At 47.2% G+C, this 48,128-nt stretch carries 49 protein-coding genes and 1 tRNA gene; 11 read left to right on the top strand and 39 right to left on the bottom strand.

What is annotated here, in order from left to right; all coding sequences use genetic code 11:
• Nucleotides 1–178 precede the first annotated feature (178 nt).
• The 19 genes from EYO21_04390 to smpB all read right to left on the bottom strand — a co-directional run bounded on the left by EYO21_04390 (nucleotide 179) and on the right by smpB (nucleotide 19,257).
• Nucleotides 179–955: a hypothetical protein gene (locus EYO21_04390; GenBank protein ID HIB03049.1), complete on the bottom strand. Its 777-nt coding sequence runs from the start codon at nucleotides 953–955 to the stop codon at nucleotides 179–181.
• Complete coding sequence (locus EYO21_04385) at nucleotides 956–2,371, bottom strand: TrkH family potassium uptake protein (GenBank protein ID HIB03048.1); 1,416 nt, start codon at nucleotides 2,369–2,371, stop codon at nucleotides 956–958.
• A gap of 64 nt (nucleotides 2,372–2,435) precedes the next feature.
• The gene (gene trkA, locus EYO21_04380; GenBank protein ID HIB03047.1) at nucleotides 2,436–3,779 is read right to left on the bottom strand and encodes a Trk system potassium transporter TrkA; all 1,344 of its coding nucleotides are present in this window, start codon (nucleotides 3,777–3,779) and stop codon (nucleotides 2,436–2,438) included.
• 6 nt (nucleotides 3,780–3,785) lie between these two features.
• Nucleotides 3,786–4,529 (bottom strand): hypothetical protein, encoded by a 744-nt coding sequence (locus tag EYO21_04375; protein ID HIB03046.1) that lies wholly within the window; start codon nucleotides 4,527–4,529, stop codon nucleotides 3,786–3,788.
• A gap of 73 nt (nucleotides 4,530–4,602) precedes the next feature.
• A complete protein-coding gene (locus EYO21_04370; GenBank protein ID HIB03045.1) occupies nucleotides 4,603–5,232 on the bottom strand; it encodes a deoxynucleoside kinase in 630 nt (209 codons plus the stop codon).
• Complete coding sequence (gene mtaB, locus EYO21_04365) at nucleotides 5,223–6,533, bottom strand: tRNA (N(6)-L-threonylcarbamoyladenosine(37)-C(2))-methylthiotransferase MtaB (protein HIB03044.1); 1,311 nt, start codon at nucleotides 6,531–6,533, stop codon at nucleotides 5,223–5,225. The genes EYO21_04370 and mtaB overlap by 10 nt, the downstream gene beginning before the upstream one ends.
• 1 nt (nucleotide 6,534) lies before the next feature.
• Nucleotides 6,535–7,599, bottom strand: coding sequence for a glucose-1-phosphate thymidylyltransferase (locus EYO21_04360; GenBank protein ID HIB03043.1), 1,065 nt, complete (start codon nucleotides 7,597–7,599; stop codon nucleotides 6,535–6,537).
• On the bottom strand, nucleotides 7,596–8,153 hold the full coding sequence (locus tag EYO21_04355) for a ribonuclease HI family protein (GenBank protein ID HIB03042.1): 558 nt from the start codon (nucleotides 8,151–8,153) through the stop codon (nucleotides 7,596–7,598). The genes EYO21_04360 and EYO21_04355 overlap by 4 nt, the downstream gene beginning before the upstream one ends.
• 13 nt (nucleotides 8,154–8,166) lie before the next feature.
• Nucleotides 8,167–8,973: a PD-(D/E)XK nuclease family protein gene (locus EYO21_04350; GenBank protein HIB03041.1), complete on the bottom strand. Its 807-nt coding sequence runs from the start codon at nucleotides 8,971–8,973 to the stop codon at nucleotides 8,167–8,169.
• Between the two features lie 40 nt (nucleotides 8,974–9,013).
• On the bottom strand, nucleotides 9,014–10,306 hold the full coding sequence (locus EYO21_04345) for a GWxTD domain-containing protein (protein ID HIB03040.1): 1,293 nt from the start codon (nucleotides 10,304–10,306) through the stop codon (nucleotides 9,014–9,016).
• Nucleotides 10,285–11,961, bottom strand: a complete 1,677-nt coding sequence (locus tag EYO21_04340; protein HIB03039.1) for a hypothetical protein — start codon at nucleotides 11,959–11,961, stop codon at nucleotides 10,285–10,287. Before EYO21_04340 ends, EYO21_04345 begins: the two co-directional genes overlap by 22 nt.
• A 10-nt stretch (nucleotides 11,962–11,971) precedes the next feature.
• Nucleotides 11,972–12,955 (bottom strand): D-glycero-beta-D-manno-heptose-7-phosphate kinase, encoded by a 984-nt coding sequence (gene rfaE1, locus EYO21_04335; protein HIB03038.1) that lies wholly within the window; start codon nucleotides 12,953–12,955, stop codon nucleotides 11,972–11,974.
• Nucleotides 12,952–14,490: a 2,3-bisphosphoglycerate-independent phosphoglycerate mutase gene (locus EYO21_04330; protein HIB03037.1), complete on the bottom strand. Its 1,539-nt coding sequence runs from the start codon at nucleotides 14,488–14,490 to the stop codon at nucleotides 12,952–12,954. The genes rfaE1 and EYO21_04330 overlap by 4 nt, the downstream gene beginning before the upstream one ends.
• Complete coding sequence (locus tag EYO21_04325; protein ID HIB03036.1) at nucleotides 14,483–15,439, bottom strand: histone deacetylase; 957 nt, start codon at nucleotides 15,437–15,439, stop codon at nucleotides 14,483–14,485. Before EYO21_04325 ends, EYO21_04330 begins: the two co-directional genes overlap by 8 nt.
• Nucleotides 15,436–16,128, bottom strand: a complete 693-nt coding sequence (locus EYO21_04320) for an ATP-binding cassette domain-containing protein (protein ID HIB03035.1) — start codon at nucleotides 16,126–16,128, stop codon at nucleotides 15,436–15,438. The genes EYO21_04325 and EYO21_04320 overlap by 4 nt, the downstream gene beginning before the upstream one ends.
• A 73-nt stretch (nucleotides 16,129–16,201) precedes the next feature.
• Nucleotides 16,202–17,128, bottom strand: coding sequence for a thioredoxin-disulfide reductase (gene trxB / locus EYO21_04315; GenBank protein HIB03034.1), 927 nt, complete (start codon nucleotides 17,126–17,128; stop codon nucleotides 16,202–16,204).
• Entirely contained in the window at nucleotides 17,128–17,460 is a 333-nt protein-coding gene (trxA, locus tag EYO21_04310) for a thioredoxin (GenBank protein ID HIB03033.1), read from the bottom strand. The genes trxB and trxA overlap by 1 nt, the downstream gene beginning before the upstream one ends.
• A 118-nt stretch (nucleotides 17,461–17,578) precedes the next feature.
• Nucleotides 17,579–18,793: a tyrosine--tRNA ligase gene (locus EYO21_04305; protein HIB03032.1), complete on the bottom strand. Its 1,215-nt coding sequence runs from the start codon at nucleotides 18,791–18,793 to the stop codon at nucleotides 17,579–17,581.
• A complete protein-coding gene (gene smpB, locus EYO21_04300; protein HIB03031.1) occupies nucleotides 18,793–19,257 on the bottom strand; it encodes an SsrA-binding protein SmpB in 465 nt (154 codons plus the stop codon). Before smpB ends, EYO21_04305 begins: the two co-directional genes overlap by 1 nt.
• 99 nt (nucleotides 19,258–19,356) lie before the next feature.
• Here smpB and EYO21_04295 point away from each other — a divergent pair.
• A tRNA-Leu gene (locus EYO21_04295) sits at nucleotides 19,357–19,443 on the top strand.
• A 31-nt stretch (nucleotides 19,444–19,474) separates the two neighbouring features.
• On the opposite strand, the gene EYO21_04290 is transcribed toward EYO21_04295, so the two are convergent.
• Complete coding sequence (locus EYO21_04290) at nucleotides 19,475–21,115, bottom strand: alkaline phosphatase family protein (GenBank protein HIB03030.1); 1,641 nt, start codon at nucleotides 21,113–21,115, stop codon at nucleotides 19,475–19,477.
• Nucleotides 21,116–21,242: 127 nt separating this feature from the next.
• Here EYO21_04290 and EYO21_04285 point away from each other — a divergent pair, with 127 nt between their 5' ends.
• Genes EYO21_04285 through EYO21_04245 form a run of 9 tightly spaced genes read left to right on the top strand, consistent with a single transcriptional unit; the run spans nucleotide 21,243 to nucleotide 30,113 of the window.
• Nucleotides 21,243–22,346 (top strand): tryptophan 2,3-dioxygenase, encoded by a 1,104-nt coding sequence (locus EYO21_04285; protein HIB03029.1) that lies wholly within the window; start codon nucleotides 21,243–21,245, stop codon nucleotides 22,344–22,346.
• A gap of 12 nt (nucleotides 22,347–22,358) precedes the next feature.
• A complete protein-coding gene (locus EYO21_04280; GenBank protein ID HIB03028.1) occupies nucleotides 22,359–23,138 on the top strand; it encodes an SDR family oxidoreductase in 780 nt (259 codons plus the stop codon).
• A 41-nt stretch (nucleotides 23,139–23,179) separates the two neighbouring features.
• On the top strand, nucleotides 23,180–24,022 hold the full coding sequence (gene nadC / locus EYO21_04275; GenBank protein ID HIB03027.1) for a carboxylating nicotinate-nucleotide diphosphorylase: 843 nt from the start codon (nucleotides 23,180–23,182) through the stop codon (nucleotides 24,020–24,022).
• 8 nt (nucleotides 24,023–24,030) lie between these two features.
• Nucleotides 24,031–25,473 carry an aldehyde dehydrogenase gene (locus EYO21_04270; protein HIB03026.1) on the top strand — a complete coding sequence of 481 codons (1,443 nt, stop codon included), beginning with the start codon at nucleotides 24,031–24,033 and terminating at the stop codon, nucleotides 25,471–25,473.
• Nucleotides 25,470–25,892 (top strand): RidA family protein, encoded by a 423-nt coding sequence (locus EYO21_04265; protein ID HIB03025.1) that lies wholly within the window; start codon nucleotides 25,470–25,472, stop codon nucleotides 25,890–25,892. Before EYO21_04270 ends, EYO21_04265 begins: the two co-directional genes overlap by 4 nt.
• Before the next feature lie 16 nt (nucleotides 25,893–25,908).
• Complete coding sequence (locus EYO21_04260) at nucleotides 25,909–26,427, top strand: 3-hydroxyanthranilate 3,4-dioxygenase (protein ID HIB03024.1); 519 nt, start codon at nucleotides 25,909–25,911, stop codon at nucleotides 26,425–26,427.
• Nucleotides 26,428–26,438: 11 nt separating this feature from the next.
• Nucleotides 26,439–27,455, top strand: a complete 1,017-nt coding sequence (locus EYO21_04255; GenBank protein ID HIB03023.1) for an amidohydrolase — start codon at nucleotides 26,439–26,441, stop codon at nucleotides 27,453–27,455.
• 15 nt (nucleotides 27,456–27,470) lie between these two features.
• Nucleotides 27,471–28,736 carry a kynureninase gene (gene kynU / locus EYO21_04250; GenBank protein HIB03022.1) on the top strand — a complete coding sequence of 422 codons (1,266 nt, stop codon included), beginning with the start codon at nucleotides 27,471–27,473 and terminating at the stop codon, nucleotides 28,734–28,736.
• Between the two features lie 30 nt (nucleotides 28,737–28,766).
• Nucleotides 28,767–30,113, top strand: a complete 1,347-nt coding sequence (locus tag EYO21_04245) for an FAD-dependent monooxygenase (protein ID HIB03021.1) — start codon at nucleotides 28,767–28,769, stop codon at nucleotides 30,111–30,113.
• A 4-nt stretch (nucleotides 30,114–30,117) separates the two neighbouring features.
• Here the strand turns inward: EYO21_04245 and EYO21_04240 are convergent, their stop codons facing one another.
• The 19 genes from EYO21_04240 to EYO21_04150 form a co-directional block, all read right to left on the bottom strand.
• On the bottom strand, nucleotides 30,118–30,471 hold the full coding sequence (locus tag EYO21_04240; GenBank protein ID HIB03020.1) for a (2Fe-2S) ferredoxin domain-containing protein: 354 nt from the start codon (nucleotides 30,469–30,471) through the stop codon (nucleotides 30,118–30,120).
• A gap of 29 nt (nucleotides 30,472–30,500) precedes the next feature.
• Nucleotides 30,501–31,526 (bottom strand): alcohol dehydrogenase, encoded by a 1,026-nt coding sequence (locus tag EYO21_04235; protein HIB03019.1) that lies wholly within the window; start codon nucleotides 31,524–31,526, stop codon nucleotides 30,501–30,503.
• The gene (locus EYO21_04230; GenBank protein HIB03018.1) at nucleotides 31,523–31,948 is read right to left on the bottom strand and encodes a DoxX family protein; all 426 of its coding nucleotides are present in this window, start codon (nucleotides 31,946–31,948) and stop codon (nucleotides 31,523–31,525) included. The genes EYO21_04235 and EYO21_04230 overlap by 4 nt, the downstream gene beginning before the upstream one ends.
• A 187-nt stretch (nucleotides 31,949–32,135) precedes the next feature.
• On the bottom strand, nucleotides 32,136–32,822 hold the full coding sequence (locus EYO21_04225; protein HIB03017.1) for a deoxynucleoside kinase: 687 nt from the start codon (nucleotides 32,820–32,822) through the stop codon (nucleotides 32,136–32,138).
• Entirely contained in the window at nucleotides 32,774–33,277 is a 504-nt protein-coding gene (folK, locus tag EYO21_04220; GenBank protein HIB03016.1) for a 2-amino-4-hydroxy-6-hydroxymethyldihydropteridine diphosphokinase, read from the bottom strand. The genes EYO21_04225 and folK overlap by 49 nt, the downstream gene beginning before the upstream one ends.
• Nucleotides 33,278–33,634 (bottom strand): dihydroneopterin aldolase, encoded by a 357-nt coding sequence (folB, locus tag EYO21_04215; GenBank protein HIB03015.1) that lies wholly within the window; start codon nucleotides 33,632–33,634, stop codon nucleotides 33,278–33,280.
• A gap of 145 nt (nucleotides 33,635–33,779) precedes the next feature.
• Nucleotides 33,780–35,414, bottom strand: a complete 1,635-nt coding sequence (groL, locus tag EYO21_04210; protein ID HIB03014.1) for a chaperonin GroEL — start codon at nucleotides 35,412–35,414, stop codon at nucleotides 33,780–33,782.
• A 30-nt stretch (nucleotides 35,415–35,444) separates the two neighbouring features.
• Nucleotides 35,445–35,735 (bottom strand): co-chaperone GroES, encoded by a 291-nt coding sequence (locus EYO21_04205; GenBank protein ID HIB03013.1) that lies wholly within the window; start codon nucleotides 35,733–35,735, stop codon nucleotides 35,445–35,447.
• A gap of 161 nt (nucleotides 35,736–35,896) precedes the next feature.
• Nucleotides 35,897–37,180 (bottom strand): adenosylhomocysteinase, encoded by a 1,284-nt coding sequence (locus tag EYO21_04200; protein ID HIB03012.1) that lies wholly within the window; start codon nucleotides 37,178–37,180, stop codon nucleotides 35,897–35,899.
• A complete protein-coding gene (locus EYO21_04195; protein ID HIB03011.1) occupies nucleotides 37,177–37,710 on the bottom strand; it encodes a dUTP diphosphatase in 534 nt (177 codons plus the stop codon). Before EYO21_04195 ends, EYO21_04200 begins: the two co-directional genes overlap by 4 nt.
• Entirely contained in the window at nucleotides 37,616–38,935 is a 1,320-nt protein-coding gene (locus EYO21_04190) for an amino acid permease (protein ID HIB03010.1), read from the bottom strand. The genes EYO21_04195 and EYO21_04190 overlap by 95 nt, the downstream gene beginning before the upstream one ends.
• A gap of 15 nt (nucleotides 38,936–38,950) precedes the next feature.
• Nucleotides 38,951–39,322, bottom strand: coding sequence for a DUF423 domain-containing protein (locus EYO21_04185; GenBank protein ID HIB03009.1), 372 nt, complete (start codon nucleotides 39,320–39,322; stop codon nucleotides 38,951–38,953).
• A 45-nt stretch (nucleotides 39,323–39,367) separates the two neighbouring features.
• Nucleotides 39,368–40,402: a mechanosensitive ion channel family protein gene (locus EYO21_04180; protein ID HIB03008.1), complete on the bottom strand. Its 1,035-nt coding sequence runs from the start codon at nucleotides 40,400–40,402 to the stop codon at nucleotides 39,368–39,370.
• A 40-nt stretch (nucleotides 40,403–40,442) separates the two neighbouring features.
• On the bottom strand, nucleotides 40,443–41,390 hold the full coding sequence (locus EYO21_04175; protein HIB03007.1) for a toxin-antitoxin system YwqK family antitoxin: 948 nt from the start codon (nucleotides 41,388–41,390) through the stop codon (nucleotides 40,443–40,445).
• 12 nt (nucleotides 41,391–41,402) lie between these two features.
• A complete protein-coding gene (locus EYO21_04170) occupies nucleotides 41,403–42,521 on the bottom strand; it encodes an aminotransferase class I/II-fold pyridoxal phosphate-dependent enzyme (protein ID HIB03006.1) in 1,119 nt (372 codons plus the stop codon).
• Nucleotides 42,522–42,836: 315 nt separating this feature from the next.
• Nucleotides 42,837–43,271, bottom strand: coding sequence for a hypothetical protein (locus tag EYO21_04165; protein HIB03005.1), 435 nt, complete (start codon nucleotides 43,269–43,271; stop codon nucleotides 42,837–42,839).
• Nucleotides 43,268–44,383, bottom strand: a complete 1,116-nt coding sequence (ispG, locus tag EYO21_04160) for a flavodoxin-dependent (E)-4-hydroxy-3-methylbut-2-enyl-diphosphate synthase (GenBank protein ID HIB03004.1) — start codon at nucleotides 44,381–44,383, stop codon at nucleotides 43,268–43,270. Before ispG ends, EYO21_04165 begins: the two co-directional genes overlap by 4 nt.
• 48 nt (nucleotides 44,384–44,431) lie before the next feature.
• Nucleotides 44,432–45,556, bottom strand: coding sequence for a hypothetical protein (locus EYO21_04155; protein HIB03003.1), 1,125 nt, complete (start codon nucleotides 45,554–45,556; stop codon nucleotides 44,432–44,434).
• 40 nt (nucleotides 45,557–45,596) lie between these two features.
• Nucleotides 45,597–47,279, bottom strand: a complete 1,683-nt coding sequence (locus tag EYO21_04150) for a tetratricopeptide repeat protein (protein HIB03002.1) — start codon at nucleotides 47,277–47,279, stop codon at nucleotides 45,597–45,599.
• 80 nt (nucleotides 47,280–47,359) lie between these two features.
• Between EYO21_04150 and EYO21_04145 the strand changes: the two genes are divergently transcribed.
• Nucleotides 47,360–47,983, top strand: a complete 624-nt coding sequence (locus EYO21_04145; protein HIB03001.1) for a hypothetical protein — start codon at nucleotides 47,360–47,362, stop codon at nucleotides 47,981–47,983.
• Nucleotides 47,984–48,128: the final 145 nt, after the last annotated feature.

Here is a 48,128-nt window from a genome sequence, read left to right as displayed (position 1 = left end):
ACCGGGTAGGACATAACGTCCGAACCAACCCTCGAAGAAACTGTTAAGCTTCAATATAGTTTTTCTCTTAGTAAAATCGTTGGAAATAAGAAGGATGAGGCTTATTCAGTTGAGTAAGGAGCGTCCTTTGGAAGTTTTCTCTTTTTTCTTCGAGAGTTCATATTGCAGCCATGGTCAATTATTTTCCTTTAAAGTTTGGATTTCTCTTTTCTACGAAAGCGGCTGCTCCTTCTGCATGATCTTCAGTGCTGAAAACAATCCCAAAGAGGTTTGCTTCATATTCTAGACCTAACTCCTGCGTCATCTCTAAGCCCTTATTCACCGCTTCCAAGGAAAGTCGAACGGCTTCCGGTCCTCTTTTTATGATTGATTTAGAAATCTCTTCAGATTTATCCATCAGAGAACCCGGTTCAGTTACATGGTTTATCAATCCAATTTCCTTCGCCACAAGTGCTGAGATCATTTCACCGCTGGTAATCATTTCGATAGCTCTCCCCTTCCCCACAAGGCGGGGTAAACGCTGTGTACCGCCCCAACCGGGAATGATGCCGAGATTGACTTCCGGTTGACCAAACATTGCATTATTGGATGCTACCCTAATGTGGCACGCCATGGCTACTTCGCAACCGCCGCCCAAAGCGTACCCGTTCACCGCCGCAATAACAACCTTAGGAAAATTTTCTATTAAGTTTGTCAGGTCTTGCCCCCGACGAGCCGAGGCAATAGCTTTGGAAGGTGAATGTGATTTCATTTCTTTGATGTCAGCTCCGGCAATAAACGCTTTTTCACCAGTTCCAGTAAGGATTACGACCCGCACTTCGTCATCGATTTGAAATTCGCGAAATGCGTCCTTAAGCGCCACTATGGTTTCACCATTTAGTGCATTTAGCACATTAGGCCGGTTCACAGTCAAATAGCCAATACCTTCTCTCACATCTGATAATATATTTGCCATTTATCGCCTCGAAAAAAATGTATTTAAAAAAACCATGACAGTAAATATCTCCAACCTGCCCAAAAGCATACAGAATGTCAAGAGCCATTTAGCCAACGCTGGCAGGTGCGCGTAGTTGGCCACGGGACCTACTGAACCGAGGCCAGGACCAATGTTCCCGATGGAAGCAGCGGTAGCACCAAAAGCTGACTCAAGATCCAGACCCAATACAGTGAGAATCACCGAAACAGTAACAAATATAGAAACATAGAAGAGCACAAACCCTAATGTATTCCTGATAACCTCTTCTGAGATCATCTGCCGCCCAATCCTGACCGGGATGACTGCTCTGGGATGGAGGAGCCGTTTGATCTCAGAAAGACTATATTTGATCACCACCATGATGCGGCCGATCTTCATGCCACCGCTCGTAGAGCCGGCACAGCCCCCAACAAACATCAACAAAAGCAAAGAGAGTTTAGCAAAGGGTCCCCAAAGAAGATAATCTGCAGTGCTGAAACCGGTTGTGGTCAAAATGGAAACAACCTGAAAAAGAGAATCTCTGATGATTTTGTGAGACAGGTCTTCAACATTTAAGGCAATTCTTGCGGCAAGGAAGACTGTGACCAACAGAACCATGAGCCCGTAAAACTTGAATTCACCATCCCGAAAATAGCTCAACCGTTTAGGATTGGTAATGATCTTCCAGTGGAGCGCAAAATTGACACCAGCAAGGAACATGAAAAGGATGATTACATATTCCACATAGGCGCTGTTGAAATGGGAAATACTGGTATTTTTCGTCGAAAAACCGCCTGTTGCCATAGTGGTAAAAGAGTGACAAAGCGCATCGAAAAATGTCATGCCACCAAACATAAGCAGGATTACCTCTACTGCTGTAACACCCAAATAGACAAGCCATAGACTCTTGGCAGTTTCCTGAACCCTCGGTTTTAACTTGTCAGGCACAGGTCCCGGTACTTCAACCTTGAACAACTGAACACCGCCCACACCCAATAGCGGCAAAATCGCAATGCTGAAGACAATAATCCCCATTCCGCCGATCCACTGAATGAAACTTCTCCAGAAGAGTACTCCTTTCCCCAAACTCTCAATTCCGTTGGCCAGGTGTGGCATTGTGGCAGGATTGCCCAGGATAGATGCACCAGTTGTAGTAATACCAGACATGGATTCAAAAAATGCGTCCGTCAGATTTGGAATGGTACCAGTTAAAATAAAGGGCAGCGAAGAAAAAATAGCGATTGTGAACCAAGCCAGTGTTACTATGGCAAATCCGTCTTTAACAGACAGCGTCACCTTTCTCCGCGTCAAAATCCAGACGGGCAGACTGACAGCAACTGTTATCCCTGAGGACATGAGTAGACCTTCAAGATCGGGCTCTTCATAGTAAAAAGACCACGCCGCGGATAGAAGCATGGTCGCTCCCAGGATGGTCAGCAGTGCTGCTAAAACATTAAGTATCGAACGAATGTGCATTCATTCAATTAAAGAGCTTTTCCACTTTGGGAATTGCATCAGGCAGTGAAAAGACAAGAACAGTATCCTCTTCTGTAATTTCGGTGTCTCCATGAGCGATAGAGACATGACCGTGGTGATTTATTGCACCAATGACAGATGCAGTGGGAAAGCCTATTTCACCCAAAGGTTTTTGTGTTATCTTGCTTCCGGGCTCCGGGCTAAATTCAATGGCTTCCACGTCAATATCTTCAAAATTGGTGACCACCAGTTTTTCATCACTTTTTATGTATTCCAGGATCTCGTTGACTGTGCACATATTCTTACTGACAACGACATCAAGACCTATCATTTTCATGGCCGGGATATATTCGGTTGTGGAGACATGGATCATAGTTTGACGGACACCTAAGTGTTTGGCCAGCAAAGCTGATAAAAGATTCGTCTGTTCGTTCTCTGTAACCGCAATGTAGCTGTCAAGCTCTTCAAGACTCTCAAGTCTCAGAAATTCAATGTCAGTTCCGTCACCATTCAGGACCAGTGTTTTATTTAACTCAGACGCCAGCATCTGCGCCTTGTCACGATTTTTTTCCACTAGCCTCACATTTATCTCCTCCTGAAGTTCGTAAGCCACAGCACGGCCAATCTTCCCTCCGCCCAGAATCATCACATTCCTGGTCTCGCGAACCGGCTTGCCGACCATGTACAACAGGTTTTCAACCTGTTCCTTTCTCACAAGAAAATAACAAATGTCGTTTATATCAAATTCGGTCTTTCCGTGGGGCATGATTGTTTCCTGTCCACGAATAATACCCACAGCACTAAAAGCAAGCGAGCCGTTCCTGGACTGAACCGCATCCAGCGACTGCCCAATAACGGGACAACCGTTATCCAGGCGGATACCGATCAGCTGCAACCGCCCTCCCTCAAAGTCCACAACAGAGGTGGCAGATGTTTGCCTCACTAGGCGGTTTATCTCGGCTGTGGCGGCCATTTCTGGATGGATCACCTTATCTATCCCGAACCGCTCGGGACGAATGAGAGATCCTTTTTCAGAATATTCTGTATTTCTGAGTCGAGCTATGATCTTGTTAGCACCAAGCTCATGGGACAGCTGCGAGGCGATAAGATTCACTTCATCCACACGGGTAACGGCCACAACGATATCCGCTTTTTCAACGTCCGCTTCACGCAGAATATCGGGACTGGTACCATCTCCATGAACAGTTATGACATCGAGATTTTCGGATGCGCGCTGCACCCTCTCCATGGAAATCTCGATAATGGTAATATCGAAGTCTTCTTCGCTCAGCCCTTTGGAGAGCTGAAAACCGACTTCACCGGCACCGATAACAACTATTTTCACCAGTCTCCTCTATCTCAACAAGACCATTTTCATGGCGTGATAGTTCACACCCACCTTCATGGAACAGACATATGCACCTGATGGTGCAGGACTGCCGGCATCGTCCAGCCCGTCCCATCGCATTGCGTGAAAACCGGCGGGGAGTACACTTCTTTCTTCCAGGGCACGGATGCACTCACCGGTAATATCGTAGATAATGATATCTACAAGAGCCGACTCAGGAAGATCAAATTTGATGACGGTCTGGTTGTTGAATGGATTCGGAAAATTCTGATTGAGCGTAAAAGTTCTCGGTAGTGAAGGGACAAGGTAAATCTGCCCTGCTGAAACCCTCAGATTGATTTTGTTGCCGTCAGGTCGCGAAAGGATAAAATCCTTAACATTGAGGGAAACTGAACCTTCGTAATCTCCCTTGGAAGATAAGGGAATCATCAAAACAGGGTCTTCAAGATCAAGTGTCTTTCCTTCCATTGAGAAAGCCACAACTTTAAGACTCTCTGAGTCCTTTTTTGTTTTGAGAGAAAAATCCCTGTTGCTAGTGGAAAGGCTTGGTACACCGATCTCCAGTACCTCTGGATCGTAACCGACCTCGAACTGGAGTCCGGCAATGGCTTCATCACTTTTGACCGTCAGATAGATAAGACCGTTGTCGCCTTTGGTGAGAGAAACTTCGGAGAAAACCGCTTCTGCTTGCTCTCCCGCAATAATGGTGGTGGTCAAGATAGTAAGAATAAACATGTGACGGAGAATCATCAGTTTACCATCTGAAGAGGATAAGGTAAGAAGATTCTGCCGGATAGTCCAACACGGTTTATGTTTTTTTCTGTCACGCCTCACAGCGCCGAGCAATATCCTGAATCAACTGCTCCAGCCGGTCTTTATCTTTGTAGACGTCAAAATCATTCGTGTCCACAGTCATAACATTAAACTCCAATTTTGCACGATTGATCCATTTAGTGTAGGCAATGTTGAGGTTATGCAGATATTCTGCCGACACTGATTTTTCATACTCACGGCCGCGCTTTTTCAGCCGCGTCAGCAGTGAATCGGTGGATGCTTTAAGAAATATAATAAGTGTAGGTTTCCTCAAATAGGAAGTCATTTCATCAAAGAGCGCCCGGTAGTTGGCCCAGTCTCGCTCGGACATGTTTCCCATTTCGTGAAGGGATTGAGCAAATATTTCCACATCCTCATAAATTGTCCTGTCTTGCACAGCAGGAACATCTCCCTCAGACATTTCCCTATGAGTCCGAAACCGGCGAGAAAGAAAATAGATCTGCAGATGAAAACTCCACCGCTTCATATCCGAATAGAAATCGGATAGATAGGGGTTGTCATCCACAGATTCATAATACGGGCGCCACCTCATATGCTCAGAAATCATTTTGGTAAGTGTTGTTTTTCCCACTGCGATATTGCCGGCAATACCGACAAAAGGAACATCACTCAATTGGATAAGACTCCCTGCATAACACCATCGCGAATAGACCTTAAACTCACTCTTTGAGTTGTCCCGGAAAAACTCCTCTCCCCTTGCACTTTGACACGGATATAATTATCGGTGAAACCTTCTAGAATACCGTTATCCCAGGTCTCGAAAAGAACGTTACGAACTTGCCCCAAGCACGATTCATAGAACGCACTTCTCTTCTTTTTTGAAAGAATACGAAGATGCTTGCTTCGCTCAGCACGAACGTTTGGCGCGACCTTCTTTTTCATTTCAGCAGCATCTGTCCCGGGACGTTCAGAATAGCTGAAAACATGCAGGTATGAAACATCCGCATCATTCAACAGGCGGACTGTTGCCCTGAAATCATTATCAGTCTCACCGGGAAATCCAACAATCACATCTGCACCGATGCAGCTATGAGGCATGGCCTGTTTTACTTGATTGATCCGGGACAGATACATATCACTGGAATAGCGGCGTCGCATCCACTTTAGGATTTTGTCTGAACCGGACTGAAGTGGCACGTGGAAATGAGGAACAAATGAGTTTGAACCGGTCACAAAGTTGATGATATCATCTGTCAGCAAGTTCGGTTCGATAGATGAAATACGTATTCGCTCGGCACCAATCCTATCAAGGGCCACCAAAAGACCAATAAAGGTTTTTTCAGAGCCGGCACCAAAGTCGCCTATATTGACACCGGTGAGCACAATTTCCCTCACCTTTACATCAAGAAGCCGCCGAGCGCTGGCTACCGTTTGTTTAATTGTATGGCTCCGGCTCCGACCCCTAGCCATGGGAATGGTACAGTAGGAGCACGTGTAATCACAGCCGTCTTGGACCTTCAGAAATGCCCGGGTCCGCTCCGATGTTGAGCAAGACGGGAAAAAGCGATTAACCGTTTCGATATCGCAGGAATGGATCTCTCCCGATTCTCTTTTGGAGAGATCACTTAGATAAGCAGGTAGATTAAACTTTTCACCGGCACCCAAGACAAGATCCACTCCGGGAATGGCCGAAATTTCTTCAGGGCGGAGCTGAGCATAACAGCCTATGACAGCCACAAATGCGCTCGGGGATTTCCTCAGTGCCTGCCGAACCGCTTTCCTACACTTTCTATCAGCGTTTTCGGTGACGGAGCAGGTGTTTACAATATAGACATCAGCCCTCTCAGAATAATCAACACGCTTGAAGCTCTGAGATTCCATGTTTGTGACAATGGAAGCGGACTCGGCAAAGTTCAGCTTGCACCCCAGCGTGTGGAATGCAACTGTTCTTTCAGCGCCGTTCGATGAGACAAGCACCATCCTAGGCCACTTCCACTCTTCCCTGGTCACCTACCATAATCCTGTGCGCCCGGGGCCTGGTATTTGACTGACTCAATTCAACGTCGTGACCCAATAGAGAAGCTTCGATTCTTTTTTCAACGTCTTTCAGTGACGACCCGGACATAACGATTGAGTACTCCACTTCGCAACCAATAATGTCACAGTCGTCAGAAATAGAAGTGTAAGGGCCAATATAGGCATTCTCAACGTGTACATTTTTGCCAAGGATGACCGGTCCCCTCACTTTACTATTCTTTACAGTGGTCCCTTTACCAGCAACGATTCGACCAGTAACAAAAGATTTATTGTCTATCTTAGCTGAATTCTTTCCATGGAGATTATCAAGAATTAGTCTGTTTGCTTCAAGAAGATCGGACGGTTTACCCGTATCCTTCCACCATCCTGTGATTTCGGAAAAGGAAACCGATTTCCCACTGTCCAACAGATATTGATGGGCATTGGAAATTTCCAGCTCGCCCCGCGCCGACGGCTTTATCCTGTTAACTGCCTCAAAGATAGAACTGTCATAAAGATAAATACCGGTCACAGCAAAATCACTTTTGGGATTTGACGGCTTCTCTTCAATGGAAATGATTTGATCTCCGCTTATTTCAGGTACACCAAACCGCTCCGGATCGGGCACTTTGCTAAGCACCAAATGACAGTTAGAGCCAGCAGCTTCGAATTCATCAACAAATTGCCTCACGCCGCCTACAAGAATGTTATCACCGAGATAGAAAAGAAATTTATCATCGCCAATGAACGGCTCGGCAATTTTAATCACGTGGGCCAAACCGAGTGGTGCTCTCTGAGGAATATAGGTAAGTTTCACCCCCAGTTTCTTTCCAGAACCAAAAGACTTTTCAATCTCATCGTCATCGGCGTTCACGATAATGCCAATCTCTTTAATTCCTACATCAGACAAATATTCTATAGCATAGGTAAGCATGGGCCGATTTGCGATAGGGATCAGGTGCTTGTTCTTCGTATGGGTGATGGGTCTGAGCCGGGTGCCGTGGCCGCCTGCTGTAAGGAGCCCTTTCATTTCTCAACACCCTTCGTCAACGCCTGTTTGCTGAGAGTATCGGCCTTTTTGTTCTTCTCCCGGGGGACATGCTGAAGAGTCCAGTCAAATTCGGCCAACATGGCGCGAGCCGAACTATGGAGTTTTTGAAGCCGTTCATTCTTCACCTTGTATTCAAGGTTGATCTGCTTCACAATAAGTTCGCTATCACTAAATATAGAAAGTTGACTGATGTTGAGTTCATTACCCAGTTCAAGTGCTCTGATAAGGGCAGTATACTCTGCCTCGTTATTGGTAGCCGAGCCAATATTTTCTGAAAAGGAATAGAGCTCTTTATCAGGCGCTCCATCTCTAAAAAAAATGCCACCGATGCCGGCTGTAGAGTTGTGAAGTTCGGAAGCGCCGTCTATGTACACCGTTGCCGCATTATCACTTTTGTCGGAAATGAGTGCAGTGTAAAGATCACTCCAATCAGAATCAGAGGAATCGTCAATCAGGGTCGACAGCGTTTTAATGTTATCCGGAGAAAAGAGTTTGACGAGCAGCCCTTTTTGGCGAGCAGTGAGATCGCTCATTGCGGCGGTGAAGTTAGGGCGCGGCCTCTCTTTTCACAACGGGATTGTGCCCGGCTACAGCGGGGCATTCTTCCCAATAAAAACACCAGTAACATAGGGGCGACTTTTGTGGCAGAAAGGGACCATTATTTTGGATGGACTCCTTAATTTCTGACACCAAATTTCGAATCTTTGTTTTTAGATTTTTCAGCTGGCGAACGCTGCGGCTTGAACGGACTTCCTGACCGTGCTGAAGAAAATGCCAGACAAGTTCAACATTTTCCACACCGTCAAAAACTTGCTGGACACCCAATTGATACAATGCTAACTGTCGATTCCGATTTGCGTCGGCCTGGCTCATGGACCTGCTGGAAGTTTTGTAATCATGTATCTCCCATTTCCCATCACCCAAGTGATCGAGGCGGTCAATGATCCCTTTTATTTGAAAATCATCCTCAGGATCCATTTTGAAAAGAACCGTGTACTCTATCTCCTTTACTGGAGAAGAAAATGGCTTATGTTTGCGGTAATACCGGCCGAGACAGTCTGTTCCCAGTTTGAAGTAGTGGTCCACGGAAAAACGTTTCTTCACAATAACCACGTCCTTGTGCCATTTTTCGTTCCACCCCTTGGTGAAATGATTGACGACACCATCAAACAGAAGAAGACGACCCTTCACCATCTCGCTGTAGAGAAATTCCAAACTTTCATGCACCCTTCTTCCCAAAAAGGATTCTATACTTTCATACGGTTTACTGATGTTGTCAACATAACTGAACTTGTACTTTGCTGGGCACTGCTCATACAAGGAAAGACTGGAGTGTGAGAAAGGTCGGTTCAACTGTTAAAGTTTGGGACGGAGGTAATTACTGTCGAAACGTTTACCGCCAACGGGTGCCGTACGGTGAGACGTATGGGTCCATAAGTTCGTATTCGCCAAAACCGTTATAGTCTACAAAAGTAAACGAGCGACTGATCTTAAAATAGGTCCACCTTTGGTAATGGCGGCCGTCGCGGCCATACATATTCACTTCAATGTCATCAGGCGGTCCAAATAGAATGAAAATCATGCCCATAGCTGTTTTCCACCCTTCCTGCCACGTACCGAATTTTTCGTTGGAGTACTGAATGCGGCGGTAGAATTCATCCATCAGTTCATTTTTTGGTGTATCTGGCGTGGGGTCACGCTTTACCCAAAAAGCTCTGAAGTTCTCTTCCTTCTTATCCTCTTTGCTATTATTCAATTTTTTCATCTCATCTGAGTAGGCTATAAACCTCAACTGCTCGATAGCATTATCAAGATTGTTGACAAAAGCTGTCATGCCGAGCCAGAGATTCTGAATAACAATTTCAGACATCACTTCATCATCCTTGCCTGTCTCTTTATCTAAGCTCAACTCCAGTTTGAAACGGGAAGCAACGGTAGCCTCAAATTCTTGTTCAAGGATATCTTTTATGAACAAGCCTTTGTCAGTTACATCAATTGTATCTTCCTCTAAAACCTCATCTTCAACAGAAAGTAAACTGACAAAAAGTGATTCTGTCCCTTTTGGCAAACGCGCCTCGTAATAAACATGGACTATTGAATCGCTCTCAAATGTTCTTGGCGGAATCACAGGCAGTCCCATCGGATGATCTTCCGCTTTGTTGTTTGGATCAAGCTGAAGCAAATCACTGATGGCACTTTCTTCTCCCATCCTGGTGACATCGACCTTCACTTTCCTTCGGCCCGTCTTGTGTGTGTCTTTGTCTGTTACTTCCACAACGCAAGTATATTTAGCCGGAGCAATCTTAAATGACTGAGCACTCAGGTCACCTTCCCGGGGAGATACAGTTGCGCTGAAATCAGACGTTGTTGATACAAACTCTTTGATTTGCCTCTCTATCTGATCATCGTCTTTGTCCAGTAAAGTAACGGTGATTTCGTATTTTGCTTCGAATAAATCCCCTTTCTTGACGAACTGAATGGCATCGTAAGGTACACGGACATAGACGTCCAAACGGGCGGAATCGACAGTCTCAGTGGGGTAACCCGGGGCACTTACAGAAAAATAAGGGGCTCCTAGCTCTTTGAGACCCTTCCCCCGGCCTCGCTGCGCGGAGAGGTTAGTGACGATGAAAAATATCAAGATAGTAAAAAAGAAGAAGCGTTTCATTGCAGATACCTTAACCATTTGAACCGACACAACCCCTCAGCGGTTCCCAACCAAACTTGATCTCCCTCCACTCGAACAGCGGTAATCTGCTGAGACGGAAGGCCGTCTCTTAGGCCGAATTGACGCACGAAGCCAGTCCTGAAATTCACCATGACAGCCCCGTTAGTTGTTGCGAGCCAAGCCACCGTGGTGCTATCGTCAACGTTAGCCACATCCATGTCCAGTGTGCGGTATCCCACCAGTTTTGATTCAGCGGTGTATCGATCCCATTTTCCTTCAGTCTTGTTATATATCAATAGACCAAACTCGTCAGCAAAATAAACCATACTGTCAGAAGATACAACAGCCGTTACCGGTGACATGAGTGTGGCTTCGCCTGGCTGGATTCCCGTTAATTCTTCACCAAAACTGCCGTACTGGTAAAAGAAATCAGCGTCAGCAAACCATCTCCAAAGATGCCGCCGGGAACTGACCCACAAATTGGACCCATCCCATTCAAGGGCATCCGACGGCCATCGCCCTATATCGTGAGTGACGGGCCAAGGATCAAGAATGCCTTTTTCAACCGAAACTCTTACCACGCCCATCCGAGTTCCAACATAAATATATTCACCGTCCGTCTTAAGGTGACTAATCGTTTCATCGATGAGAGTTTTCACCTTTGAAAAGACGGTCCAAGTATCTTTTTGAGGATCATAGATCTGAATACCATCAGGCGTCCCGAACCACCACTGTTTTCCAACTTTTTCAATGGCCGTCACGGCATCAAGGCCGAAGCTGATTTCTACACCGCGGCGAAAAAGTTCACTGGTGCTCCGGTCAGTATCCAAGAGTGTGATGCCGCTTGGGACGTCCGGTGCACTGACACCAGCTACCCAAAGACTGGTTCCCCAAAACTCCAAAACCGTGGCATTTGTCTGTGCCAGTCCCACAGGCTTTGGCTCCAGTATCATCAACTGTTGGTCACCTCGAAAGACAGGTCCGCCACGAGTCCCTACCCACATATCCCCAAATCTGTCAGTGTGAACGGTGGTGATGGGCGCTTTTTCATTGAGAGACGGACCGTTGAGCCAGCCGAGCTCGAGATTCCATCCTCCCATTGCGGTGAAACCGTCAACTATATCTCTGACAGCTGCCGTACCAATCATCAATGAACTTCCCCATGTGATCTGATCTTTTGGAGGTGGCTCCGAATAGGACATAATGAGAAATCCTGAAAGGTGGTCAGCTTTTAGAATTTGAGACGGCGTGACACAGAATAGTTCCTCAGCCGTTGAGCCGATCCTGATAATCACTTCCCGATCTCTCAAACCGAGCTCATCTCTTGAAACCTTACTCCACCTCCCGCCGCCGTCCATGGAGTAGTCCAGACCTTGCGGTGTAGATGCCCACAGCATATGTGTGTGAAAATCGTAGTAGATAGCCGTGACGGTGAAGTCAGATAGACCCTGAGAAGTTGTGATGGGAAAGTCCCAGTACCTGCCGAAAGTTTGGTACCTTAAGATTCCTCCGGGAGATGCGAAGTAAACATGCTCCGGTCCGTCGGAAATTGAAGCTATGTCCTGGCTAAAACGGTAGGTGACCCAGTCCCAGGGGTCATAAATGATATCTGCCTGGGCCTGAAGAAAAGAAAAAAAGAGAGGCCACAGCCCTAAAAAACAGAAACCTTTCATGGACCTGTTGTCAGGCCTTGTGGCTGGCGATAATTTCGTGCAGCTTCTCCAGAGAGATGGGTACAACACCAACCTCCTCGCAAACTCTACCTGCTGCAAAGTTGGCAATTTCTGCCGCTTCTTTTGGTGTGGTGCCGCTGAGGTGAGCCAGTGTAAATGTGGAGATTACGGTATCACCGGCGCCCGAAACGTCGTGGACTGCACGAGCCCTTGTCGGGATGAGGTGGTGCCCTCCATCATCAAATAGAGACATCCCTTCCGCTCCTAGCGTAATTAAGAGCATCTCGCACGCCAGCCGATCGCGGAGAGTTACACCAACCTCACTCACATTGTCAGCATTCAGTTCGATACCGGCAGCGTGAGCTACTTCTGATGCGTTCGGTTTCATGAGCTTAACGCCTTCAAAACCAAAGAAATTTCTCGCTTTGGGATCCACGTAAACCGGCACCTCCGATTCCTTACACAGTTGCATAATATCAATAATGATCTGCCCGTCCACGAGCCCCTTGTCATAATCCTCAAGAATAACCCCATCAAAAGAAGAAACTTCCCGTTCAATACTGTCCCGGAGTTTGCCACGCAATTCATTTGTGATAGCAGTATCGTCCTCCCAATCTGTGCGGACCACCTGCTGATTGTGAGCAATGATGCGCGTCTTTACCGTGGTGGGCCGGGACGGATCGGTAAAGATCATGGAGATATCAGCGCCTGACTCTCTCAGAAGTGATTTGAGCTGTGTCCCTTCCTTGTCGTCACCGACCACAGCTAGAAGAGCAGCTGAGGCGCCCAGCGCACGAAGGTTGGCCACGACGTTTCCAGCACCGCCAGGAGTGGAGCTGGAAGATCTGACGTTTACTACCGGCACAGGGGCTTCAGGTGATATGCGCTCAGCTTCGCCCCAGATATAGTTATCCAGCATCACATCGCCAATGACGAGAATGTTGAGTTCATTAAAGCGGCTTTCCAGTTCTTTGAATTTCACGGCTGAGATCACGATTCCAGTAGGCTACTCCCAGTCATTTCATTCGGTATCGGCAAACGAACCGCATCGAGAATTGTGGGGGCCACATCTGATAGACTGCCTTTTGTACGAAGGTGCATATCACTTGCTCCATTTACAAGAACAAACGGAACTGGGTTCAGTGTATGGGCGGTGTGTTCCCGCTCTGTTTCTTCATCCACCATTACCTCGCAATTTCCGTGATCGGCTGTAACAAAAGCTACCATTCTCTTTCGAGTCACCATTTCCAACACATTTCCCAAAACCTCATCCGCCACCTCAGCGGCACGGATGGTGGCATTGAGATCACCGGTGTGCCCTACCATATCTGTATTGGCAAGATTCATGACTATGGCATCACAGCTCTCATCATCTATGGCCTTCACCACAGCTTGCCGAATACCGTAGGCACTCATCTCCGGCTGGAGGTCGTAAGTAGCTACTTGTGGTGATGGGATGAGCACTCTCTCTTCCGCATCGTAAGGGTTTTCATCTCCACCATTGAGGAAGTAAGTGACGTGGGCATACTTCTCAGTCTCTGCCACTCTCAACTGTCTGAAATCTGCCTGCGCCAAAACTTCACCAAATTTCATCTCAATGCTTTGCGACCCAAAAACCACGGGGAAGTCGAAATTATCTTTGTAAACAGTCATGGACGTGAGTCGGATAGGGCTTTGAAGTGTGGAGAATTGTGAAAAATCACCACTTCCGAGAGCGGGGCATATCTGCCGCATCCTATCGGCCCGGAAGTTAAAACAGAGGACTGCGTCATCCGGTGCAATGTTATGAAACTCACCGTCATCATCTGAAACCGCGATGGGCTCAATGAACTCATCGGTCACACCGGCTGAGTACGATTTTTCAATGGCCTCGACCGCTGAGTCGGCCTTCTCCTCCTCACCTGACACAAACATGCGGTATGCCCGCTCGGTCCGATCCCAACGGCGGTCCCTGTCCATGGCGTAATACCTTCCAACCACAGTAGCAATTTGTCCAATGCCTATTTCAGACAGAGCCAACTCAGTTTGCCTGACATAATCGACGCCACCGTAGGGCGATGTATCTCTGCCGTCGGTAATGGCATGAAGAAAAACTTTTTCCACCCCGGCAGCCTTTGCACATTTCACCAGCGGCGGAATGTGACTGAAATGACTGTGAACTCCCCCATCAGAAACAAGGCCAAGCAAATGAAGTGCCGATCCCTTATCTTTCACATAGGTAAGAATATTCTTGATCTCACCCTTATCCTTGAACGTACCATCAGCGATGGAGTCATTGATCCTCACCAGATCGTTTTTCAGGATGCGTCCAGCACCAATGGTCATATGCCCCACTTCCGAGTTGCCAATGACTCCGGCGGGCAATCCCACTGCTTCCTGCGAAGCGTCTAGCGTTGACCAAGGACTCTCCTTGAACAACCGGTTAAATGTAGGAGTACGGGCCAGTCGGAAGGCGTTGTTCTCTCTGGTGTCCCGGAGTCCCAACCCGTCCAAAATGATGAGAATAAACCTGTCCGGACGGTCAGGCACGAGGTACGGCCTCCGTCAATTTTTCCAGGTGAGCCTCCACAGAGTCAGCAAGTCCTTTCAAATCATAGCCCCCTTCGAGGAGTGAGAGCAGTCTATCATCGCACAGTTCAGAGGCAAGTGCGGACATCACCCCTGTCATCTCTGTAAAGCATTCTGTGGAAACATTCATATTGGCAAGTGGATCTCGGATGTGCGCATCAAATCCTGCAGATAATATTATGAAGTCGGGTTTGAACGCCACAACAATATCAGGTAAAACGTTGTTAAATATATCCCGATAGACCTCATCCCCGCTGCCAGCGCTGAGCGGGAAATTTGTGGTGGTACCAAGCCCATCACCTTTTCCCGTCTCATCACTTGTTCCGGTCCCCGGATAGAAAGGATGCTGATGGAGGCTGATATAATGGACTGTTGGGTCAGATTCAAAAATGTGTTGCGTGCCGTTGCCGTGGTGGACATCCCAGTCAAGGATCAAGACACGCTCGGCACCCTGGGTTTTCTGTATCATTTTCGCGGCCACAGCAGCATTGTTGAATAGGCAAAACCCCATAGCGGTGTCCACTTCTGCATGGTGTCCAGGAGGACGTATAGAACAGAAAGCATTTGAGATTTCTCCACTGAATATCATCTCCACAGCACGGACCACTCCACCAGCAGCCTGAAGAGCCACTGAATAAGACGAGTGAGAGACGACAGTATCTCCACCATCAAGGACTGTTACATTATTCTCGCATTTTGACTTTATGCTGTCAATATAGCCTCTGGAATGGACAAGTTCCAGTTCCTCTCGATGGGCCTGTCTTGGTTCGATGAATATTAGATGTTCCGTAATTTTAGATTTCTCTAAACGTGCTGTAATAGACTTCAATCTTTCAGGTGACTCTGGATGCAACGAGCCAGTTTCGTGATCCAGGAAAACCGGACTAGTGATAAAGCCGGTAGGTGTCAACGTCTTGAGGAACGCTGTCCCGGCTTTTTGAAAGACCTTACCTTTGCAAGGTGCCCATTATCAAGTGATAGCAACACGCTCACCGCATCACTGATATCCTTCGCGCGACTGTTGGAAAGGATCACTGTTACGCCTCTGGCACGTGCTGTATGATTGAGCTTTTTATTGAACTCTCTCAACGTGCTGTAATCAAAGTTGACACCGTAGTCATCGATGATCAGCACTTTTGGATCAGATTCAATGGCAGTCACCAAGTGTAGCCTTTGCAATTGTCCCCCCGAAAGTGAAGAAATAGACGTCTCCCATTCGTTGGCGCTATTGTTGCTGGAGTAATACTGTTTCTTCACCTGCTTGGAGCGATCCTGAAAGCGAGAGGTGAGAAACTGATTCACGGTGCCCGCCGAATAAACATCAGTGACATCGACAAATAAAATTTCTTCAGGTACTTTGATTTTCCTACGCCAGTTTTTTTTGTAAGGTTGGCTCTCGTAAAGCAGTTCACCATCAGCAGGATCGAGCCTTCCTCCGAGCATATTGAGAAAGATCGATTTACCTGATCCCATCGGTCCTGTTATTCCGTAAACTGTACCGCGGTGAAACTTGAAGTTCCCAATTTTCAAAGCAGTTTTGTCACCATAACTAATACTGATATTTTTTAGTTCGAAAATCGGTATCTGAATTCTATTCATGTCACGCTCCTTTCATTAAAACACGCGATTACTTTCACGCTCGGAAAAAAGATAATCTGTTCCCAGTAGGAGGTTAATGCTGAGATTCGAGGAATCTCTCGGCATCGATGGCGGCCATGCATCCGGTACCTGCGGCGGTCACCGCTTGACGATAAACATGATCCTGAACATCGCCCGCTGCAAAAACACCATCGGTGGAGGTATGTGAAGAACCGTTCTTGGTTACTAAATAACCATTATCATCGGTCTGCAACTGATCTGAAAAAAGAGAAGTGTTAGGAGTGTGACCGATGGCAAGGAAAACGCCTTCACAGGAAAAATTTCTCGCCTCCCCGGTTACGGTGTCTTTCAATGTTACACCGCTTACTCCGTCATCTTCACTCCCGTGAATCTCTTCAAGAACGGTATTCCAAACAAATTCGATCTTCGGATTTTCCGTGGCACGGTCCCGCATAATCTTGGATGCTCTCAACTCATCACGTCTGTGGACAACGGACACTTTGCTGGCAAATTTTGTGAGGAAAAGTGCCTCTTCCATGGCGGAGTCACCGCCACCCACAACAACAACATGTTTTTCCTGAAAGAAAAAACCATCACAAGTTGCACAAGCTGATACGCCGTGCCCCATGAGCTTCGATTCAGAATCGATGCCAAGGAGCCGGGCGGATGCACCGGTAGAAATTATAACCGATTCACTTTCAAAAAGATCATCTCCTACCCATACTTTAAACGGCGTGCCGGATAAATCGACTTTTTTCACTTCCTTGAAATAGCAAGAAGCGCCGAATCGACAGGCCTGGTTTCGGAACATATCCATCAGTTCCGGCCCCATCACACCATCGGGAAAACCGGGATAGTTTTCCACATCTGTTGTAATCGTCAACTGTCCGCCGGGCTGACTACCTTCAAAAACGATCGGTTTCAGATTTGCCCGAGCACAGTAAATGGCAGCCGTCAAACCAGCTGGACCAGAACCAATGATGATAACCTTATGAGTCACTAATTCGCCAGAACTTTATCCAGCACTTCAGTGATATTTTTCTTAGGCACAGCACCTACAATTTGATCTGACACTGCGCCATCCTTGAAAATCAGAAGGCTGGGAATACTCCTTATGCCGAACTGAGGCGGAACAACCGGATTGAGATCAACATTCATCTTGCCAACCTTTATACGGCCAGCGTATTCATTAGCGATTTCTTCAACAATAGGCCCGATCATTCTGCAAGGTCCGCACCATTCGGCCCAAAAATCAACCAGTACAGGAGTATCCGATGCCAGCACATCAGAATCAAACCCATCATCAGTAAACTCAACAACATTTAGAGCCATTATGCCCTCCAATAACTAAGTTAATCAGATTTTCAATAGTCAAATTTACCTTTGACCTCTTAATCGGCAAAACGAGGATGTGGGATTTTTCAGTTAAAAGATAGAAAAAAACGAAACTTCAGGCCGTAACGCGGATAAACCTGCGCTTTCCCACCTTGAGTACTACAGACGAAGAAACGTTAACATTCGTGGTAATATCTGAAACTTTTTCCCCGTCAATTGTCACAGCGCCCTGTTCAATAAGGCGCCGTGCTTCCCGTTTGGAAGAGACCAACCCGGAGTCACACATCATTGACAAGATCAAAACCTCCACGGCTCCAGCGGTCCATTCATCCATTTCATCCGGCACGTCCGATTCAATAAAAATCCTATCAAACTCCGCCTCAGCTTCCAACGCCGATTCTTCACCGTGGTAAAGTGAAACAATTTCACGTGAAAGCTGCCGCTTGAGATCACGGGGATTCGTCTTTCCGTCAGACAGCTTATTCTGAACATCTTTGAGCATTACTGAATCGACATCTGTGGCAAACTCAAAGTAACGGAGAATCAGATCGTCTGAGATGGACATTGTTCGGCCGTATATCTCCGATGGAGAATCTGTTATACCGATGTAATTATCATAAGACTTTGACATTTTCTGGATACCGTCAGTCCCTTCAAGAAGTGGTGTTGTTATAACGACTTGCGGCACTTGACCGTGATCTTTCTGCAAATCACGTCCCACCAGAAGATTGAATTTCTGATCCGTACCTCCCAGCTCAACATCGGCCTTTAGTTCCACGGAATCCATAGCTTGCGCCAAAGGATAAAGAAACTCATGGATGAAGATAGGTGTCTCGCTCTGGTATCTCTTTTCAAAATCGTCCCGCTCCAGCATCCGTGCCACTGTATAATGACTGGCCAAATTAATGACATTGTGGAAGTTCATGATACCAAGCCAGTCGCCGTTGCGAACAATTTTTAGTGTCTTTAAATCGAGGATAAGCTCAGCCTGTTGGACGTAAGTTTCCGAAAATTCATTCACCTGTTCAATCGTCAACTGTGGACGCGTTTTGTTCTGCTCGGAAGGGTCGCCGATGAGAGCTGTGAAATCGCCAACAACCAATACGGACTGGTGCCCAAGATCCTGAAAATGGCGAAGCTTACGCAATACCACCGCATGCCCGATATGAAGGTCCGGACGACTAGGATCACACCCCAACTTGATGACAAGAGGTTCACTGGATTTCTCCGCAATCTCAAGTTTTTTCACCAATTCATCTTCAGAAATGATCTCTTCTACTCCCCGGCGGATGAGATCCATTTGTTCGTTGACTGGCGGAAATTTTGACATCAGCTTCTCTTTCTATCTTTCAGTTCACGATCTAGATCTCTGGCACGGTCGCGTTCGGCGATGACTCTTTTCTTTTGATAAGTCTTTTTGCTTTTAGCAAGCCCAATCTCAGCTTTAGCCCATCCATTCTTAAAATATATCCTCAGCGGAATGATTGTCATACCTTTTACGTTTACCTTCCGAATCAGCTTCCTGATCTCCTGCTTATGCAAGAGTAGACGCCGGTCCCTGTATGGCTCATGACCTAAATAACCAGTGTGAGAGTATTGACCGATATGCATCCCCACAAGAAAAACTTCGTTATCTCGAATGAGGGCATAAGTGTCTCGCAGGTTAATCTTACCTTCTCTGAGACTTTTGACCTCTGAACCCAAAAGCTCCATTCCGGCTTCAAACTTCTCAAAGATTTCGTAGTCATGAAAAGCCTTTCTGTTTTTGGTGACGGCTGTGAATTCATCTGGCATACTGTGTGGCAAACTAATTTAGATTTCTTGCCCAGCAGAGTACAAGGTTTATCCTTGAACGGTGAGGAGCAACAACCTAATTTCGTGGCGCTTTTTGAAGCCCGGATGGCGGAACTGGTAGACGCGCATGGTTCAGGACCATGTTCTCGCAAGGGAGTGCAGGTTCAATTCCTGTTCCGGGCACTATTTCCCCCAGAAAAATCAATAATAACATAATTTAATCCCTTACGAGGTTTAGTGGTTTACCGTCCACGTCTCCTGGAATTTCCAGATTCAGTAATCTGCCAATGGTTGGAGCAAAATCAACAGTTCTGACTTTTTCTTCTACCAGGGCTGGTTTCAGATTGCAACCTGCAAATACCATAGGGACATGTCTATCCCACTCGTAGGGGGAGCCATGGCTAGCGCCAGAGGAAGTTTTCGAGATCCAGTGAGGTTTTGGTATTACATGAAGGTCCCCACTCTTATCCGGATGAAAACTATTTTTATAGAGCCGCTCCAAATCAGTCAAATTATCTCCCGATTCCAGCTTTGAACGAATAATAACACCGTCCACCATATCCAGTTTCTCTATATAGGGAATGACAACGGAATCAATATCCTTGCGTGACAACCCTTTCGCTCTCATTAGATGATGACTATAGAAGATGGCTCCAGCTGAAAAAGCTTCTATGTAACTACCCTCTCCAAACTCCCGGGATAATTCATGATTCAACTCTAGTAATTCTTTTTTCCAGTTATTTCCATAGCGCCCTCCTCCAAGACCAAGTTCCTTTGCGTATTCAGGAAGATACCCTGAACCGTGATCTGAAGTAAGGGCCACGAGAACATGTTCCATTCCAATATTTCTATCTAAAAAATTAAAAAACTCCTCCAGGTAGGCGTCCAACATCATAAACATTTCCATGACCTCCTGACTATGAGGACCAAAGCTATGCCCTACGGCATCACTCATGGAGAGACCTATGTTCAGCAAATCTGTTGAACTATCTTCACCTAAGGATTCTTTATCAATAATAACTTTTGCTAAATCAAGTAATACTTCGTCTAAAAATGGGAAATTCCATAAATCTTCGTAAATGGGCTCTCTTCCTTTATCAGGCTTCTGTAAAGTGTGTGGAAAAGTTCTTCCATTAAATTTCTTTGACATTTCCTCTCCAGGGTAATTGTCTTTACGGCAACGCATGTCATACTGTGACAAGTCGTTAATTGAACGTTTCCATTCAGTACCAAAATATTTGTCAAGAGGCTTGGACCGGTTGAATTTTTTCAACCATCTGGGATAGCGCTTCATGTAGTAATCGGTAGTTATGTATTGCCCCGTTCTATTATCCAACCAGAAAACACCGGTTGGCTTTTTACCTCCCATAAAAACAGCGGACCTGTCTTTAGAAGAAATTGAATAAACTTTTGAGTTGGGAGTTTTATGTTTGATCCAGTCGCCCAGAGCGGTAGCATTAATATTCCTATAACTAATATTCTGATAATCCGTACCCAAACCCGTGGCTTCATTGTCTTGAACACAATAATTATAGGATCCAGTTTGCCGATCATACCAATCATTGGATAAAATACCAACAGGGCCAGGGTACCGGCCAGATCCTATTGAAAAATGACCAGGTCCTGTGACAGAGACAGCATGATCGTGGAAAGCTTCAGAGAAATAAACCCCTTCCTCCAACAAGTATTTTAAACCCCCAGTAAATAAATCACCAAAACGATCAAAAAAATCCTCTCTCATTTGATCAACCGAAATAACAACAACGAGCTTCGGTTGGGTGTTGGGTGCGGTATTCAGAAACGTGCCAAAGAAAAAAAATGACAGTCCCTTTACTATTATCTGTGACTTGTTTACCATTTAAAGAGTTGAATCTATAGCTTACTACCCTCAACTGCGAATGAGAAAAGAGTGAGCAAGACTCTTTCCTCTTTCCGTCTTGAAACGGTGACTGTATATTTATATTCTCAGGGTTACTTCTATACTTATGACAGACCACGCTAACGAACTTTCTTACGCCTCGTACTTGGAACTGGGCCGGCTTCTTACCAGTCAAAACCCAGTCACCGCCGATTCTGAATCGCCGGCGCACGATGAAATGCTCTTCATTATTGTCCATCAGGTTTATGAACTTTGGTTTAAAGAGATCATCAATGAACTTGACTCCGTCCGCTCCCTTTTTATGGAAGACTACATTGATGAGTCTCATATAGGAAAAGCCACTGCCAGGCTGGAGCGTATTACAAAAATTCAGAGCATACTCATTGAACAGGTGGGCGTCCTCGAAACAATGACACCTCTCGACTTCCTTGATTTTAGGGATAAGCTTCACCCTTCCTCCGGGTTCCAGAGTGTGCAGTTCAGACTCATTGAAAATAAGTTGGGACTGGAACAGAGTCAGCGACTCGCTTTCACCAAAGATGGTTACTACAGTGGGGCCTCTGAGAAAGACAGTGGCGCCATCAGGGAATCTGAAGAGGAAGATTCACTCTTCCAGCTTTTGGATCAGTGGTTGGCCCGGACACCCTTCCTCAAGTTCGAAGGGTTTGATTTTTGGAAAGAGTATCGATTAGCAGTAAAAAAGATGCTGGGTAACGAACTTGAAAAGATAAAGAATAATACTACACTCACGGATGAGATGCAAAATGAAGAGATCGTGAATCTCAAAACAACGAACAAACACTTTGAGGCAATTTTCAGTAAAGAAAAACACACAGAGTTGATGGAAGCAGGCCAGTTGAGACTGTCACACAAAGCACTTCATGGTAGCCTTATGATCTTTTTGCACCGAGATGAGCCCATCTTTCACCTTCCTTTTAGGCTGCTGACCGCTCTCATCGATATAGATGAACTGCTCACTTCATGGCGTTACCGCCATATACTTATGGTACAGCGGATGATTGGCCGAAAGATTGGTACCGGAGGCTCTTCGGGGTACCGCTATCTTAGAGAAGCAGCTGAAAAATACAAGGTCTTCGGCGACTTGGCAAACCTCTCATCCTTTCTCATTCCAAGATCCGAGCTGCCTGAGCTTCCGGAAGAATTCAAGCGTCATCTAGGATTTTTCTATACGGCCGAATCAAAAAAATAAACGGGGCTACTTATGAACACTGATCTGTCAGAACGGAAAGCAATTGTATGCGGAAGTACTCAGGGAATGGGCCGTGCTGCAGCTGAGGAATTGGCCATTCTCGGTGCCACTGTAACCCTTGTGGCTCGAAACGAAGATTCTCTGAAAACAGTACGTGATGCATTAAGAGGCGGTGATCATCAGGCTGTCTGTGTAGATTTTGGTGAAACGGATATTTTGGAGAAGCGAGTCAACTCCCATGTTGAACGAGACGGACCGTTTCACATTTTAGTGAACAATACAGGTGGTCCCCCACCGGGCGAGATCGCCGACGCCGAAAGCGAAGAATTTCTGGATGCTTTTTCTAAGCATCTGCTTTGTAACCAAATAATGACCAAGGCAGTGCTTCCTGGTATGAAGGCTGAAGGATACGGCAGGATCATAAATATCATTTCCACTTCTGTAAAACAGCCTATAGTAAATCTGGGCGTTTCCAACACCACTCGTGGCGCCGTGGCCAGCTGGGCAAAAACACTCTCAAGAGAGGTGGCGTCATTTGGGATTACCGTAAATAATATTCTCCCCGGCACAACAAATACGGCGAGGCTACACTCACTCTTCGCCGAGTTGGCATCGAAACGGGGTGTGAAATCAAAAGATATCGAAGAAGAGTGGCTGAGCGAAATTCCCGCAGGTCGGATTGCTGAACCGAAAGAAATTGCCTTTGTCATCGCATTCCTCGCTTCACCGGCTGCATCATACATCAACGGAATCAACCTTCCTGTTGATGGAGGGCGGTTAATGTGCCTTTAGAGACCAAACTGTTGCCGCCTAAGCGAATTCAATTTGAACGTATGCTCACTCTTGATGGCGAGTGGATCCGTTCGCAGGTTCTACGTTTTTTCAGTGAAGACGCCCCCCATGGCGACCTCACCACCGAATCTTTCGTCCCGCCGGAAGATGTTGCCTCCGCTGACATTATAGCTGGAGAAACATCCGTTTTTGCCGGCACTGAAGTGTTGAGGCACTGTTTCTTTGATCTGAAGGAAGTTAATCTTTTGGTAGAGGATGGAGATTCCGTTGAGGTGGGAACGATTCTTGCTACCCTCCACGGTTCGGCCCGGGATATTTTAACCCGGGAGCGGGTGGTTCTTAACCTCCTTCAGCGATTGTGTGGGATTGCTACCAATGTGAAACGGTATATTGACATCCCGGTGCCCGAGGGATTTATAATTCTTGATACACGGAAAACGACACCTGGACTGAGAAAGCTGGAAAAATATGCCGTGGCCGTAGGTGGAGCCTACAACCACCGTATGGACCTCTCTTCCGCAATCCTTATCAAAGACAATCACATTGTCGCTGCTGGAGGGCTGAAAAATGCCGAGGCATTTGCCCGAAGCACCCATCCCGATGTACCAGTAGAACTGGAAATCGATTCTATAGATCAGATAAAGGACGCGCAGGAGATTGAACTTGATGGGTTTCTCCTTGATAACATGAATCCAAAAGAAGTTGAATCATGTGTCAATCTCATTAGATCTTTACCCAGCGGAGAATCCATTTTTATTGAAGCATCCGGCGGAATTAATCTCGAAACTTTTCCGGAATTTGTCTGGACAGGAATCGATGCTGTATCTATAGGTGCTCTCACCACCTCTGCACGGAATATAGACCTGAGACTAGACTTAAAGTGATCTCTTAGATGAACAAAATAAAGAATTATATTAACGGTAAATTAACTGAACCAGCTTCCAAGGAATATTTCGACTCTTTCGAGCCTGGAACAGGGAAAGCTTACGCTGAGGTTCCCGATTCTGAAAATGAGGATCTTGAAGCGGCCATAGAAGCAGCACAGGGCGCTTTCAAGGAATGGGCTAGAACACCAGCTTCTGAAAGAGCTAGACTTCTCAATGCTATTGCAGATGAGATTGACAACCAAATAGAAACAATGGCCAAAGCTGAATCTGTGGATAATGGAAAGCCTATCTCACTGGCCAGAGCCGTTGATATTCCGAGAGCTTCTTTCAATTTCCGTTTTTTCGCTTCTGCCATTACCAGCTTTTCCAGCGAATCCCACGCTATGGAGGATTCGGCCATCAACTACACACTCTGTCAACCTATCGGGATCGTAGGCTGTATCTCACCATGGAATCTCCCCCTCTACCTTTTCACATGGAAGATTGCTCCTGCCCTGGCTGTGGGCAATTGTGTCATCGGCAAACCATCAGAGATCACACCTATGTCGGCTTACCTTTTGTCTGAGATTTGTATGGATGTGGGACTCCCAGCAGGTGTCCTGAATATCGTTCATGGTTACGGGAATAAAGTCGGTGCGGCCATGTCTGTTCACCCCGAAATTCCCGTTATCTCTTTCACGGGTGGTACATCCACCGGCAGACGTATCGCTGAGGCGGCGGCGCCTCATTTCAAGAAACTTTCGCTCGAAATGGGCGGAAAAAATCCAAATATCATCTTCGCTGATTGTGATTATGAAACGTCTTTGTCAACTGCTGTTCAGTCATCATTCGCCAATCAGGGACAGATATGCCTTTGTGGATCACGAATCATCATAGAAAGTTCAATCTATGACCGATTCTGTGATGATCTTGTTGACAAAACCAAATCACTTGTACAGGGCGATCCCCTTGAGGAATCCACTCAGCAAGGCGCTGTGGTATCTGAAGAACATATGGCAAAGATCATGAAGCATATTGAAATGGCTAAGGATGACGGAGGTACAGTACTCACAGGCGGCGAAAGAAATATTGTGAACGGCCGCTGCAAGGAAGGCTGGTTCATCAAACCCACTGTTATAGAGGGGCTCGGAACTAATTGTAAGATAAATCAAGAAGAGGTGTTCGGGCCTGTGGTGACACTCCTGCCGTTCGATTCCGAGGAGGAGGCGCTTGAAATTGCCAACAGCACAGATTACGGACTTACAGCTTCAATTTGGACATCCGATCTGAGTCGGGCACATCGCCTAGCGGGACAAATCGAGGCAGGTATTGTCTGGATCAACTGCTGGATGCTGCGCGATCTCAGAACACCTTTTGGTGGTGTGAAGAATTCCGGCCTCGGCCGTGAAGGAGGCTGGGAAGCGCTGAGATTTTTCACTGAGCTGAAAAATGTTTGTGTAAAGATATGAGTCCGGGCAAATCATTTAATTCTTCCAGAGCGCCTGAGCCAGTTGGTCCCTATCCTCACGCAAAGCGTATCGAGAATCTGCTCTTTCTTTCCGGTGTGGGTCCTCGGAAAAAAGGTGATAAAAATATCCCGGGTGTGACCTTGTCTGAAACCGGAGAAATGCTGGACTACGACATTGAAGTCCAGTGCAAAGCTGTATTCGACAATGTGAGATTCATTTTGGAAGATGCGGGTTCATCTTGGAGTAATCTGATGGATGTCACAGTTTTTCTCACCAATATGAATGAAGATTTCGCTACATTCAACCGAATCTACAGAGATTATTTTTCAGATGTACAGCCTTGCCGGACAACTGTTGAGGTGACAGCATTGCCGACGCCCATCGCAATTGAACTGAAGTGCATAGCAACCATCGGATAAAGAAGGAGGACTAACCATGGCCCCAATGATCCAACCCATCAATTTTAAACAGTGGATTGAGGACAATCGCAAATTGCTTAAACCGCCCGTTGGTAACAAGTGCATTTATGAAGACGCCGAATTCATCATAATGGTCGTAGGGGGACCTAACGCTAGAAAAGACTATCATTTTGAGGAAGGTGAGGAATTCTTCTATCAGATTGAAGGCGATATCACACTTAAAGTGATCGACAACGGTGAACCAAAGGATATTCCGATCCGGGAAGGTGAAATCTTTCTACTGCCTCCAAGAACGCCCCACTCCCCGCAGCGACCAGCCAATACAGTTGGTCTTGTGGTAGAACGCAAAAGACTGGAAGAAGAGATGGATGCTTTCATGTGGTTTTGTGAATCTTGCGATACGAAACTGTATGAAGAGTTTTTTCCACTTACAAACATTGTGGACGACCTGCCGCCTATTCTCAACCGTTATTGGGAGAATGAAGAACATCGCACATGCGATGCGTGCGGTGCAGTGATGGAGAGACCTAACTAAAGGTTTCTCCATTGCTCAAAGTCGATATTCATACTCACATACTCCCTAAGAATATCCCCGACTTGGCGGAGCGCTACGGTTATGGCCAATTCATTCACCTTGAGCACCATAAACCGGGTTGTGCCCGGATGATGAAAGGTGACACTTTCTTCCGGGAAGTAGAATCCAATCTGTGGGACGCTCATGTCCGCAAAAAAGAATGTGATTCTCTCTCCATTGATGTTCAAGTACTGTCAACTGTCCCCGTCATGTTCAGCTACTGGGCTGAACCAAATGATGCCCTTGACCTTTCCAAACTTTTGAATGATCATATCGGAGGCGTTGTGAGTGCCGCTCCTCGGCGATTCACCGGTTTGGGCACCGTTCCAATGCAGTCCACTGACCTGGCCATAGGCGAACTAGAACGGTGTGTAAAGGAAATAGGCCTCGCTGGCGCCCAGATCGGATCGCATGTGAACGGCAAGAATCTGGATGATGATTCCATCTTTCCTTTTTTCGAGGCAGCACAGGATCTGGATGCATCAATTTTCGTCCACCCCTGGGATATGCTATCGCCGGAACGAATGGACAAATACTGGCTCCAATGGTTAGTAGGTATGCCGACAGAGACCGCTATAGCCATCAGCTCCATGGTTCTAGGCGGTCTGTTTGAAAAGTTGCCTAACCTGAAGGTCGCCTTTGCTCACGGTGGAGGCGCTTTCTCCGGCGGTATTGGCCGTATCGAGGCCGGTTTCCATGCGCGCCCGGACCTTGTCGCGGTGGAAACTGATATCAATCCAAGAAATTTCGTTAAAAAATTTTACGTCGATTCTCTCGTGCATGACAAAGAAATGCTCCACTACTTAATCCGGCTTATGGGAGCTAGCCGGATTGCACTGGGTAGCGACTATCCATTCCCTCTGGGAGAGTCAAAACCGGGAGGGCTTATTGAATCCATTCCTGAACTTTCTGATGAAGATAAAAAGTGGATGCTCGGAAAATCAGCACTGGAATGGCTCGGGATGACTGAAACACAGTTTCTTTCTTGATAGTAATACATAGAGATGACTGATTTTCGGTTAGGAGAAGCCTTTGCTTTGGAAATGGATGCCAGAGATCCTCTGATGGTCTACCGGGAGAAATTTCACCTTCCGAAATCTTCCACTGGTAAAGAGATTATTTATTTTGTAGGGAATTCACTAGGCCTGCAACCCATTGGCGCCATGGATTACATCCAGGAAGAGATGGAAGAGTGGAAGACAGCGGGTGCCGGTGGCCATCACGGCGGTAAACGGCCGTGGGGTCTTTACGAAACAACCTTAACCAAAAAAACGGCACAACTGGTCGGTTCAAAGCCGTCAGAAGTGGTGGTAATGAACTCTCTTACCGTCAACCTTCATCTTCTCATGGTCTCATTCTATCGTCCCACTAAAGAACGATATAAAATCATGGTAGAAGCAAAAGCTTTTCCGTCAGACCAATACGCCGTCGCCTCTCAGCTCAGTTTCCACGGTTATGATCCAGTGGACGGAATTGTTCAACTCGAACCAAGAAACGGTGAAGCTGCTATCCGCTCTGAGGACATTATGCAAACAATTGAAAAAGAAGGCAAATCCGTTGACCTCATTCTTATAGGTGGCGTCAACTATTACTCGGGACAATTCTTCGACATAAAGGAAATCACCCGCGCTGGCCACGATCAAGGCTGTATGGTGGGGTTTGATTTGGCTCATGCGGCCGGCAACGTTCCTCTGGAACTCCACAATTGGGATGTTGACTTTGCAGCGTGGTGTAACTACAAGTACATCAATGCCGGCCCTGGCAGCGTGGCGTCTGTGTTTGTCAATGAAAAACATGCAAATCGTGAAGACCTTCCCCGGTTTGCTGGCTGGTGGGGTCATACCAGGGAAACACGCTTCGATATGCCTTCAAAGTTTGTACCAATTCCAGGTGCCGAGGGATGGCAGATCAGTAACACCAACGTTTTCTCCGCCACACCGCTTCTCCCATCGCTGGAACTTTTCGATGAAGTGGGCATGACAGCTTTGAGGGAGAAAAGCTTGAAATTGACCGGCTATCTGGAATACCTCCTGAACCAGATCAATTCAGAAGCATTCACTGTTATAACACCGAGAGAACCCGAACAGAGAGGCTGTCAGCTTTCCCTCAGATTTGGGTCAGGCGGCGACAAAATTCATAAGTATTTAACGGAAAAAAATGTGATGTGTGATTATCGAGAGCCGGGTGTAATACGCCTTGCACCAGCTCCATTCTACAACTCTTTCAGTGAAGTTTACAGATTTGTTGAAATCCTAAAAGAGCTTCTTTAATTCATCGGAGATTTGTCAGAGAAGAACGACATCCTACTCATCGGAGCTGGTCTGGCGGGGCCGCTCCTTGCCAGATTCCTTGCCCTGAGAGATTATAGAGTAAAGATCCTGGAGCGCCGACCCGACATTCGGAAAACTAAGATGAGTGCGGGAAGATCCATTAATCTTGCACTCTCAAAAAGAGGTCTCCACGCTCTTGAACAGGTCAATGCTCATAAACAGGTAATGGCCGAAGCTATCCCCATGAAAGGGCGTTTGATGCATGCCGTGGATGGTACAACCAGTTTTCATCGGTACGGTCAGGATGACAGCGAAGTAATCTGCTCCGTCTCTCGAAGGGGGTTAAATAAACTTCTTATGAATTCTGCGGAAGAGACAGGCAAGGTAGAGATCTTATTCAACGAAAAGTGCATCGATGCCGATCTTGATGAAGGTAGTGTGGATCATGAAAATCAAGATACCGGTAAGACGACTGAAACTTATGCGAATCAAATTATTGCTACTGATGGCTCAGCTTCAGTAATTCGAAAAAAAATGGGAAAGCTTGAGGGGTATAAAGAAAAGATGGAACCGCTCTCACATGGTTACAAGGAGCTAACTATCCCGGCTAATGAGGACGGTAGTTTCAAGCTTGAGCCTAATGTGCTTCATATCTGGCCTCGAGGCAACTATATGCTTATCGCCCTTCCCAACAGCGATGGAACGTTCACCTGCACCCTCTTCTTCCCTATGGAAGGCAACCCCAGTTTTGCATCTCTTGATATAACGGATAAAGTCATCCATTTTTTTAGAGAAGTGTTCCCGGACGCAATTTCCTATCTGAAGAATCTGGAAGAAGAATTTTTTCTTAACGAAGCGGGAAATCTCGGGACGGTGAAAAGTTGGCCATGGAATGTGGAAGATCGATTTCTATTAATGGGAGATGCCGCTCACGCCATTGTTCCATTTTTTGGCCAGGGTATCAATGCCGGCTTTGAGGATTGTACGGTCCTCAACGAATATTTTGATGAGCATGGTGACAACTGGGGAAAAATCTTTGAATCATTCGGTAAACAGCGAAAACCGGATACGGACGCCATTGCACAGATGGCACTGGAGAATTATATCGAAATGCGAAGTGACACAGCTGACCCAAGGTTCCTCATGAAAAAAGAGATTGAATTTGCTCTGGAGCGGCGATTCCCAAACCGCTTCATCCCCCGCTATTCCATGGTGGCGTTCCACCGTATTCCCTATAGTGAATGTTTAAGGCGAGGACGTATTCAGGCGTCGATTTTGGATATATTGTGTTCGGAGATCAAATCCGTAGATGACATGGACTGGGAGCGGGCTGAAAAAATGATCCGGGAGGCACTGGAAAAAATCGGCGTTAGTTAAAGGTTTACCCTTCAGCAGACCGCAATTTGGCGAGATCATCCCAAGTTTTTTCACTAGCTAGGAGTCGGTCAACCGGCTCATCGTTCAGTACTGATTTTTCGAATATTTCAGGAACATCCTTCACAGTAACACCCGTATACCACAGTCCATCGGGATAGATCACCACCGCTGGGCCCACCTCACAGGCATCAAGGCAACCGGACTTGTTCGAGCGAACTTTCCCTTTTAGCCCGTGCTCATTGATCAGCTTGACAAATTCGTAACGAATATCACTCCCTCCTCCTGAGGCACAGCACCCTTTGGGACTGTCCGGTGGCCGCTCGTTGATACAGACGAAGATGTGTTTCTTATATTTCACGGGAGTGTTTTATGTTAAAGATATAACGCTTAATACGGCATAAGCACCACTTTCCCGAACTGTTTCCCCTCCTCGATGTAGCGGTGAGCTTCAGCAGCATCTGACATGGGGAAAGTTCGATCGAGAATGGGTTTCAGAGCTCCCTTCTCAAGAAGATCCAGCAGTTCAGTAAACGCCGCCGCATCGCCCATAGTGGAACCCATGATGGTCTGTTGTTTGTGAAACAGGTGCCTGATCTCAATCCTTGCTTTGGGCCCGGTGGTGGCTCCGCATGTCACAAGCCGGCCGCCGTGTGCCAGTGACCGCATACTCGATGGCCACGTCGCTTCACCCACGTGTTCGAAAACAATATCGGCACCCCACCCTTCCGTAAATTCGCGAACACGCTCATGAATCTTTTCGTTGTAGTGATCTACGGTCAAATCTGCGCCAAGATCTCTGGCGTACTGAAGTTTATCTTCGTTCCCCGCTGTGGCCATTACGGTGCATCCAAAATGCTTCGCGATCTGAATGGCAGCGCTGCCCACACCTGAACCTGCACCGAGGACGAGAACATTCTCCCCTTCCTCAATTTTCGCCCTTCGAACCAACATGGTATAGGCAGTAAGAAAAACCAGAGGAAAAGAGGCTGCTTCTTCAAATGAAACGGCGGTAGGCTTTCGTCCGAGATTCTCGGGCTTGACAGCAGAAAAGTGGCACTGGGTACCGTCTCCCGTTTCACCAATGATTCCAAATTTGACACAAAAGTTTTCTTTCCCCAGTTTGCAGAATTTGCATTCGCCACAATAGATACCGGGTTGGACCATTACCTCATCACCGGAATTCCAGCCGGTGACTTCAGAACCGACTTCGGCGATGACGCCTGAAGCGTCACTACCCATAATGAGGGGCAGCTCAATACCGGGAAAACCCTTTCGGACCCAGAGGTCAAGGTGATTGATGGAAGCAGCCTTCACTTCCAGCAATACTTTGTCTGAGGGACAAGACGGTGTCTCCATCTCATCCCATGTCAGCACTTCTGGACCGCCGTGTTGGTGAATTCGAACCGCTTTCATGAAAGGTGAGGAAAGAATTTCCGGTCCAGGCTGTATTTTCCCGGACCCATGATCATGAGCGCAAGGAAAATAGCACCGTAGACGAAAGCCAGTTCAGGACTCCCTTTCCCCGTTACTACATGGCCGTATGCCGCCATAAACATGGTGACCGATAATAAAAATGAAGCAGGAATGGTGAAAATACCAAGCACCAAAAACAGACCACAGAACGACTCTGAGAATGAGGCCATAAATCCCCAGAAAGTGGGAAAGAAGTCGATACCCAACCGTTCCATAGCGCCACCAAGTTTTTCCCATCGGCTAGGGCCCGCTGTAATTTTTCCAAAACCGTGATTCACAAGGATGAGATAACCGGAAAAAACCCTAAGCAATAGCAGTCCCACATTGATTCTGTCTTTCACAATCCCTTGAAAAATATCCATCATAATTAACGTTCCTCCTTAATATCTTTGAATTCAGCCTCTCGGATATCCTCATCACGAATTCCTAGAATTAACTTTTCTTCCTCCTCTTTTGTTTGACGAGGTCTCTTGCCAAAGAAGAGTTGATAAAACCTGAAAAGTTTGAATAAAAAGTAGCCTATGGCAAAAAGTAAAAGGGTCTTGAGCATCAGAGATTAGATGCCGGGTTAAAGAACTTTGTTCCACTAACTGGCTGGCGAATGTAACGTATGACTTCTTCCAAATCCTCCTCGTTATGGACAAAATCGATATCGTTCGTATTTATGATCAGCAGTGGGCTCTCCTGGAACCTGAAAAAATATTCGTTGTAAACCTGATTCAAAGCATCAATGTAATCCTGGGACATGTTTTTTTCAAAGTCCCTTCCCCTTAGAGTAATGCGCTCCATAAGCTTAGGTGTTTCCGCCTGTAAGTAAATTACTAGGTCAGGATTAAGAATATTTTTTTCAAGAATCTTGGCCACAGAATCATAGAGTGACATCTCCTTGTCATCCAGATTGAGTGAGGCAAAGAGACGATCTTTCACAAACATGTAATCGGAAATAACCAGTTTATGGAAGACGTCTGTCTGACGGAGTTCTTGTTGTTGGCGATAGCGACTCAGCAAGAAAAAGAGCTGTGTCTGAAAAGCATATCGCTCAGGATCAAGATAAAAATCTGCCAAAAATGGATTCTCATCGAATTTTTCCATAACGAGTTTAGCATTCAACCGCTCCTCTAAAAGGTGGGCCAGGCTGGTCTTGCCAACACCAATTACCCCTTCGATGGATACATAGTAGAGGTTCTTCACACAGTCTCCAGAGAAAATAGCTGGACACGGGAACGATCGGTACATTGATCAAGAGTGTGTGCTACTGAGGTTCCTGTATCAGGACAGATATAATTAGGCGCAATCTCCGCAAGCGGCTCCAAGACAAACCGCCTGTCTGCATATCTAGGATGAGGAACAATGAGTTTGCCGGAGTTGATTATTCGGTCGCCGTAGAAGATGATATCAATATCCAGCGTGCGGGGTGCACTCTTATCCCGGCTTACTGGCCGGCCGTTGGAAAATTCAATCTCCTGGCAACTTGTTATCAATGCCTCAGGTGTCAGCTCCGTTTTAATATGGATTGCACAGTTGAGATAATCAGCCTGAGAATAAGACGCTACTGCTTCAGTCTCATAAATCGTCGAGACCGATTCAACATCTGAGCCGGGAAGTGAGCAAAGCGAACTGATAGCGGTTTGAAGGGTTTCAAATCTTGGTGCAATATTGGAGCCGAGACTGAGATAAGCGTCGATGGTCAATTACCTCTCCTTTTCAATCTCAACCTCAACAGAGCCGAGAACACCTTTCACGGGTGCGTGGGGCTTACGAACAGTGACCTTTACAGAATTAAGGGGATAGCTGGAAAGAATGGAATCAGCAATGTGAGACGCCAGTGCTTCCAGAAGAAAATACCTCGTCCCGGTAAGGCAGTCGTGAACGGTCTGGTAAATTTCAGCATAATCAACGGTATCCTCCAAGTGGTCAGACTCCATGGATATTGATAGATTCCCCTTCAATTCGAGATCCACTTCGAAGGTGCCTCCGCGTTTTTGCTCCGATTCGTCTACACCATGGTAGCCGTAAAAAAGCATCTTTGTCAATCGGATGACTAGCATAAAAAAAGTGTGGTGAATTTAGTCGTCTCCTTATGGTGAGACAAGATGAAGAAATGAAATACTTGCAACGAAATGCTTATACTGGGATAAAAAAAGCCCCGATACTAGGAACGGGGCTTTCAGTTAGGATTGTTGTTTGGTTGGATTACATCATTCCGCCCATACCACCCATGTCTCCACCCGGAGGCATCGGCATTGGGGGTTCCTTTTCAGGAATCTCCGCAACCAGCGCCTCAGTGGTCAACATTAGACCAGCAATAGATGCTGCGTTCTGAATGGCGATTCTTGTCACTTTAGTGGGATCGATAATACCAGCTTCGAACATTTTCACATACTTTTCACTGTTTGCATCAAACCCTGTATCACCTTTGCTTTCCTTCACCTTTTGCACAACAATGGAGGCCTCATGGCCAGCATTGTTTGCAATCTGCCGCAGTGGTTCTTCCAGCGCACGAAGGATAATGTTAGCGCCCACCATTTGCTCATCGGAGAGCTTCATCTTTGCAACCTTGTCGAGGGTCCGGATGAGTGCTACACCGCCACCGGGGACAATCCCCTCTTCCACTGCTGCACGAGTGGCGTGGAGGGCATCCTCAACGCGGGCCTTCTTCTCTTTCATCTCCACTTCTGTAGAAGCACCAACATTCAAAACAGCCACACCACCGGATAATTTCGCGAGACGCTCTTGGAGCTTCTCTTTGTCGTAATCCGAAGTAGACTTATCAATGTGAACCTTGATCTCATTGATACGGGCCTTGATCATGTCGGTTTTACCTCCACCCGAAACGATGGTTGTATTATCTTTATCCATCACTATTCGTTTTGCCTTCCCAAGATAGGAAAGTGTAGCGTTTTCCAGTTTGTAGCCTTGCTCTTCAGAAATTACTGTTCCACCTGTAAGGACAGCGATATCCTCAAGCATAGCCTTCCGGCGGTCACCGAAACCAGGTGCCTTAATGGCAGCTACTTTGAGGGTACCGCGGAGCTTGTTCACCACGAGCGTGGCAATGGCTTCACCATCCACATCCTCGGCGATGATAAGCAAGCTCTTGCCGGACTGAGACGTTTTCTCCAAAATCGGGAGAAGATCCTTCATGGTGCTGATTTTCTTATCGTGGATCAGAATGGCCGAATCATCCAACTCCGCTTCCATGTTATCTGGATTGGTAATGAAATACGGCGACAGGTATCCACGGTCGAACTGCATACCTTCCACCACCTCAAGAGAGGTCTCAGTGGATTTCGCTTCTTCAACCGTGATAACACCATCTTTACCAACCTTTTCCATAGCATCGGCAATAAGGTCACCGATTTCAGGATCATTATTGGCGGAGATTTTAGCTACCTGAGCGATCTCAGTCTTTCCGGGAAGATCCTTGCTTTGGCTCGCAAGGCCTTCAACAACCACTCCAACGGCGGCGTCAATACCGCGCTTGATCTCCATTGGATTTGCGCCGGCAGTAACATTCTTCATCCCTTCGCGGATGATCGCCTGTGCAAAAATAGTAGCGGTTGTGGTACCGTCACCGGCCACATCAGACGTCTTAGATGCCACTTCCCGCAACATCTGTGCACCCATGTTCTCAAGATTATTTTCAAGTTCGATTTCCTTTGCCACAGTCACACCGTCTTTGGTGGATGTAGGGGCACCAAACTTCTTTTCGATAACGACATTCCTACCCCTAGGTCCCAACGTCACCCTTACAGCATTAGCGAGTTTGTCTACACCGGCTTTCAAGGCGTTACGGGCATCGGCGTCGTATTCAATCTGTTTCGCCATTTTTTATTCTCCTAATTAAATAGTTTCTTCTTAAAGGACAGCGAGAATATCACTCTCGCGCATGATCGAGTACTCAGTACCGTCAATAGTTACCTCCGTCCCGGAATACTTACCGTAGAGGACATTGTCCCCTTTCTTGACGGTCGGCTCAACCAGTGTGCCGGCGTCACTAACTTTTCCAGGGCCAACGGCAACCACTTTCCCCTGCTGAGGTTTTTCCTGAGCAGTGTCTGGAAGGATAATTCCACCTGCTGAAACATCTTCAACCTCGCCAGGCTCGATAACGACTCTGTCAGCCAGAGGCTTAATTTTTAGTGCCATTTCTTGTTGTCTCCTATACCTTGTGTTAACTGTCGCTCAATCAACTCGATTTGAGCAAACAAAATTATCACTCTTTTTGAAAGAGTGCTAACAATTTTTTTTAATTCTATATAAAGTGCCAAAATTATACAGTTGGACTGATTAACAGAGGATTGGAACTACTACGTACCCTCTTCCCAGGCAGATACGTAATCTACCTGTTGAGGGGTAGGCTTTTGAAGAAAGATCCCTTGAGCAGTTAAGGCCAATCTCGCTACTTCTTCATCGAGGTCTGATGGAACATCATAAACTTCCGCCGCGAGACTTTCTCCGTTCTTAGCAAGATACTCCACACAAAGGGCCTGGACAGCAAAACTACCATCCATGATCTCGATGGGGTGACCGTGCCCCGAGGGGCGGGCCAGGTTCACTAGCCGCCCCTCAGAGAGAAGCATGACACTTTTCCCGTTTTTCAGCCGGTAGCGGACCAGATTAGGCATAATCTCTTTTGATTCCTTGCTCATCGCCTGCAAAGAATCAACATCAATCTCGTTATTAAAATGACCCGCATTGGCGAGAATAACATTCTCTTTCATTTCCTTAAAATGATGTTTGGATACAACATGCTTATTTCCGGTAGCTGTGATGAAAATGTCACCGATTAATGCCGCCTCTTCCATGGACATGACCCAATTCCCATCGTAGAGGGCTTCCAGTCCTCTGTGATAACCGGACTGCCCCTGCTGGTTCAGAGAGGCGGCTGTCTCAACCACAACCACCCTTGCACCCATGCCCCTAAGCCGCATGGCTACGCCCCGGCCTACCCAGCCGTAGCCCACCACTACTACTGTCTTCCCGGCGATGAGCATATTGGTGGCGGAAGCGATGGCATCAATAACGCTCTGGCCACTACCGTACCGGTTATCAAAAAGATATTTTGAGTAGGCGTTGTTCACCGCAATGACGGGTACCTTCAGCTCTCCGTCCTTGCTCATGGCTTTCAGCCGGATAACACCAGTAGTGGTTTCTTCACATCCACCAATGATATCGTTTAGCATGGCAGGATACTTGGAATGGAGCATAAAGATGAGATCGCCGCCATCATCTACGGTAATTTTCGGCACTGATCGGATAACGGACTCGAGACAGCTGTAATACTCCTCTTTACTCTGGCCCGACCAACCGAATATGTCCATCTCCTGCGACAGGGCCGCCGCCACAGCATCATGGGTTGTGAGAGGATTACAGGAACTTGCCGAAATTTCGGCACCGCCAGCCTGAAGCGTCTGAAGCAGAACACCAGTTTTCTGCTCAAGGTGCATGGCAACTCCGACGGACAGCCCCGTAAGCGGTTTCTCCTTCTCGTATCTCTTCCGAATGCTGGCCAGGATGGGCATATTTTCACCTGCCCAACCGAGAGCCCGCCGGCCCTCTCCCTCCAGTGATTTATCTTTTATTTTACTCATGAACCTGTACTCCCGAAACCACCATCGCCGCGGGACGATTCGCTCAATTCGCTCACGATCTCGATCTCCAGCGGTGCTCCGTCCATGGCGACAACCTGGAATAATCTCTGACCAGCTTCCACGGTGTATGCTTGTTCACTAATGTTATCACAAAAGGCGATAAGTTCCCCTCTGTAGCCGCCATCAATAAGTCCTATTGAATTTGCCAGTCTGAGTGGTGTTTTGGAAATGCTTGACCTCGGCATCAGAAGATAGGGCCGACCCCCTTCCATTTCACACGCCACCTGCAGATGGATCGGCGTCGTCTCGCGGCCACCTATAGTCACCTCATTCGGCGCAAACAGATCAAGGCCGGCATCACCAGGATGGAAGTGGCTGTGATCTGTATAAAGAGATGAGATAGAAGCGTTAAACGGCTTTATCTTAAGTTTCACTTTAATCCTTGGTCCGCTTCCAGAGGTAGTATACACCAGTCCCCACAGCCAAGAAGCCGAGGCCCCAAGCCGGCAGGATCGAGTCTTGCGAAAGATGAAACTGAATCACACCCCATGAAACGAATAATGCGCAGCCAATGTAGGCAACGGGAACAAGTGGAAACAAGGGTGTTCTGTACCTGTTCTCACTTCCTTTCCCCCGACCGATTTTCAGCATGGTGGAAATAGATAGAGCGGAGAAAAGTATCATGACGACGGCGGTGGTGTCCACAAGGTCGCTGATACTCTTGAATGCGTAGAGCATAACGATGCACCACGCAGCCTGGACCATGAGGGCGTTAACCGGTGTATTGAACCTTGGGTGCCGCTTTGCGGTGAAACGGAAGAAGACTTCATGGTCACCCATGGCCTGGATCACCCGAGCTCCCGCCGTCTGAATGGTGATGGAGAGAGAACTGATAACACTTACAAAGATGAGGATTGTAAGATAGATGGACCACTCCTCAGCCGCCACCGCTTCAAGCGCCCGCAGCGGCACCATCTCCTCGTTCCGCATCGCTTCAATACCTACCGCCTTGAGAAAACCTAATTGAACGATCACGTAGATGACGGTGGTGATGAGCGTCCCTCCGATAAGGGCAAACGGCAGTGTCTTCCTCGGGTTGTGAATCTCCCCAGCAATGTAGCCCGCCACATTCCACCCCGTATAGGCAAAAAAGATGGGGATCAGCGCTCTCGACAAACCGATAAGAGGACTGCCATCGTTAGAGCTCGCTTGCACGGCGGGGGGCAGTGATGACGTTTTCGTGAACAGGATGATTGATAGGAGAATCACTCCACCGATCTTCGCCACCGTGAGAATGGACTGAAACCGGGAGCCGATGGTGATTCTGAGGCAGTGGAGCCCGGAAAAGAAAATCACCAGCACAGATGCAAGTGCAGGTACTGAAAGTGGAACTCCGGGCAAAAATTCCTTCAAGTACTTTCCACCGAAAACAGCCAGGATGGCAATAGACCCTGTCTCAAATATCATGAGGCTCATCCAGCCATACAGAAACGCCGGATAGACGCCGTAAATTTTTTTTAGATAAAGGAAATCACCGCCGATCTCGGGGAATTCTGTGGAAAGTTCGGCAATGGCAAGCGCACCGAGGATGGCCATGATCCCTCCTACAACCCACGCTACAACAAGCCAAGTTCCATCAAGAACAGGCGCGGCGGCATACCCCGACAGGAGAAAGACCGAAGAGCCGATCATGTTCCCCGCCACCATGTTGGTGGCATCGAATGTTCTGACAACACGTTTAGGTGAATTTGACATAATCTTTCGGAGTACCTATCCGCGGTAAGCGGCCACCGCCAGGGCGGCCCACCCCGCCAAAAAACATAGGCCGCCGAAAGGTGTCACTACCCCTAAGGAAGTCACACCGGTAAATACCATAAGGTAAATAGAGCCGGAAAAGAGAACAACACCGGTTGCAAACAGCCGGCCGGACCATTCAAGGAGAGGTGATGAAACAGTGTTGGCCAAAACGCCTACTAGAATCAGCGCTAGAGCGTGATATATCTGATAACGGGCAGCAGTCTCAAATGATGACAGCGTATCGACAGTCACTTTCGATTTGAGTCCGTGGGCGCCAAAAGCACCCAAGGCAACAGCGAGAAAACCGAAAACAGCACCGGTGACGATCCAGGCCGAAGGTTTCACTGGAATAAAGGAAAGTTTGTCAACCCGAGGTAGGGTGAGTCCGGCTTATTCCCCGTTTCGCTGGTAAACAGTCCGAATGGGGAACGGAATCTCGATCCCTTCTTCCTTGAACCGTTTGTGAAGCTGCTTGATGAACTGATGGGTCACTGCCCACTGGCCACTGTAATCATTGGAGCCTATGGAAACCCTGAAGTCGATACTGGACTCACCGAAATTGATAAAAATGATGCTCGGCTCAAAGTTCTTGTCGGCCCCCTCCACCTTGGATTTGACCTCATCGGCCACCTCCAGCACCACCCGCTCCACATGATCCAGATCGCTGTCGTAGCTGACGCCGCAGGCGATCCTTGCAACCAGGAGCTTCACAGGCACATCATAGTTGGTCATAATTGCTGTAGAGAGTTTGGAGTTAGGAATCACAACTGTATTGTTTCGGCGATCCTGAATAATGGTGTTCCGCCAGGTAATGTTCTTAACCGTCCCTTTGTGTAAGGTGTCCAGCTCCACCAGATCACCTGGTATCACCTTTCTGGAAAGTAATATATGCAGCCCGGCAAACAGGTCAGACAGCGTATCTTTCAGCGCAAGTGCTATGGCTAGACCTCCCACACCCAAGGCTGTGAGCACCGGCGTAACGGAAATTCCCAGAGTTTGGAAAATGACCAGCAGGCCAACAGTAATAATCAAAATCCGAGTTAGGTTGGAGAACAAGGTGGTGGATGGAAAAGCATCATTGCTTTCAGCAAAGATTTCCAGTAAACCTACCGCCATCCGCGACAGTACAAGAGTAATAGACAACACAAACAGGATCATTATCACCATCTGAATTGTTCCCAACAGTTCTTCACCAAAGGATAAACGGTTCACTGCCAGGTATACACCACCGATCAAAAACCACAGTATAATGGAGGACTCTACAGCATCCATGACCAGGTCGTCACCTTTCCAGGTTGTCTTTTCAGCGACTTTCTTAAGACGGTTGTGGATATAGGTTTTGAATATCCACCCAGCCAAGACAGAACCAAGAACAAAACTAAGTGCAATCAGAGGGTCTTTGTAAGATTGAAGATCGAAGGGCATGAGTTGTTACCGGACCGAATTTACAATTGTGATAAATTCTCTAAGAAGGAATCTTTGGTTCTTTCTTACGTGACCAAATAGGTTCACCTTTCACACTAACCGTCTCATGTTTGAAACTACTCTTCTTGTCGTAAACCCGCTCATAAATGATTCTGTTTCGGACGTAGAACTGTACCACTGAAAGCTGACCATTCTGGTGCCACTGCAGTTCAGCACCGTGCTTTTTATCACCGATAAAATCTGCCTCAATTTGCCGATTCCCGTTTTTAAACCGCATCCTGTGAATCGTATGCTTTTCATGAAGAGGCTCGCTGATACGCCGTCCATGACGGTCCCATTCCAGTAACCACTCCTTTTTTCCGTCGCGGAAAGCAGTGACTGAGTTGAGTTCACCGGAATCTTGCCATTTGATGAGAATGTGGGGTATATCATCAATGTATATCTCGTTTGACACTATCTTCCCTTTTGGAGTCCATTCGGAAAAAGTGCCGTTTTTCTTCCCATTCTCATACTCCGTAAGACTCGCAACCACACCACTTGAATACCAAGTCACATGGACACCGTTCAGATCATTATTAGCATATTCACTCAAGGATCGAAGTGTTTTGTCGTCATACCAAATTCGCCAGGTCCCTACCCGCAACCCACTTTTGTAGATCTGTTCAAAAAGAAGAACACCGTTGGCGTGCCAGGCCCGGGACTTTCCATCAAGCAGGCTGTCTTTATAGACACGAATCGTATCCCGGCTGCCCTGCTCTCCCAACCATTGCCACTTCCCATGAGGAACCCCCTTTTTAAATGGCCTCATTACACTAACTTGTCCGTTCTCGTGGTATGATGTCATCTTCACCACTGTAGAATCTCCTTTGGCCACTTTTGAGAGTACTTCAGTCCGCTGGCCGGCCACTTCTACGTTGGTAAGATTGTTTCCACCAGAACAGCCAATAATCAACAGGCTGATATAAATGAAAGAGAGACGAATCATCACAGTTGGAATTTGTTACTTCAGAAACTCATTAAGGGCGTCCCCCACTCTCGACATGGCCTTCTCAAATCCGCTGGAATGCCCAAAACCGATCCGTATGAAACCTTCGGCGTTGAAACTGTAGTTTCCCGATGGAACAAGGACAGAATAGTCCTCCGCCAGTTTCAGACAGAAATCATCTGTATTGACACTGCCAGTAAATTTAGGAAAGGTGACGGGACCACCCTTAGGCTTCACCCAGTCAAAAATGCCGTTCCTCTCCCCCATCCACTGTTTAAGATAGGTATAGTTCTTATCCAAAATTGTCTGATTGCGCCTGATAACCTTATCCCTGTTTCGGTGGGCAACTGCAGCGATCTTCTGCTCAATAACCGGAGCTGTGACAGTGGTATAGAACCGTATGTGCCTCAACGCCTCAAGGACCTCCTCAGGCGCCGCGATCCACCCCACCCTGAGGCCACTCAAGCCGAACGACTTAGACATGGAGCCGGTAGAGATTGTACCGGAGTCAATATCCCGAATGGACGGCGTCACCGGCCCTCCATCAACGGTGATCCCCCGGAACACTTCGTCAACCCAGAGCTGAATACCGTGCCCCTGTGAAAACTGGACCAGGCGCTGAAGATCGTCCCTCAGCATAATCTGTCCAGTCGGATTGTTCGGATTATTTACAATGATCAGTTTTGTTGTGTCATCCACCAATTCCTTCAGTTCATCAAAATTCGGTTCAAATCCGTTCTCGTGTCTCAAATGCCAGTGACGTATCTCTGCGCCGTTGTCCTTCGCCAACTGGTAAAGCGCCGGGTACATGGGGAACATGGCTACCATTGAGTCGCCTGACGAAAGAATGGATTCGATGAGTAGGAATATGGCCTCTGTGCTGGACGATGTTATGTAGATATTTTCCGGAGATCCATTATTATACCACGTGGAAATGGCCTCCCTCAGTTCGTCACTGCCCGGCCCCGGTGTGGCGCCGAGAGACGACCCGGCGAAATCGACTGTTTCGTCCGTAATTTTACACAACTCCTCCATGGTCATTCCGGCACAACTGCTGGATCCAAGAAGATGATCCACCTCGAACTCATACCGCTCAAACCACTCTTCAAGTTTAAATACAGAATATTTCGTCACTGTTTACCCCTCAGTTCAACCATAACTATCAATCCAAATTTCCGTATTGGATTGCCTACACCCTCCTTGGAAATGTTATCTCACAAGAGGTACCATTTTTCTGATTTGCTTCCCTAACTTTCTAAGAACAAGAAAAAAACCCTCTCAACGCAAGATACGGTAAGATAAGATAGAGAACGCTATCTCTGATCAAATAGAACATGAAAAATGCAATTAAAACCACCCAACCCCGCTTCCTGATAAGTAGTTTGAATCCTCCTTCGCGAAAGATATCCCGCCACTCACTGACCAGGTTGGGGATAAAATTACGAAAGTTCAATTCGGTTTCTTTTTCTCTCTGCCCAAGAGGCTTTCGTATTTCTCAAGCAGCGTCTGCTCCTTCATCTGGGAACGATCATAGGCATACTCAAGCGCCTCCGGAAAGGGCCTTTCGTGGCCCTCGGGCTGTGAGTAGAAATCGTCAACCCATCCCACAAACTTCATCACATCAGTGGTGTCCAGAAGATCGAAGATATTGTAGGACATTTCAGCCCTGTTTTCGTAATACCATTTCGTGAAATCACCGCGGCCTTTCTCGTTGATGAGAGATTTATGTGTGTCGTACACTTGGGTAAGGTAAGCAAATAGATAAATTTCTTTCTCATCCGGTCGGAGTGTTTTCCAATAGAGCGGAACGGGCGAATAGTCTGCCTGAGCAGCGGCCAGCGACAGCATGGTGAGTGTAATGACAAGTATCCTGAGTCTTTTCATTCTTCTACCTCCGCTGGGCCCTTTTTTGAGGCTGACGTTCCGTTTTCTTCGTTCTCAATCATAGTTAATAGTTTGTTAATGGCTTCATCTTCATCCACACGGCCGATTTTTTCTCCATCCTTGTACAAGAGACCGCCACCTTTACCAAAAGCAATGCCCATGTCGGCATGTGTCGCTTCACCAGGACCGTTAACAGCACAACCCATAAGTGCCAGTGACATTGGCTTTTTGACGTGGGACAGCTTTTCTTCCATCTCACCTGTAATCTTGAACAGGTCCACTTCCAGCCGCCCGCAGGTGGGACAGGCGATTATGGTAACACCCCGGCTAGCAAGACCGAGCGATTTCAGAGTCTCAAAACCGACCTTCACTTCCTCCACAGGATCTTCGGTGAGACTCACACGGATAGTGTCACCGATCCCTTGGTGAAGAAGTGTACCAAGACCGATGGCAGACTTGATACTGCCACTCTTCGCCGGCCCTGCCTCTGTTACTCCTAGATGGAGGGGATAGTCAAATTTCTTAGAAAAAAGTTTATACGATTCGATCATGAGCCTTACATCGGAAGCCTTCAATGAAACGATGATGTCGTCAAAATCAAACTCCCGACAAATGTTGATATGCCTCTCGGCGCTTTCAACCATGGCTATGGCAGTGGGATATCCGTATTTTTCCAGCAAATTACTCTCTAGGCTGCCGGCATTCACACCGATGCGGATGGGGAGACCCGCTTCTTTCACTTTGGTGAGCACCGCCTCAACCCTTTCACGATTTCCTATATTCCCGGGGTTGATACGGATCTTGTCGGCACCACCGTCAACAGCCAAGATGGCCATCTGATAGTTAAAATGGATATCAGCCACCAGCGGCACACTCATACGTTTCTTGTATTCAGGAAGCGCCATTGCGGAAGCCTCATCGGGAACGGTAACGCGGATGATCTGGCACCCCGCCTCCTCCAACCGCTCAATCTCCTTCAGTGTGGCCTGGATGTCATCAGTCTTTGTGGTGGTCATGGACTGAACAGAGACGGGTGCGCCGCCTCCCACAGCCACATCCCCCACCATCACCTGACGGGTTTCTCTTCGCTTTATCGGTTTTGTCGATTCCATCGTGACAGAAAAATTAGGCTTTCTCCCGCCTAAAAACCAGCGAATTGGCTATTCTACCCTCGGAGCAAAAGGGCGACGGAGATATTCTCTCGCTTCGGCCATGGCGGCTGTGTAGTTGTCCAGCCTTACTGCCGACCGATAGTCCCTAACGGCCAGACTTCTGTCGCCGCGCATGTCATGGATCTTGCCTCGGAGCAGATAACCAAAACCCAACGGAGTATCCAGTTCAGTGTTGAATTCATCTATGGACTGGGTCACCATTTTCATGGCCCGGTCGGTGTCCCCCCTGTAAAAAGAGAGCAGGGCGTCCTGGTACTTCAGCGTCGGTAGCCAACCTTTAATCGAAAGAGGCGGCAATATCTCTGCCATTTCAGTGGTCAGCCTGAGATTGGCCTCAGCATCGTCCAGCCTGTTAAGCCGGATGAGACTCTCCGTGTAGAGATGCTGGTTGTAAATACTTTTTGGCAGGCGCTCCACCAATTGCTGAGAAATGGTCAGCGCATTATCAAAATCCTGATCCATCCAGAGATAAACAAAAACAAGGATCTGGGAAGCCTCGATCCATGCAAATTCACCTTTGTCAGCTGTGATGGTCATATGTTCAATCCCCAGTGCTTTATCGGCTTCAATCCCTATCAATCCCGCGAAAAACCGAACAAAGCCGGACATTTCCCCGGCGTAAAAGTTGAGAATTCCCATAGGGAAATAGGTGTCCCAAAGCTCTCGGTTTTCATTGTGAACTGCCCGGATACCGCTATATCCTTTGATCCCTTCCCTCACCACACTAATCCACTCCTTCTTCCCAAGATGAACCCGCGCCTTCAGCCCTTTCGCAGCCGCCGCATAAAGCCGGTATTCCGGCTCTTCAGGATACTGTTCTACATAACCATCATAGACAGGAATGATCTTCTCTAGAGATGCTGAAAGGGTATCGTAACTGGCTTCAATACCGTCGTAGGCTTGGGCTCTCAGCCATTTTGATACGGCCCAAGTGAAATGGACAGTGGGATGCTCGGGATGACGCTCTCTCACTTCAGACAGTATCGATACAGACTTATTAAATTCGTAATTATAGAAAGCATAGATCCCCTCCCACAAGCGGTCATTTCCTGGGCGGTCGGCGGCGACAGAGACAGTAAAAAGCGCGAAGATGAAAATCTTTTTTATACGCAACCGTAAAGAAGAAATCTGGATAATTTAAGATGAGGTGAGTCTATTCAGAAGACCGGTTCGCCAACAAGAGCCACCCTTTTGCGGCGTTGTCGTCAGAACGGATTGAGAGGCTCTTCTCCCACGCTGCCACAGCCATCTGTTTTTCACCCATATACCAGTAAGTGGCACCGAGACCATTGAAAACATCTAAATCTGACGGCACGATTTCCATGGCGTCCTGGTAGGCTCTCAGTGATAATCGATACATACCGTTCTCCCGGTAAAATTCTCCGGCAGTTTTAAGAGCGTTCACGAGCCATGCAGAACTATTGGGATTGACAGAGAGGGCATTAGCGAAGGCACGACGGCTCAAATCTGTGAATCCCGTCCTGTCATATTCCAAGCTCATGATGTAGTAAACCTCCGGCAGAAACATGCGGACTTCCTGATGGTTGGGGGTGTAGCCGAGCATCTCCTCCCATGCTGAAGCAGCTTTGCCCCACTCAAATGCACGGTAGTAACTGAGTCCGTGCTTATATCTGAGCGAAACGTTCATGGGATCTCTAGGCAGTACGCCTTCATAAGTAATGGCGGCGTAAAGATAGTTTCCCTGACTGAAGTAGAGGTCTCCCAAAGCGACCCCTCCTCTGGGGTCCGATTGATCAATGGTCATGCTCTGCTTGTAAGTTTTCTTGGCCGATTCCAGATCACCTGTCGCCTCATGGGCCTGGCCTTTCATAAAAACAAGGGACGCGCTTTGCGAGAAACGGCTTGAATTTTCACCGGCGAGCCTAAGCACCTCTGCATAGTCCCCTTTATCCAGGTTAGCACGGACATCCTTCAGGAGTTTCGCCGGTCCGTTGGGTTGCTTCTGAGATACTTCCTGCATGAGGTCCTTAGCCATGGACTTTGTTGCAGATTTTCCGCTATAACGGGATAGTGCCTCAATAGTAGGTCTATGATTCGGATCCAGTTGAAGAGCTTCACGAAAAGCAAACCGTGCGTTGTTGGTCTGCCCCGTATGAGTATAGAGTGAACCTAAGAAAAAATGATGGTCCGCATCGCTCGGCTCCGAAGCAATCAGCCTGAGATAGATATCTTTTGCATCACTGAAGCGACCTTCAGTTTCATACTGAAGAGCTAGGTCCCGCTGGGCTCTTCTGTCTTCAGGTCTGTCAACAGCGGCTGTCTTAATTATCTCCAAACGCTGGCGGTGTACCTCTTCGGTGGAACGAGTATCCAGAGGCTTCAGTGCCATCCTGGCACTTCTCATCTTACGAGTGGATGTGTCCATATGGTTCGTCAGTTTATAAATATTATCAGAAAGCTTGTATGGGCTCTTCGGCTTGGGGATGGGTGTCGATGCAACCAATGTCTTTGGTTTGGACGCCGTTTTCTTCTTGGAAGCCGCCACCACGGGAGTCAGTTTCTTTATATAGTTCTGTGTCGTTTTGGAAGGAGCAAGTTTGTGTGCTTTTTGAAAATCGCTGAGAGCACCTGCATAGTTCTTCTGTTTAATCCGCTGCTTCCCCCTACCGATATATTTCTTGGCCTGAGCAGCCTGTGCCGACTGATTCGAAGAACCGGATTTTTTACTGCTCGATTTCTTTGGGGAACTCTTCTTCTTTCTCGTCTGTTTCTTCTGTACGGCTGCGGCCGGACCAGCAAAGACAGGTTCAGGTAAACTGCTAACAATAAATGACAGCGCCAGAAAAAAACTAGTATTTCGGATAGTTTTATTCAATGCAAAGACCTCTTACGCAAATATACAATGTTCGCTCAATATTTGGCTTAATGTTTTTATATTCAGCCCAAGAGACCACAATGCGTTTCCAATTCAGGAGATTAATACCATGCCTTATATTGTTTTTCTCCGTCTTTCTTCATGGAGAAATCAGGGTTGAAGGGATCAGTATCGAAGAGAAAACCAATGGTACTCTTATATCCATACATCTCAATGATCATCTCCCCAAGGATCAAATCTCTGGGTGGTTCAAGGAGACAGGGTGGTTCTATGTGACTCTGCATGGTGTAACAGTAGACACAAACCGGGTCTGGCCTTTTACCCGGACGGGCGCCGTCACCGGTTTTGAAATACACCAAGTGGCTGAATCAGCACAGCTGAATTTCCGCCTGAGGCAACAGGTGGAAAATTTTGAAATTGTTTCCACTCTTGAAGGAAAAGTGAATCTGACTCTTCGCCTGCCTCTGGCCGAATCGGCGACGGCCATTGCGAAAGCTGGTGACCAGCCGTCAGCTCAGGAAGTCACAGTGAGACCGCCGGAGGAGCTGACATGGCGGGCGGCTGTACCCTACTCCCTCATATTCCTGGGAGTGGGTCTTGCGGCAAAAGGTTCACTCCGATCTGAGGATGAAGCGATGGGTACCGGTGTACTTATGATCCTGGCAGGATGGCTCCTGAACTCAAAGGTCAATAGTCAGGACTGAAATGACTGACCACTTAAACTATTTCGCACTTTTCTATGTGGCGGGCATCATTGTATTTGGACTTCTTATGCGTATTCGGTACCGAAGTAAAAGAGACAAGAACCTACAGGAGTCGGAAGAAAAGAAGCGGGTGTATGATGCCATG

The organism is Candidatus Neomarinimicrobiota bacterium, from assembly GCA_012964825.1.
Classification (GTDB): domain Bacteria; phylum Fidelibacterota; class Marinisomatia; order Marinisomatales; family S15-B10; genus UBA2125.
This window is presented reverse-complemented; position numbering and strand designations above follow the sequence as displayed.

Bases quoted from the DNA above. Each gene is read 5' to 3' on its own strand.
- EYO21_04390 (HIB03049.1), bottom strand. From the start codon at position 955: ATGGCAAATATATTATCAGATGTGAGAGAAGGTATTGGCTATTTGACT.
- EYO21_04385 (HIB03048.1), bottom strand. From the start codon at position 2,371: ATGCTTCTATCCGCGGCGTGGTCTTTTTACTATGAAGAGCCCGATCTT.
- EYO21_04375 (HIB03046.1), bottom strand. From the start codon at position 4,529: ATGATTCTCCGTCACATGTTTATTCTTACTATCTTGACCACCACCATT.
- mtaB (HIB03044.1), bottom strand. From the start codon at position 6,533: ATGGTGCTTGTCTCATCGAACGGCGCTGAAAGAACAGTTGCATTCCAC.
- EYO21_04360 (HIB03043.1), bottom strand. From the start codon at position 7,599: ATGAAAGGGCTCCTTACAGCAGGCGGCCACGGCACCCGGCTCAGACCC.
- EYO21_04355 (HIB03042.1), bottom strand. From the start codon at position 8,153: ATGAGCGATCTCACTGCTCGCCAAAAAGGGCTGCTCGTCAAACTCTTT.
- EYO21_04345 (HIB03040.1), bottom strand. From the start codon at position 10,306: ATGGTTAAGGTATCTGCAATGAAACGCTTCTTCTTTTTTACTATCTTG.
- EYO21_04340 (HIB03039.1), bottom strand. From the start codon at position 11,961: ATGAAAGGTTTCTGTTTTTTAGGGCTGTGGCCTCTCTTTTTTTCTTTT.
- EYO21_04320 (HIB03035.1), bottom strand. From the start codon at position 16,128: ATGAATAGAATTCAGATACCGATTTTCGAACTAAAAAATATCAGTATT.
- trxA (HIB03033.1), bottom strand. From the start codon at position 17,460: ATGGCTCTAAATGTTGTTGAGTTTACTGATGATGGGTTTGATTCTGAT.
- EYO21_04305 (HIB03032.1), bottom strand. From the start codon at position 18,793: ATGTCAAAATTTCCGCCAGTCAACGAACAAATGGATCTCATCCGCCGG.
- smpB (HIB03031.1), bottom strand. From the start codon at position 19,257: ATGCCAGATGAATTCACAGCCGTCACCAAAAACAGAAAGGCTTTTCAT.
- EYO21_04290 (HIB03030.1), bottom strand. From the start codon at position 21,115: ATGGTAAACAAGTCACAGATAATAGTAAAGGGACTGTCATTTTTTTTC.
- EYO21_04285 (HIB03029.1), top strand. From the start codon at position 21,243: ATGACAGACCACGCTAACGAACTTTCTTACGCCTCGTACTTGGAACTG.
- EYO21_04280 (HIB03028.1), top strand. From the start codon at position 22,359: ATGAACACTGATCTGTCAGAACGGAAAGCAATTGTATGCGGAAGTACT.
- nadC (HIB03027.1), top strand. From the start codon at position 23,180: ATGCTCACTCTTGATGGCGAGTGGATCCGTTCGCAGGTTCTACGTTTT.
- EYO21_04270 (HIB03026.1), top strand. From the start codon at position 24,031: ATGAACAAAATAAAGAATTATATTAACGGTAAATTAACTGAACCAGCT.
- EYO21_04265 (HIB03025.1), top strand. From the start codon at position 25,470: ATGAGTCCGGGCAAATCATTTAATTCTTCCAGAGCGCCTGAGCCAGTT.
- EYO21_04260 (HIB03024.1), top strand. From the start codon at position 25,909: ATGGCCCCAATGATCCAACCCATCAATTTTAAACAGTGGATTGAGGAC.
- kynU (HIB03022.1), top strand. From the start codon at position 27,471: ATGACTGATTTTCGGTTAGGAGAAGCCTTTGCTTTGGAAATGGATGCC.
- EYO21_04235 (HIB03019.1), bottom strand. From the start codon at position 31,526: ATGAAAGCGGTTCGAATTCACCAACACGGCGGTCCAGAAGTGCTGACA.
- EYO21_04230 (HIB03018.1), bottom strand. From the start codon at position 31,948: ATGGATATTTTTCAAGGGATTGTGAAAGACAGAATCAATGTGGGACTG.
- EYO21_04225 (HIB03017.1), bottom strand. From the start codon at position 32,822: ATGTACCGATCGTTCCCGTGTCCAGCTATTTTCTCTGGAGACTGTGTG.
- folB (HIB03015.1), bottom strand. From the start codon at position 33,634: ATGCTAGTCATCCGATTGACAAAGATGCTTTTTTACGGCTACCATGGT.
- groL (HIB03014.1), bottom strand. From the start codon at position 35,414: ATGGCGAAACAGATTGAATACGACGCCGATGCCCGTAACGCCTTGAAA.
- EYO21_04205 (HIB03013.1), bottom strand. From the start codon at position 35,735: ATGGCACTAAAAATTAAGCCTCTGGCTGACAGAGTCGTTATCGAGCCT.
- EYO21_04200 (HIB03012.1), bottom strand. From the start codon at position 37,180: ATGAGTAAAATAAAAGATAAATCACTGGAGGGAGAGGGCCGGCGGGCT.
- EYO21_04190 (HIB03010.1), bottom strand. From the start codon at position 38,935: ATGTCAAATTCACCTAAACGTGTTGTCAGAACATTCGATGCCACCAAC.
- EYO21_04180 (HIB03008.1), bottom strand. From the start codon at position 40,402: ATGCCCTTCGATCTTCAATCTTACAAAGACCCTCTGATTGCACTTAGT.
- EYO21_04165 (HIB03005.1), bottom strand. From the start codon at position 43,271: ATGAAAAGACTCAGGATACTTGTCATTACACTCACCATGCTGTCGCTG.
- ispG (HIB03004.1), bottom strand. From the start codon at position 44,383: ATGGAATCGACAAAACCGATAAAGCGAAGAGAAACCCGTCAGGTGATG.
- EYO21_04145 (HIB03001.1), top strand. From the start codon at position 47,360: ATGCGTTTCCAATTCAGGAGATTAATACCATGCCTTATATTGTTTTTC.